Genomic DNA, 57671 nt, shown 5'->3' on the forward strand with positions numbered 1-57671 from the left:
GTCATGCGCGCACCATCCCCAGCACCCGGTCCCTGAGCTGTTCCATCCGCGCCCGGTCGGGCGCCTCGACGTTGAGCCGCAGCAGCGGCTCGGTGTTGCTGGCCCGCAGGTTGAACCACGAGCCGTCGGGCAGGTCGACGGTCAGCCCGTCGAGCTCGTCGACCGTCGCGCCGTCGGCCTCGAACGCCTCCCGGACCACCTTCGTCCGCTCCGCGGCGTCCGCCACGGTGGAGTTGATCTCGCCGGAGGCGGCGTAGCGGCTGTAGGCGGCGGTCAGCTCCGACAGCGGCCGGCTCTGCTCGCCGAGCGCGGCCAGCACGTGCATCGCCGCGAGCATCCCGGTGTCGGCGCGCCAGAAGTCGCGGAAGTAGTAGTGCGCGGAGTGCTCGCCGCCGAAGACGGCGTCGGTGCGGGCCATCTCGGCCTTGACGAACGAGTGCCCCACCCGCGTGCGCACCGGGGTACCACCGTGCTCGCGGACGATCTCGGGCACCGCCCGCGACGTGATCAGGTTGTGGATGACCGTCGTCCCCCGGCCCTTGGCCAGCTCCCGGACGGCGACCAGCGCGGTGATCGCCGAGGGGCTCACCGGCTCGCCGCGCTCGTCGACGACGAACACCCGGTCGGCGTCGCCGTCGAAGGCCAGGCCGACGTCGGCGCCCTCGCGGCGGACCGCCTCCTGCAGGTCGACCAGGTTGGCCGGCTCCAGCGGGTTGGCCTCGTGGTTCGGGAAGGTGCCGTCGAGCTCGAAGTACAGCGGGACGACGTCGAGCGGCAGGCTGGCCAGCACGACGGGGACGGTGTGCCCGCCCATGCCGTTGCCGGCGTCGACGACCACCTTCAGCGGGCGGCTCCCCGACAGGTCGACCAGTCCGCGCAGGTGGGCGGCGTAGTCGGGCAGCAGGTCCCGACGCCCCACCTCGGCGACGCGGTCGGGCACGCGGTCGTAGGAGTCGCGCTCGGCCCACTCGCGGATCGTGGCCAGCCCGGACCCCTGCCCCACCGGCGCGGCCCCGGCGCGGCAGAGCTTGATGCCGTTGTACTGCGCCGGGTTGTGGCTGGCGGTGAACATCGCGCCGGGCACGTCCAGCGAGCCGGCGGCGAAGTAGAGCAGGTCGGTGGAGCCCAGGCCCGCCTCGAGGACGTCGACGCCGCGGGAGAGGACGCCCTCGGCGAAGGCCCGGGACAGCGGCACCGAGGACGGGCGCATGTCGTGGGCGGTGACGACGGCGGTGGCGCCGCTCTCGGTGGTGACGAACTCCGCGAAGGCAGCGCCGATGCGCCGCGCGACGTCCTCGTCCCACTGGTCGGGGACCACGCCCCGGACGTCGTAGGCCTTGATGATCGCCGACAGGTCCGTCACTGCCCACCCTCGCCTGGACTGGCCGGGCGTGTCCCCCGGTCCGGCCGACCCTATCGGCGGGCGCGGGGACCGGCCGCCGGAGGGCGGCGGTTCAGTCGAGGTCGGGGAGGACGCGCAGGTGGCCGCGACGGGTGCCGCGGCCGTCGTCGGCCGGGGCGCGCGGCGGCTCGGGGCGGGCCGCCTCGCGGACGGCGTCGGCCAGGGCGAGCAGGTCGTCCCCGGTCGGGCCGGAGTCCTCGACGTCGATCTCGTGCCGGACGACCTCCCAGCCGCGCGGCACGGTCAGCCGCTCGGCGTGGAACTCGCAGAGGTCGTAGCTGTGCGGCTCGGAGAACGTGGCCAACGGACCGACGACAGCGGTCGACTCGGCGTAGACGTAGGTCAGTGTCGCCGCCGCCGGTTGCGCGCAGCCGCTGCGACTGCAGCGACGTGACTGCCTCACCACCGGTTCCTCACGCTGGGCACAGTAGCCGCGTACCCGCGGAGTCGGCGACAGGCACACCGGACCGGCGCCCCTCCGTTCCCATCCAACCCGACGTCCCCGCGCGCCCCGTCACCGGGGGCCACGGCGGCGTCCCGCTGCCCCGGTCCCGCGATGCGCCGTACGCTCGCCCCGCCATGAGCCGACCCGTCCGTCCCGACCGCTCCCGGCCCGCCCGGTCCCGCCGCGACCGGCACGGCCGGGGCCTGCGGGGCCGCCTCGTCCCCGACGAGGTCCCCCTCGCCCGCAGCCGCGCCGAGCAGTTCGACGACCTGGTGCTCGACGCGGTCGAGGACCTCGAGCGCCGCTGGGAGCGGGAGCTGGCCGGCGTGGAGTTCGCCGTCGAGGACGTGCCCTGGGTCGACCACACCAGCCCCGACGAGGTGGTGCTCGACCCCGACGTCCTCGACGACGGCACGGTGCCGCTCGCCCGGGTGCTGCCGGCGCACCGCGAGGACGGGCGCGAGGTGCCGGCGCGGATCGTCGTCTACCGGCGGCCGCTGGAGATCCGCGCGCACGACCACGACGACCTCGCCGACCTCGTGCGCGACGTCGTCGTCGACCAGGTGGCGGTGCTGCTCGGCCGCGACCCGGAGGAGATCGACCCCACCGGCTGAGAGGAGGACCCCCTCGCCCCCCACGGCTCGCAGGCTCGCCGCGGGCTCCTGCGAGCGGGCCGTTCCCTCACGTCGCCACCGGGCTGCCCAGCTCGGCGGCCATCGCACGGGCCTCGTCGAGGCGGGCGCGGGCGAAGGCGACGTCCAGGCCGTCGCCCCGGTCGGCGCGGGTCAGCCGCGCCACCAGCTGCTCGAGGGCGACGGCGTGCCACAGCAGGCCGACGTCGGGCTCCTCCCAGCCGGCGGTCCGGGAGAGCACCACCTCCCCGACCTGCGCGCGGTCCTGCGCGTCGGGCGTGGTGGCCCACAGCGTCAGCAGGTCGCGGTGGCGGGCCGCGGGCCGGACGCCGGACCACTCGAGGACCACCAGCCGTCCGTCCTCGTCGGGACCGCCGGAGTCGACGACGACGTTGGCGGCACGCAGGTCGCCGTGCGCGACCTCGGACAGCGGCAGCTGCGCGGCGGCCGCGCGCACCGCCCGCAGCTCGCCCAGCCGCACGCCGCCGCGCACCAGCCGGGACGCGTCCTCGACCGTGGCCCGGGCGCGGCGCAGCGACCGGCCGGCCGGCGGCTCCCACGGCTGCCCGGCCGGCGCCGGCAGCGGCGCGATCCGCACCGCCGCCTCGACCGCGGCGGCGGTCCAGCGCGGCCCACCGGAGGGGCCGGGGTGGACGCGGCGGGACAGCAGCCACCGGCCGTCGTCGGCGGCGGCGACCACCTCGGGGACCCCGACCTGACGCTCCTCGGCCCACCGCCGACCGCGCAGCTCGGCCTGCAGCCGGCCCCGGCCGCTCTCCGTGACGGCGAGGTCGAGCACCCGGTCGGCGAGCACGCCCTGCACGACGCCGACCCGCGCGGACAGGTCGGTGACACCGAGGACCGGGTCGGACACCCCCAGCTCGGCGAGCAGCGAGACCACCCGGTCGCGGGCTCCCGACGCCGTCCCCGACGACGTCACTCCCGGGTTCTCGGCCACGCCGGGATCGTGTCAGGCACTCCGGCGTGCCGCACGGGATCGACCGGGGCGGGCCCCTGGGATGCTCGGGGGGATGGACCCCGCCGCGCCGCTCGCCTCGTGGGTGGTGCTCGGCGTGGCCCTGGTGGCCCTGGCGGCGGTCGTCACGGGGCTGGCGCTGAGCAGGCGGGGGGCGCCGGCCCCGCCGCGGCGGGAGGAGGAGCCCCCGCCCCCGGAGCGGCCGCCCGGCCCGCACTGGGCCGTCGACGACCTGCCAGGGTTCCTCGAGGCGCCGCCGGGCACCCCGGTCCCGGAGACCCGGCCGGCCGAGGCCCCTGCGCCCGCGGTGCCGCAGGGACCCGACCCGTCCGCCCGCACGGTGGCCGCGCTGGCCGCCGCGGGCCTGGCGCTGGTCGTCGTCCTCGCGGGCGTCGCGCTCGGCAGCTCCCCCGGCGCGCCGGTGACCGGCGGCGCACCGCCGGCGGCCACCCCCGGGCCGTCCACGCCGCCCGCCTCCCCCACGACGGCGCGGCCCGAGCTGCCGCCCGTCCCCGCCGACCCGCTGCCCGGCGAGCGCGGGGCGGGGCTGCTCGCCGCGCGGTCGGTGCCCCTCGGCGGCGACGGCGTCGCCGCCCGGCTGGCGCTGGGCGGGCTGGTGCTCGAGCGGCGTGCGGTCGGCGTCACCGTGGGTTACCCGTCGGTGAGCGTGAGCGTCGGGAGCGACGGGACGGCGCTGGCGCACGTGCTGCTGCCCACCTGGAACTGCCTGGGCACCACCGCACCCGGGGACCCGGAGGCGGCCGGGTGCACGCCGGTCCTCACCGAGTACGCCGACCTGCCCACCCCGGCGCTGACCGTCACCCGCGACGGCGACGCGCTGCGGTTCGCCGGCCGCTTCCCCACCTACACCCGGCCGACCGCGACGCCGCCGGCCTACACCGGCCGGGTCTACGACCTGAGCGTCACCGTGGCCCCGGCCGGCGGGCTCGACGGCGGCGAGGCCCCGGCGGACGGGACGCTGTTCCTCGGCACCGAGCGGGCCGAGGCGCTGGCCGACCCGGCGCTCAGCCGGATCCGCGTCGCCGGCTGACCGGCAGCGCCGGGACCAGCCGGGCCACCCGGTCCAGGACCGGCCGCAGCACCCGGCCGCGGCCGGCCACCGTGACGCCGACCAGCGGCGCGCCCCGCACGGCACCCAGCCCGCCGATCTCGGAGCGGCCCCACCACGGCAGCCGGTCCGCGCCGTCGACCAGCGTGAGCAGCCCCGCGCGCAGCCGCCCACCGTCGACGACCGTGGCGACCTCGACCCGGCCGAGGGCGGCGTGCAGCCGGGCGGCCGCGCGGACGAGGTCGCGGGCCCGCGCGTCGGGCGCGGCGGCGAGCAGGTCCGGCAGCGCGCGGTCGACGTCGCGCGCCTCGCGGCTGCGCACGACCCGGCCCGGCGCGACGTCGTCCAGCCCGTCGACGAGCAGCGTGCTGCGGGAGGTCGCGACCCGGGCGTCGGGGCGCAGCCGGGCCAGCGCCCGGACGGTCGGGTCGCCCAGCGGCAGCCCGGCCAGCCGCAGCCGCCAGGGGCGGCGCAGCCCGGTGAGCAGGCCCAGCACGCCCGCGGCCAGGCGCCCGGCCGCGTCGTCGTCGCGGGCCAGCAGCCGCGCGGGCGGGCGGCCGCCGGGCACCGGGAGGCCGTCGCCGAGCAGCGTCGCGGTGACCACCGGGCCGGCGGTGGCCAGGGCGAGCAGGGCCAGCGCGTCGGGCCGGCCCGACCAGCGCGGCTCGACGACGACCGCGGCGGGCAGCAGCCGCGGCCGCGGGTGCGCCGACTGCACCGACAGCACGGTCGTCAGCCAGGGCGCTGCGGCGGTGACCGGTGCGGCGAGGTCGCGGGCGAGGGGGACGGCGGCGCGGACCTCGCGCACCACGCGGGCCCGGCCCAGCGCCGTCCGGGTGTCCCTGTCCGCGCCTCGCACCGGGCCATCCGACCACACCGCCGTCCGGGGCCCCGGGACGCAACCGGGACGCAGCAGCCCCCGGCGGCGGCTGCCGTCGGGGGCTGGTGAGCGACTGCGGCCCCGTCCCGGGGCCCGCCGCGAGCGGAGCGAGTGGTGGGGAGGACGGGGTCCTTCGTCAGATGGCGCGGCGGCGCAGGCGGCGGCGCTCCCGCTCGGAGAGCCCGCCCCAGATGCCGAACCGCTCGTCGTTGGCGAGCGCGTACTCCAGGCACTCGGCCTTGACCTCGCAGCCGGTGCAGATCTTCTTCGCCTCGCGAGTGGAACCGCCCTTCTCGGGGAAGAACGCCTCCGGGTCGGTCTCGGCGCACAGCGCGCGCTCCTGCCAGGACTGGACGTCGTCGGACAGGCCCATGCCGAGCAGCCCCATCAGGCCCTGGTCGGCAGGCCCGCTGCTGCGGGAGCCCCGCTCCGACCCGCCGATGTAGTCACTCAGCCACGAGACCTCTGCCATGACGATGCGTCCCCTCTCGCTCTCGTCCCGGACGCGGTTGCTCCGCGCCGCACACCGCGGGAATTACACGCGTGTCGTTGCCCGAGCGTCAACTTCGCCCGGTGTAAGCGGTTGACCACACGGGCCACACGCGTCACACGCCGTTCGTCACTTCTCGTCCACGTTCCCGACACGCCCGTCGAACAGTGGACAACTGCCCATGGGGCACGATGACTTTCGTGGAGATCGTCGTGCTCGCCGGAGGCGTCGGCGGGGCCCGGTTCCTGACCGGACTGCGGGAGGTGGCACCGCCCTCGTCGATCACCGCGGTGGTCAACACCGGCGACGACGTGACGATGCACGGGCTGCGGATCTGCCCCGACCTCGACACCGTCGTCTACACCCTCGGCGGCGGCATCGACCCCGAGCGCGGCTGGGGCCGGGCCGGCGAGTCCTGGACGGTCAAGGAGGAGCTGGCCGCCTACGGTGCCGAGCCCACCTGGTTCGGCCTCGGCGACCGCGACCTGGCCACCCACCTCGTCCGCACCCGGATGCTCGACGCCGGCTACCCGCTCTCGGACGTCACCGCCGCGCTCGCCGACCGGTGGGAGCCCGGGGTCACCGTGCTGCCGATGAGCGACCAGCGGGTCGAGACGCACGTCGTCGTCGACGACCCCACCAGCGGGCGGCGCAGCGCGATCCACTTCCAGGAGTGGTGGGTGCGCCACCGCGCCGGGCTCGAGCCGCACGCCTTCGTCCAGGTCGGGGCGGAGCAGGCCCGGCCGGCGCCGGGCGTCGTCGAGGCGCTGGCCCGCGCCGACGCCGTGGTGCTGGCACCGTCGAACCCGGTGGTGTCGATCGGCACGATCCTCGGCGTGCCCGGCCTGCGCGACGCGCTGCGCGCCACCCCGGGCCGGGTCGTCGGGGTCTCCCCCGTCGTCGGCGGCGACGTGGTGCGCGGCATGGCCGACCGCTGTCTGCCGGTGCTCGGCGTGGAGGTCAGCGCCGAGGGCGTCGGGCGGCACTACGGCGCGCGGTCCGACGGCGGCCTGCTCGACGCCTGGCTGGTGCACACCGGGGACCGCGCCGAGGTGCCCGGCGTCGACGTGCGCGCGGTGCCGCTGCTCATGAGCTCGCCCGAGGCCACGGCCGCGATGGCCCGGGCCGCGCTGGACGCCGCGGGTGTCTGAGGAAGGACCCTCACGCCCCCCGCCGCTCGCGAGCTCGCGTCGGGCCCCTGCAGGCGGCCCGATCCCCGGCGCTCTCTCGGTGCTGCCCGTCCGGGGGCTGCCGGAGTTCACCGCCGGCGACGACCTGGCGGGGGCGGTCGCCGGCGCCGCGCCGTGGCTGGCCGACGGCGACGTCGTCGTCGTGACCTCCAAGGTGGTGTCCAAGGTGGAGGGCCGGGTGGTGCCGGTGCCGCCGGGCGCCGACCGGGAGGCGGTCCGGCAGCGGGCGATCGACGAGGAGACCGTCCGCGTCGTCGCCCGGCGCGGGCCGCTGAAGATCGTCGAGACCCGGCACGGCTGGGTGGTCGCCGCCGCCGGGGTCGACGCCTCGAACGTGCCCGGCGACTCACTCGTGCTGCTGCCCGCCGACGCCGACGCCTCCGCCCGCGGGCTGCGCGTCCGGCTGCGCGACCTGCTCGGCGTCGAGGTGGCCGTGGTCGTCAGCGACACCTTCGGCCGGACCTGGCGCGAGGGGCTGACCGACGTCGCCGTCGGCTCGGCGGGCATCGCGGCGCTCACCGACCACCGCGGCGCGGTCGACGCGCACGGCAACCGGCTGGAGACCACCCAGACGGCCGTCGTCGACGAGGTCGCCTCGGCCGCGGACCTGGTCAAGGGCAAGCTCGAGGGTGTGCCGGTCGCCGTCGTCCGGGGGCTCCGGTTCGCGGTGCCGGCCGAGGACGCCGGCACCCGGCCGCTGGTGCGGCTGGGTCCCGGCGACCTGTTCCCCTACGGCAGCCGCGACCTGGTCGCCAGCCGCCTCCCGGCCCCCGAGCTCGTGCCCCGCGACGGCGACCGCGAGGCGGTGGCCGAGGCGTTCCGGGTGGCCAGCGCCGCGCTGCCGGAGTTCCCGGTGGTGCTGCGGCACGGCGGCGAGGGCGACGGCGTGGTCGACGTCCACCTGCCCGAGCGCGCCACGGTCACCGCCGCGCTCAACCTGGGCGCGCTGATCGGGGCCGTGCTCGTCCAGCTGCACGCCGAGGGCTGGGCGACCCGGTGGGAGCCGGTCGGGACGCCGGGTGGGTCGTCACTCGTCGGGAGGTTGTGGCTGGGCTCCCCCCGGGCCTGACCGCGGGGCAGTCGATAGCGTCGCCGGTCATGCGGGGGATCATCCTGGCCGGAGGCACGGGGAGCCGCCTGTTCCCCATCACCCAGGCGGTGAGCAAGCAGCTCATGCCGGTCTACGACAAGCCGATGGTGTACTACCCGCTCTCGACGCTGATGATGGCCGGCGTCCGCGAGGTGCTGGTGATCACCACCCCGGGGGACCAGGCCGCGTTCCGGGCGCTGCTCGGCGACGGCAGCCGGCTCGGGATGCGGATCGAGTACGCCGTGCAGGAGAAGCCGGAGGGTCTGGCGCAGGCCTTCCTCATCGGCGCCGGTTTCGTCGGTGACGAGGCCGTGGCGCTGGTCCTGGGCGACAACATCTTCTACGGCGCGGGCCTCGGGACGGCGCTGGGACGGCTGCCCGCGCCCGACGGCGGGCACGTGTTCGCCTACCACGTGGCCAACCCGCAGGACTACGGCGTCGTCGAGTTCGACGGCCGCGGCACGGTGCTCTCCATCGAGGAGAAGCCGGTGAAGCCGAAGAGCTCCTACGCCGTGCCGGGGCTGTACTTCTACGAGTCGTCGGTGGTCGAGGTGGCGCGCGGCATCCGGCCCAGCGCCCGCGGCGAGCTCGAGATCACCGCGGTCAACGAGCACTACCTGCGGCAGGGCCGGCTGACGGTCACCGTGCTCGACCGGGGCACCGCCTGGCTGGACACCGGGACCTTCGCCTCGTTGCGCCAGGCGACGGAGTTCGTCTCGGTGGTCGAGGAGCGGCAGGGCCTCAAGATCGGCTGCATCGAGGAGGTCGCCTGGCGGCAGGGCTGGCTCGACGACGACGGCCTGCGCCGCGCCGCCGAGCCCCTGGGCAGGAGCGGCTACGGCGACTACCTGCTGCGCCTCCTGGACGACCCGCGCCCCTGAGGGCCGACTCGGCCTCGGCGGGGCCGGCCGCCGTCAGAACCGGCGGTAGTTGGTGGGTGCCATCCGCGGGCCGCGGCGGGGCGGCATGCTCCCGCCGACGTGCAGCAGCCGCACCACCCGCTGCCGGTGCCCGCGCCAGGGCTCGAGCAGTTCCATCATCCCGTCGTCGTCGGTCTTGCGGCCGGCCAGCGACCAGCCGACCAGGTTCTTCAGGTGGTAGTCGCCGTAGCTGACGGTGTCGGGGCAGCCGTGCGTGCGCTGGACGACCTCGGCCGCCGTCCACACGCCGATGCCCGGCACCGTGCGCAGCCTGCGCTGCAGGGTCGGCGAGTCGCAGTCGTCGTCCGGCTCGAGGGCGTGGGCGACGGACGCCACGTGCAGCAGCGCCCGCCGGCGGGCGCCGTCGAGGCCGCAGCGGTGCCACTCCCAGTCGGTGACCTCCCGGAGCCGCCGCGGCGAGGGCAGCACCCGCATGCCCTCGGGGGCGGGACCGGGTGCGGGGTCGCCGGCCAGCCGCAGCAGCGCCCGCCACACCCGGTGCGCCTCGACGACGGTGACCTTCTGCTCCAGCACCGCCGGGACCAGCGCGTCCCACGTCCGGCCGGTGCGGCCCAGCCGCAGGTCGGGCGTGCGCCGCGCGATCTCGCGGACCAGCGGGTGGCAGTCCGGGTCGAAGTCCGCGCAGTCGTCGAACGCGCCGAGCCAGCCGGGCACCGCCGTGCCGGCCCACTCCGCGCCCGGGCCCCAGGCCTGCACCCGCACCTCGCCGCCGCGGTGCGTGATCCGCACCGTGGCCGGCCCGCACGGGGTGGTCGTCGTCCGCCAGACGGCGTCCCCGTCCCACTGCATCGCGGGGTCCCCGGCGCTGCGCTGGTGCGGGCGCAGCACCGCCACCAGGTCGAAGCGCCAGTCCGGCCGCCAGCAGTCGGTGAAGTCGGCGCCGGCGAGGACGGCCGGGGGTGCGGGTGCCGGCGGGGTCGGGGCCGGCAGGGCGGTGGTCACGCGGGTCTCCGGGGGATCAGCGGGGGGCCATGCGCAGGGCGCCGTCCATCCGGATGACCTCGCCGTTGAGGTAGCCGTGCTCGACGATGGCGAGCGCGAGCTGGGCGAAGTCGTCCGGGCGGCCGAGCCGCTTGGGGAACGGGATGCCGTTGGCCAGCGCGGTGCGGGCCTCCTCGGGGAGGCCGCCGAGCAGCGGGGTGTCGACCAGGCCGGGGGCGATGGTGCACACCCGCACGCCGACGCTGGACAGGTCGCGCGCGGCCGGCAGCGTCATGCCGACGATGCCGCCCTTGGAGGCGCTGTAGGCGACCTGGCCGATCTGGCCGTCGTAGGCCGCGATCGAGGCGGTGTTGACGACGACGCCGCGCTCGCCGTCCTCGTCCGGCTCGGTGGCGGCCATGGCGGCGGCGGCGAGCCGGAGCACGTTGAACGTGCCGACCAGGTTGACCATCACGGTGCGCAGGAACGGGTCGAGGTCGTGCGGGGTGTTGCCCTTGCCGACCGTGCGCTGCGCCCAGCCGATGCCCGCGCAGTTGACCGCGATCCGCAGCGGCCGGTCCTTGCCGGTGGCGTCCTCGATGGCCGCGGCCACCTGGGCCTCGTCGGTGACGTCGGTGCGGACGAAGGTCGTGTGCCCGCCGAGCTCGTCGGCCAGCGTCTTCCCGCGCTCCTCGTTGAGGTCGAGGATCGTCACCGCGGCACCGCGCGCGGCGAGTACGCGGGAGGTGGCCTCCCCGAGGCCGGAAGCCCCACCGGACACGACAGCTGCGACGTCGAGGTTCTTCATGACCGGCATCACACCACGCCCGGGGCCGGGCCCGACCAGGGGCTAGCTGAAGCGCCGGCCATGCCGGTCCTCCACGGCGGACAGCAGCTGCTTGACCCGCTCGGCGTCGGACACCGGGCAGACCATCGTGACGTCGGCGGTGGCCACGACGACGCTGTCGCGGACCCCGACCAGCGCCACGAGGTGCTCCGGGTCGTCGCTGAACACGATGTTGCCCGCGCTGTCGAGGGTCACCGCGAGCCCGCCCACGGCGTTGCCGTCGACGGTGGCCAGCGTCTGCGCCAGCGCCGGCCACGAGCCGACGTCGAGCCACTCGACGTCGAGGTCGGCGACCAGCACCCGGCCGGGCTCGGTGACCGCGGGCTCGAGGACGGCGTAGTCGACGCTGGTCCTCGGCAGCGTCGGGAACACCTCGGCGAGGACGGCGTCGCGCCCGGGTCCGGCCGGCGCGGCCACGATGCGCGCCAGCCCCTCCGCCGACGCCGGCAGGTGGTCGGCCAGCGCGTCGAGCACGGTGCGGGCCCGCCAGACGAACATGCCGGAGTTCCACAGGTACTCCCCCGAGGCCAGGTAGGCCTCGGCGGTGTGGCGGTCGGGCTTCTCCTTGAACGCGGCGGCCTCGGCCACGCCGGGCACCTCGGTGGCCGCGCCGCGGCGGACGTAGCCGAAGCCGGTGGCCGGGGCGGTCGGCCGGATGCCGAGGGTGACCAGCGCCCGGGGCCGCGCGGCCAGGGCGTCGAAGGCGGTGGTGAGCGCGGCGGCGAACCGCTCGACCGGGCGGATCACGTGGTCGGCGCTGACGACGGCGAGCTCGGCGTCGGGGTCGGCCTCCGCGACCAGGGCGGCGGCCAGCCCGACGGCGTTGGCGGTGTCACGGGCGACGGGTTCGAGCACCAGCCGGTCCGGCCGCAGCCGCGGCAGGGCCGCCCGCACCCCGTCGCCGTAGCGGGCCGCGGTGCACACCCAGATCCGCTCGGCCGGCAGCACCGTCTCCAGCCGGGCGAAGGCCTCGGCCAGCAGGCTGTGCGCGCCGCCGTCCCCGTCCCGGAGGACGTCGAGCAGCTGCTTGGGCCGGGCGGCGCGCGACAGCGGCCACAGCCGCGTGCCCGACCCGCCGGCCATGACCACCGCGTGCCTCAAGCCGCGCCTCCCCGGCGGCCCCGGCCGACGTCGTCGGCGCGGCGCTGGAAGCGGGCCCCGGCGGCCACCCGGCCGCTGACGTAGGACACGAGCAGCCGGCCACCGAGGCCGACCCGGAGCGCGGCCCGCAGCGGGGCGTGGCGCGGGCCGGGGTACTGGCCGGACAGGTAGCGCAGCGCGCTGGTGTGGTGCACCCGCTGCATGCGGTGCGGCTCGCGGCGGGTGGCGTGCCCGCCCTCGTGGACGACGACGGCGCTCGGCGCGTAGACGTGCAGCCAGCCCGCGCGCCCGAGCCGCTCGCCGAGGTCGACGTCCTCGAAGTACATGAAGTAGCCGGGGTCGAAGCCGCCCACGGCCCGGAAGGCCTCGAGGTCGACGAGGAAGCAGGAGCCCGACAGCCACCCGGCGGTGCGCTCGCGCGGCGCCTCGCGCTCGCGGCGGTAGCGCGCGGTCCACGGGTTGCCCGGCCACGCCCAGCCCAGCAGCGCGTGCCCGGCGCCGGTGGACAGCCGCGGCAGCTCGCGCGCCGACGGGTAGAGCTCGCCCTCGGGGGTGCGGATCGCCGGGCCGACGGTGGCCGCGCGCGGCCAGCGGGCGGCGACGGCGAGCAGCTCGTCGACCGACCCCGGCTCGAAGCGGACGTCGGGGTTGGCCACCAGGGCGTACCGGCCGGGGGCCCCGGCCAGGCCGGCGTTGACCGCCGCGCCGTAGCCGACGTTGCCCCCGGTGTGCAGCAGCCGGACGCAGGGGTGCTCGGCGGCCACCCGCTCCGGGACGCCGTCGGTGGACCCGTTGTCGGCGAGCACCACCTCGACCGGACGGTCCGTCGCCTCCGCCAGGGAGGTGACGAAGCCCTCGAGGGCCTCACCGGGCGAGTAGGTGACGGCCACCACGCGCAGCGGGAGGACGTCGGGGGAGCCGGGCACGGACCGACTGTAGGAGGCGGGTCCCGGGCCGACGCGGGGCGCCGCGGGGCGCGACGGCCGCGTGTGACCGGTGGGACGAGGGGGACGGGCCCGTCACGAAAAGCCGTGCCGGACCCCGTCGACGGCCTGAGCCGCCGGGCCCCCGCCGGTACAGTCGCCAGGCGTGACCTCAGCGAGACCTGACCTCGTCGTCGTCGGCTCCGGCTTCTTCGGTCTGACCGTCGCCGAGCGGGTGGCCAGCCAGTTGGACAAGCGCGTGCTCGTCCTCGACCGCCGCGACCACATCGGGGGCAACGCCTACTCCGAACCCGAGCCCGAGACCGGAATCGAGATCCACCGGTACGGCGCGCACCTGTTCCACACGTCCAACGAGCGGGTCTGGCAATACGTCAACCAGTTCACCGAGTTCACCGGTTACCAGCACAAGGTCTACTCGATCTACCAGGGGCAGACCTACTCGCTGCCGATGAACCTGGCCACGATCTGCCAGTACTTCGGCAAGAGCTTCTCCCCCGCCGAGGCGCGCGCCCTCGTCGCCGAGCAGGCCGGGGAGATCGACACCGCCGACGCGCAGAACCTCGAGGAGAAGGCGGTCTCGCTGATCGGCCGCCCCCTGTACGAGGCGTTCATCCGCGGCTACACCAAGAAGCAGTGGCAGACCGACCCCACCGAGCTGCCCGCCGCGGTCATCGCCCGCCTGCCGGTCCGCTACACCTTCGACAACCGGTACTTCAACGACACGTACGAGGGCCTGCCCAAGGACGGCTACACCGCCTGGCTGCAGAGGATGGCCGACCACCCGAACATCGAGGTGCGCCTCTCGACGGACTACTTCGACGTCCGGGACGAGCTGCCCGCCGACGTGCCGACGGTCTTCACCGGCCCGATCGACAAGTACTTCGACTACGAGGCCGGCGAGCTCGGCTGGCGCACGCTGGACTTCGAGACCGAGGTCCTGCCGATCGGCGACTTCCAGGGCACCTCGGTCATGAACTACGCCGACGAGGACGTGCCGTTCACCCGGATCCACGAGTTCCGGCACTTCCACCCCGAGCGGGACTACCCGGCCGACAAGACGGTCGTCGTCCGCGAGTACTCGCGCTTCGCGCAGACCGGCGACGAGCCGTACTACCCGATCAACACGCCCGAGGACCGCGCCAAGCTGGAGCGCTACCGCGAGCTGGCCAAGAAGGAGGCGGCGGAGAAGCGGGTGCTGTTCGGCGGCCGCCTGGGCACCTACAAGTACCTGGACATGCACATGGCGATCGGCTCGGCCCTGAGCATGTTCGACAACCGCATCCGCCCCTTCTTCGACGAGGGCGGCTCGCTCGACGGCCGCCTCGACGACTGACCGCGGCCCCGACACTGAGGACTCCCCGGTGACCACCACCCCGATCGAGAACAGCCCGAGCTCCCCGGAGCGGGTCAGCGAGCCCGTCACCAGCGAGCTGGCCGCCGGCCGGGCGACGACGCTGCTGCAGCGCTGCCTCATGCCGCGCCAGGGTGACCCGCTCAAGGTGCGCAGCCTCTACCTGGACGAGACGTCGGGCCGCGCGAAGTGCCCCGACCGCAGCACGGCCACCGTGCAGGCCGGCCGCGAGCTGTCGTTCGCGACCTACTTCAACGCCTTCCCGGCCAGCTACTGGCGGCGCTGGACGTCGCTGGAGCACGTGGTCCTGCGCATCGAGGTCGACGCCCGCTGCCGCATCGACGTCTACCGGTCGAAGGCCAACGGCGACGTCATGCACGTCACCGGCGCGGCCACCGACGGCACCACCGGCCCGCTGGAGTTCGAGCTGGAGCTGGCCCCGTTCAGCGACGGCGGCTGGTACTGGTTCGACGTCACCGCCGACGACGACGTCTCGGTGAGCAACGCCGGCTGGTACGCCGCGACCCCGCCGCTGCGCGAGGCCCGCCTGTCGGTCGGCATCTGCACGTTCAACCGCCCGGTCGACTGCGTCGCCGCGCTGGAGGCGCTGTCGGCCGACCCCGTCGTCATGGAGAAGGTCAGCCACGTCATCGTGGCCGACCAGGGCAACAAGAAGGTCGCCGACGCCCCGCGCTTCCCGGGCGTGGCCGAGGCCCTCGGCGAGCGGCTGCGGATCCTCGAGCAGGGCAACCTCGGCGGCAGCGGCGGCTTCGCCCGCACGATGCACGAGATGCTGACGGCGACCGACGCCACCCACCACGTCTTCCTCGACGACGACATCCTCATCGAGCCCGACAGCGTGGCGCGGGCGGTCACCTTCGCCCAGTACACGACGCACCCGACCCTGGTCGGCGGGCAGATGCTGGCCCTGCAGGACCGGTCGGTGCTGCACAGCATGGGCGAGGTCGTCGAGCGCGAGAAGTTCTTCTGGCGCAACGCCCCGAACACCTACTACGGGCACGACTTCAGCAAGAAGAACCTGCGCGAGTCGACGTCGCTGCACCGGCGGATCGACGTCGACTACAACGGCTGGTGGATGTGCCTGATCCCCCGGCACGTGGTCGAGGAGATCGGCCTGCCGCTGCCGGTGTTCATCAAGTGGGACGACGCCGAGTACGGCCTGCGCGCCGCCCAGGCCGGCTACCCGACGGTGACGCTGCCCGGCGTGGCGATCTGGCACCTGTCCTGGAGCGACAAGGACGACACCGCCGACTGGCAGGCCTACTTCCACTGGCGCAACCGGCTGATCGTGGCCGCGCTGCAGAGCCCCTACCGGCACGGCGGCTCGCTGCTGCGTGACCTGTTCAAGTGGGACCTGAAGTACCTGATCATGCTGCAGTACTCGGCCACGGCGCTGCACCAGCGGGCCTACGAGGACTTCCTCGCCGGCCCGGACCGGCTCTACGACCTGCTGCCGACGGCGCTGCCGGAGGTGCGCGAGCAGCAGAGCGGCTTCGACGACGGCCGGGTGCTCAAGAGCACCAGCGACCTGCCGCTGGCCACGATGAGCCCGGTGAAGGCCGAGCGGATGCTCAAGCCGCCGACCAACCCGCTGACCATCAGCCGCACCCTGGCCGGTGCCCTGGCGCACAACCTGCTGCCGGTCAAGGGCGACAAGGAGAAGCCGCAGCTCAACGTGGCCGCGCAGGACGCCCGCTGGTTCCTGCTGGCGCGGCTGGACTCGGCGACGGTCGGCACCGCCGACGGCCGTGGCGTCACCTACCGCCGCCGCGACCCGCGGCAGTTCTGGCGCCTGCTCAAGCGCTCGGTCGCCCTGGAGTGGCAGATCTACCGCCGCTTCCCGGCCCTGCGGAAGGCCTACCGCCAGGCGCTGCCGGAGCTGACCAGCCCCCAGGCCTGGGAGAAGGTCTTCCACGCCTGAGCCCCGCCCGGCACCCGAACGGCCCGCCGTCCCCGAGGAGGGGCGGCGGGCCGTTCGGCGTCCGGGGGCCGGGAGGTCCGTCAGCGGGGCCGGGTGAGCCGCTCCTGCCGGCCGGCGCGGGTCAGCGTCCGCCACTCGCGCCAGCCGGCGCGGTCGCGGCGGGAGACCAGGAAGAACCAGCCGAAGCGGACCGTCTCCAGCGGCCGCAGCCAGCGCATGCCGGGCTGGGCCATGAGGTAGCCGCGGTTGCGGTAGGTGAAGTACCGCTTGACGTCGTTCGCCGGGTACTGCGCCGACAGCCGCCCGCCGAGGATGGGAGCGAACTCCGTCGTCCCCTCGGGGTGCAGGTAGGCCGCCTGCGGGCAGGTGCCGAAGGGCAGGCCCGCGCGCAGCAGCCGGCGGTGGATCTCGGTCTCGTCACCGCGGAAGAACAGCCGGTAGTCCGGGACGCCGACGACGTCGAGCGCCTCGGCGCGGAACAGCGCCCCGTTGAACAGGGAGGCGTAGCCCGGCAGCAGGTCCAGGCCCGCGAAGTCGCTGCGGTGCCGCCGCCAGCGCAGGCCCCGGCGCAGCGGGAAGGCCAGGCGGTCGGGGTCGGCCAGGTCGGTGACCAGGGGGCTGACCTCGGCGAGGCCGTGCCGCTCCGCGGCCGCCAGGAGCGTGGCGAGCACCGTCCCGTCGGCGGGCCGGCCGTCGTCGTCGGCGCACCAGACCCAGTCCGCGCCCGTCGCGAGGGCGTGCAGCATGCCGTAGGCGAAGCCGCCGGCGCCGCCGAGGTTGCGCCGGCTGGGCAGGTGGGTGGCCGGCAGGCCGCTGGCCGCGACGACCTCGGCCGCCGACTCGTCCGGCCCGTTGTCCACGACGACGACGTGGTCGACGCGGCGGGTCTGCGCCGCGATCGCGGCCAGGCTCTCGGCGAGCAGCTCGCGCCGGTGCCGGGTCACCACCACGGCGACGACGCACTCCCCCGGCGCCGGGACGGGAGCGGTCACGCGGGCAGGCCCTTGTAGGCGCGCAGCACCTCGTTGAGCTCGCCCTGCTGACGGATCTGCCCGTGCTCCATCCAGATCGCGGTGTCGCACAGCTCGCGGAGGAACTCGTCGGAGTGCGAGGCGAACACGAGCAGCCCCGAGCGCTCGACCAGCGACACCAGCCGCTGCTTGGACTTCTCGAGGAAGGCGGCGTCGACCGCGCCGATGCCCTCGTCGAGCAGCAGGATCTCGGGGTCGATGCTGGTGACCACACCGAGGGCCAGCCGCACCCGCATGCCCGTCGAGTAGGTGCGCAGCGGCATGTGCAGGAAGTCGCCGAGCTCGGTGAAGTCGGCGATGTCGTCGACGCGGTCCTGCATCTGCTTGCGGGACATCCCGAGGAACAGGCCGCGGATCATGATGTTCTCGAGACCCGAGATCTCCGGGTCCATGCCGACCCCGAGGTCGAACACCGGCGCGACCCGGCCGCGGACCTCGGCGATGCCGCGGGTCGGCTCGTAGATGCCCGACAGCAGCCGCAGGAGCGTGGACTTCCCGGCCCCGTTGTGGCCGACGAGACCCACGCGGGCGCCGTGCTCGAGGGTCACGGTGATGTCCCGCAGCGCCTCGATGACCGGCACCTTGGCGCCGCTGTCGATGTTGCCGCCGACCAGGCCCATGACGGTCTTCTTCAGGGAGCGGCTCTTGGCGTCGAAGATCGGGAAGTCGACGCAGGCGTCCTTGGTCACGATGCCGATCTGACCGTCGATGCTGTGGGACACGTTCACACCCAGTAGGAGACGCGGGACCGGTAGCGGCGCAGCACGACCATCGTGAGCACCCACCCGACCACCGTGATGGCGAGGACGACCACCCAGTACCGCAGCAGCTGGTCCTGACCCAGCAGCGGACGGCGGATGATCTCCACGAAGTGCAGGAAGGGGTTGAACTCGGCCAGCCGGGCCCGCTCGGCGATCGCGGGGTTCGGGCTGTTGACCAGCTCGTCGTAGATCCACACGATCGGGGTCAGGAAGAACGCCAGCTGCACGACGCTCTGCGTGATCGGCAGGATGTCGCGGAACCGTGCGGTGATGACGCCGGCGGCGAGGGCGACCCAGGCGCCGTTGACGGCCAGCAGCAGGAAGGCCGGGATCGCGTAGACCACCGTCCACTTCAGCGGCTGCGGGTACACCAGCAGCATGACCAGGTAGACGATCATGTTGTGCGCGAAGAACAGCGTCTGCCGCCACACCAGGCGGTAGACGTGCACCGACAGCGGCGCCGGCAGGTGCTTGATCAGCCCCTCGTTGGCGATGAAGACCTCGGAGCCCTCGGTGATGCAGCCGCTGATGAAGTTCCAGACGATGAACCCGACGAGGACGTGCGGCAGGAAGCGCGCCAGCTCGATGTCGAACAGCCCGGAGTAGAGGATGCCCAGCGCGACGGCCGTGACCGCCATGCTGATGGTGATCCAGATCGGGCCGAGGACCGAGCGCCGGTAGCGCTGGCGGATGTCCTGCCAGCCCAGGTGCCCCCACAGCGTCCGCTGCTCCCAGCCGCGCCGGAGGTCCGCGACGGCCGCGGACCAGGTCCGGCCGGCCGGTTGTGCGATTGCCACGTCGATCCACGCTACCTTCGTGCGGAGCCCCGCCTGGGGCTCGCGATACCACCCGGCCGAGGAGCTCGGCAGGTGGAGGTCGGGGGGACTGCCCTCAGAGAGCGTGCCGCGTGAGGGCGCGCACGGCCTCCCGGTCCTGCTTCTTCACCGCCAGCGGCAGGTAGGTGGCCGCGTGCAGCCGGGAGAGCAGGTGCAGCCGGGCGGCGCGGGCGGCGCGCTTCCAGCCCAGCTCGTCCATCTCGCGGGCCATGCCCTGGAAGTAGTCGCGCTCCTCGTCGAAGCGCGGGCCGCGCATGGCCTTGACCGAGCTGTCCGAGGCCGAGTGCCGGCGGTACCGGAAGCACACCTCGTCGGTGACCACCATGGTGCCGCCGTCCTTGACGATGTCGAGGATCAGCGCGAGGTCCTGGACCACGTGCAGGTTCGGCCGGAAGCCGTGCCGGCGGACCGCCTCGGTGCGCCAGCACAGCGACGGGAACAGGGTCCAGTTGCCGGTCAGCAGGCTGCGGGCCAGCTGCTCGCCGCCGTAGACCCGCCGGCCGGAGCCGTCGAGCTTGATGAGCTTCTTCACGCGGTCGACCAGCGGCAGGTAGACCTGGCCGTTCTCGTCGATGACCTCGACGCCGGGCTGCACGATCGCGGCCTCGGGGAACTCGGTCATCGCGCGGGTGACGACCTCGAGGTAGTTCGGCAGCATGACGTCGTCGGCGCCCATGACCACGACCAGGTCGGCCGTCGCCAGCCCCAGCGCCTTCTGGTAGTTGAGGTTGGCGCCGAGGTTCTGCTGGTTGCGCTCGTAGGTGATGCGGTCGTCCTGCAGCGACTCGAACCACTCGGCGATGCCCTCGACCGGGGTGCCGTCGTCGACGACGAGCAGCCGCCAGTCGGGAACGGTCTGGGCGCGCACGCTCTCGACGGCCTCCTGCATGAGGGCCACGTCGCCGTAGTAGGGCAGCAGGATGTCCACACTCACGCGTACGAGGCTATCCGCCGCCGTGACGGCGCCCGGGCGACCCGCGGGGGTCGTGTGGCGGACTGGTCACACCCGGCTCGCCCGTCACGGGCGCTCCCTGCGGCTCACCGGCGGGTGACGGTGACCCGCCCGGTGGCGGCCTCCCACGTGATCGAGCCGCGCTCGAAGGTGCTGCGCCAGCCGGCGGTGACCGCGGTCTCCCCCGACGTCGGCAGGCCGAGCGGCGAGGTCTCCGCGCCCATCTGCCGGTAGGTGGCCCAGATGCCGCCGAGGACCTCGTGCGTGCCCGTCGCCCGCGACCAGAAGACCGCGCCGCGCTGGAACAGCTGGTAGCGCCCGGCGCCGTCGGCGGTCGGCAGCTCCCCCGTCACCGGGTAGCCCAGGACGCCGGCCTCGGCGCCGAGCGCCGCCCAGCGGGCGCGGATGCCGTTGCGCACCTCGAACGCCCCGGTCGCCGGGGACCACAGCACCGACCCGGTCTGGAAGTGCTGCACCCGGCCCACCCCGTCGGCGGTGGGCACCTCGTCCGAGGTCGGGTACCCGAGTCCGGCCAGCGCGCCGAGGCCCTGGTGCACGCCCAGCACCGCGTTCACGACCTCGTGCACGCCGGTGGCGGCCGACCAGTACACCCGCCCGCCCTGGAAGACCTGGTACCGGCCGGCGCCGTCGGCGGTGGGGAGCTCACCCGACGTCGGGTAGCCGAGGACACCGGCCTCGGCACCGAGCGCGGTCCACCGGGCGCGGATCCCGTTGCGGACCTCGAAGGCGCCCGTCGGGGGCGACCAGACCACGGAGCCGGTCTGGAAGTGCTGCACCCGGCCCACTCCGTCGGCGGTGGGCACCTCGTCCGAGGTCGGGTACCCCAGCCCCGTCAGCGCCCCGAGCCGCTGGTGCACGCCCAGCACCGCGTTGACCACATCGTGCACGCCCGTGGCGGCCGACCAGTACACCCGCCCGCGCTGGAACAGCTGGTAGCGGCCGGCGCCGTCGGCGGTGGGGAGCTCACCCGAGACCGGGTAGCCGAGCACGCCGGTCTCCGCGCCGAGCGCCGCCCAGCGGGTGCGGATGCCGTTGCGCACCTCGAACGCCCCGGTCGCCGGGGACCACAGCACCGACCCCGTCTGGAAGTGTTGCACCCGGCCCACGCCCCCGGCCGTCGGCAGCTCGTCCGACGTCGGGTACCCCAGCCCCGAGATGCCGCCGAGCCGCTGGTGGACCCCCAGCACCGCGTTGACCACCTCGTGCACGCCCGTGGCGGCCGACCAGTACACCCGCCCGCCCTGGAACAGCTGGTAGCGGCCGGAGCCGTCGGCGGTCGGCAGCTCCGTCGACGTCGGGTACCCCAGCGCGCCGCGCTCCCAGCCGAGGGCGGCCCAGCGGTCCCGGATCGCGTTGCGGACGTCCTGCGCGCCGGTGGACGGCGACCAGAAGACCGACCCGCGGGCGAAGTGCGTGTAGGCGCCGCGCCCGTCCGCGGTGGGCATCTCGTCGGTGGTCGGCGCACCGAGGGCCGCCGGCCCGCCGGCCGCCAGGTAGCGGTCGAGGATGGCGTTGCGCACGGCGTGCACCCCGGTGGAGGGCGAGCTGTACATGCGGCCGTTCTGGAACACCTGCCAGGTCACGTCGCCGGAGGTCTGCTGGGCGCCGACGCGCGCGCCGAGCCAGGCGACCGACGGGTCCGACGCGTAGCGGCCCTCGATGGTCGGGGCGCCGTTCATGCGTGCGGCCACCGCGTCGCGGATCTCCGGCAACCGGGCGTAGCCGTAGCGGCCGGGGCAGGCGGTGCTGCCGACGTCGCGGTGCCCGAACAGGGTGGGCAGCGTCACCGAGGTGCCGCGGGCGTAGCGCGAGGTCCCCCCGCCCTCGGAGGTGAGCGTGGTGCGACCGCGCGGGTCGATGCCGTAGAGGGAGAACTTCCACGCCACGACGGCGGCCACCGCGTCGACCGTGGCCTGCGGCACCGGGACCGTGTCGTGGTTGCCGAGCATCGAGACGCCGAAGGTGCCGGTGTTGAAGCCGCCCGCGTGCGCGGCGACGACGGCGCTGGCCAGCCCGCCGTACCGGCCCTCCCACAGCCGGCCGAACTTGTCCACGACGACGTGGTAGCCGATGTCGCCCCAGCCGAGGCTGACCGTGTGGTAGCGGTAGATCGACCGCATGATCGCCGGCACGTCGTCGGCGGTGTAGTCGTTGGAGTCCGCGGTGTGGTGCAGCGTCGCGGCATTCACCGTGGCGGCGTAGCGCGGGGCCCAGGTGCGGATGCGCTCGTCGGCCCCCCACTGCGCCCGCGAGTACACCGGCGGCATCGCCAGGGCGGCCTGGGCGGTGTCCTGGATGGCGGGCGTGGTCAGCGCGGTGTCGGCCTCGGACTCCCCCGGGTCGACCAGGTCCAGCTGCACGTCGGTGGGCGCGGCGCCCGCGCGGGTCACCAGCTCCACCTCGACGCCGGTGCTCGGGCCGGTCCACAGCGGGCTGGTCCCGCCGCGCAGCCCGGCCCCGGAGCGCGCGCCGGCGTCGGCGTCGGCGGTCTCGGCGGTGACCTCGGTCCACGCCCCCCAGTCCCCGTCGGCGTCCTGGACGCGGACCTGCACCAGCGTGTCGGTCACCGCCGGGTCGAGGGCCCACGTGACGCCGACCAGGGCGAACTCGTCCACGCCGGTGCGGCGCACGGTCAGCGTCGGCGTGTCCTCGGCCACCCCGGCGACGGGTTCGGTCGTGCCCTCCTGCACCTCCGTGCGCGGGGCCGGGTCCTCCACCGACCCCATCGGCACCTCGTCGACCGACGTGGTGACCGGTTCCGCCTCCGGGGTGGGGGCCGCGTACACCGGCAGCACGAGGACGGTGCCGGTCATGGCGACGGTCAGCAGCGAGCAGGCCACGAAGCGACGCACGGGGACGGCCTCCCGGGAGGTGGTGGACACCGGACGGGGGCCGCACGACGAAGGCACCCCCTCCCTCCATCGGCAGGAGGGAGAGGGTGCCTTGAGTCGAAGTGGCGAGGCCGTGGCCCCGGGGGCCTCAGGCCATCTCGGTCACCCGCGGCCGGTTGCTCCGGCGCAGGCCCAGGATGGAGACGAACAGGCTGTTGAGGACGACCTGGGCGCCGAGGATGAAGCCGACCATCGCCAGGACCACCGTGCGCACCTGCTGGCCGTAGTCGAGCGCACCGAGGTCGGCCTGGCCCCACCGGACGATCGACACGACCGCGGCCACCAGCCCGACGAGGAACAGCAGGCCGCCGACGACCAGGCCGACCTCCAGGGTGAAGCGCTGCAGCACCCGGGTGAGCCGCGGGTCGGGCGGCAGGAAGCCCTCCTCGATGGCGTAGACCTTGGTCAGCAGCCAGAAGGCGATGGCCTGGCTGCCGATGAGCAGCGCCGCCGCCGCGTAGCCGAGCGTGCCGACGTCGAAGGTCGCCGAGCCGATCGTCACCGGGGTGACCAGCAGCACCAGCGTCGCGAGGGCGCCGAGGCCGGCGAGCACGAAGCCGGGGAAGAGGAACAGCCACCGGGGCGCGAACAGCAGCAGGAAGCGCAGGTGCCGCCACCCGTCGCGGAAGCTGCGCAGGTGCGGGGGCCGGCTGCGCCCGTCCTTGCTCAGCGTGGTCGGGACCTCGGTGACGCGGTGCCCGGCGAGGACCGAGCGGACGACGACCTCGCTGGCGAACTCCATGCCGGTCGTGTGCAGGTCCAGGTCGAGCAGCCGCTGCCGGTTGAACCCGCGCAGGCCGCAGTGGAAGTCGCCCACGCGGGCCTTGAAGAACAGGCGGCCGATGAACGACAGGACCGGGTTGCCGACGTAGCGGTGCAGCGGCGGCATGGCGCCGTCCTCGATGCCGCCCTGGAAGCGGTTGCCCATGACGAGGTCCGCGCCGCCGCGCAGTTCCTCGAGGAAGGCGCCGAGGTCGGAGAAGTCGTAGCTGTCGTCGGCGTCGCCCATGACCACGTAGCGGCCGCGGGCGGCGCGGATGCCGCCCATGAGGGCGTTGCCGTACCCCTTCTCCGAGACCGGGACGACCCGGGCGCCCTCGGCCTCGGCGATGGCCTGCGAGCCGTCGGTGCTGCCGTTGTCGGCGATGACGACCTCACCCCGGACGCCGCTGCGCTCCAGGTAGCCGCGGGCCTTGCGGACGCAGGTGGCGAGCGTCTCCGCCTCGTTGAGGCAGGGCATGACGATCGACAGCTCGACGTCCTCGTGCGCGGCCGTCGGGGCCGGGTCGCCGTGGGTCGCGGCCGCGGTGTGCGGCGTCCCGGCGATCGGGGCTGCCACGGTGTGGGCTGCCGACGCGGCGGCCCCGGGCTCGGCGGTCCGGAGGGTCTCGTGGGCACGCACCGGTGGACTCCTGTCTTCGTGCGGCGGTTTCCGGGGGACAAAGGTAGGCGCACCGGAGAACCGACACGGGGACGTCCGGCGCGTTCCCGCCCCCTCCGGCGCAGCAACCACACGCGCGCCTCGCGCCACGGCGGGCAGGGACCGGGGACCCCAGCATCCCAGACGGCGGCCGCCCACGCTCCGGCGCGTGCGGGACCCGCCGCCCGTGACGGCTGGTGCGGGTGGGGTGGTGCGCGACCAGACGGGCGGCAGGTGCGCGACGGGCAGCCGCGACCCGGGACGGAGCGTTCCCCCGTGTCGCACGGCCACCGGGCACTCCACCCGCACCTAACCTCGGTCGTGTGACCCGAGACCGCAACGAGCAGGGTGGAGCCCCGGGACGCCCGATCCCGGCGCGGCTCGACCCGCGCGCCGGCCGTCCCTCGCGCCCCCGCGGGCGGGGTGCCGACGAGACCGCGGGACGCCGTGCCGACCGCGGGACCGGCGCGTCGCACCGCCGCCGGGGGGCCCGGGCCGCCCGCGGCGTGGCCGCCGTCCTGTCGGTGGTCCTGCTCGGTGCGAGCGGCTGGGGCTGGTACCTGGGCCGGGTCGCCGAGGCGACGGTCAACCGCACCGACGCCATCCCGGACGACGGCAACTCCGGCACCGGGGACGCCCCCGAGGCGATGAACCTGCTGCTGGTCGGCAACGACAGCCGCGCCGCCCTCACCCCCGAGCAGCTCGCCGAGCTCACCGCCGGCGAGGACTCCGGGATCAACACCGACACGATGATCCTGGTGCACGTCCCGGCCGACGGGTCGCACGCGTCGTTCGTCTCGTTCCCGCGCGACTCCTACGTCGAGATCCCCGGCTACGGGACGGACAAGCTCAACGCCGCCTACGCCTACGGGTACGGCGAGGTCGACGACGCCGCGCCCGAGGCCGAGCGGCAGGCCGGCGGCGCGCAGCTGCTGGTGCAGACCATCAGCCAGCTCACCGGCCTGCAGATCGACCACTACGCCGAGGTCGACCTGCTCGGCTTCTTCAACCTCACCAGCGTGGTCGGCGGCGTGGAGGTCAACCTCTGCGAGGCCGTGGACGACTCCGCCTTCTCCGGCGCGGTCTTCCCCGCCGGGAAGCAGACCATCGCCGGCGCGGACGCGCTGGAGTTCGTCCGTCAGCGGCACGGGCTCCCCCGCGGCGACCTGGACCGGATCGTCCGCCAGCAGGTGTTCATCGGCGGCGTGCTCCGCAAGATGCTGTCCGAGGACGTGCTGCTGGACCTGGGCAAGCAGCGCGAGCTGATCCAGGCGGCGTCGGAGTCGCTGACCATCGACGAGGACCTCGACCTGCTCGACCTCGCCCAGCAGATGCAGTCGGTGACCGCCGGCAACATCGAGTTCCAGACGATCCCGATCGTCGGCGACGACCGCGACGAGGAGGGCCGCTCGATCCTGCGGCTGGCCGACGAGGACGAGCTGCACGACTTCTTCGCCGAGCTGTCCGCCGAGCCCGAGACCGCCGCCCCGGCGGCCCCGGCGGCGCCTGCCACCGTGGCGCCCGCCGAGGTGTCGGTCGCGGTCTACAACGGCTCGGGCACCCCGGGCCTGGCCGCCGACGCCGCGTCCTCGCTCGAGACGGCCGGCTTCACGGTCACCAGCACCGGCAACGCCGACAGCAGCGACTACGCGACGACGACGATCCGGCACGCCGCCGGCGACGAGGCGCTGGCCGCCACGCTCGCCGCGCAGGTCCCCGGCGCCGTCACCGAGGTCGCCGACGACGCCACCTCGGGCACCGTCCAGCTGGTCCTGGGCAGCGACTTCAACGGCGTCGGCCGGCCGACCACCCCCGCCGCGCCGTCGTCGCCGGGGACCGCGGAGCCGCCCCGCACGGCGGCCGACACCTCCTGTATCAACTGACCGTGGTCCCGCAGCCCGCCACGCCCGGCGACCTGCTCGCGGCGGCACTCCGCCGCGACGCCGCCGCCCCCCTCGTCACGGCGTACGACGACGCCACCGGCGAGCGGGTGGAGCTGTCGGCGGCCACCCTGGCCAACTGGGTGGCGAAGACGGCCAACCTGCTGCAGGACGAGTTCGACGTCGGGCCGGGCAGCACCGTCGCGGTCGCCCTGCCCGTGCACTGGCAGACCGCCGCCGTGCTGCTGGCCGTGTGGAGCTGCGGCGCCGCGGTGCTCGACACCGCCGTCGAGGACGACGGCGCCCTGGACGCCGCCGACGTCGTCCTCGCCGCCCAGGACCGGCTGGCCCCGCTCGAGGAGCAGGACCTGCCCGACCTGCTGGGCCTGTCGCTGCACCCACTGGGCCTGGGCATGGCCGGCTACGCGGGGCCGGCGCGCGACTTCGCCCTCGAGGTGCGCGCGCACGGCGACGTCTTCGCCCCGTACACGCCGCCGGAGCCGTCCGGTCCCGGGCTCCTGGCCGGCGGCCTGACACTGACCCTCGGGGACCTCGTCGGCACCGCCCGGGGACTCGCCGAGCGGCTCGGCCTGGTCGCCGGCGACCGGGTCCTCGTCGACGACGCGACCGCGGCGGAGGCCGGCCCGGTGGCCTGGCTGCTCGCGCCGCTGGCCGCGGGCGCCTCCCTGGTGCTCGTCCGCCACCCCGACGAGGGCACCCTCCCCCGGCGCGCCGCCGAGGAGCGGGTGACGGCGAGCCTCGGCCGCCGGGTCGACGGGGTCCGGCTGCTCGGCACCGGGGCGTGAGCGTGCCGCACTCCCCCGCACCGCTCGCCCACCCGTTCCCCCCGCCACCCTGGAGTACGACGTGAGTGACCGTGCGGTCCTGGCGGTCGGCCTGCTGCTGCTCTACCTGCCCGGCGCGCTGCTGTTCGTGGTGTGCCGGGTCCGGTCGCTGAAGGTGTGGCTCGGGGCCGCTCCCGCCGCGACCCTCGGCGTGTACCAGCTCGCCGCCCTGGCCGGCCCCGTCGTCGGCGTCCGGCTGTGGTCCGCGGCCACGGCGGTGGTGGCCGCGCTCGCCGTGGCCGCGGTCGTGCTCGAGGTCCGGGCCCGCCGCTCCGGCGTCGTCCCGGACGTCGTGCGGTCGGCCCTCGGCACGGTCACCTCCCGGCCGCTGACGGTCCTCGCCGGCGTCCTCGGCGTCGCCACCGCGTGCTGGCTGGCGACCACCAGCTGGCTGCGCGGGCTGGCGGGGCTGGCCACGCCCCTGCAGGAGCACGACCCCGTCCAGCACCTGCTGCTGACCGCCTTCGTCGCGCGGACCGGGGACGCCTCGCCCTTCGACGTCATGCCCCTGGACCTCGCCACGGGCGGCAACGTGCGCTTCTACCCGGCCGGTCTGCACACGTTCGCCGGGCTGCTGGCCGGCCCGGCGCCCGACCCGGTCGTCGCGTTCAACGCCGCGGTGGTGCTGCTGCTCGGCGTCGCCGCGCCGCTGACCCTCGCCGCGGCCGTCGCCGCCGTCGCCGGCCGGCGGTACGGGGTGCCCGCGGGGGCGCTGGCCGCGCTGACCAGTTCGGTCCTCTACCGGCCGCAGTTCCAGCTCGCCCACGACGCGGGGATCTTCGCGTTCGGCGTGGGCCTGGCCCTCGCGCCGGCCGCGGTCGTCTGCCTGCTCGGGCTGCGCAGCGGGGGCCGCGGCCTGCCGGTCGTCACCGCGGTGGTGGCCCTCGGGCTCTACGCGATCCACCCCTCGATCGCCGTCATCGTCGTCATCGCCCTGGTGGCCGGCGGTGTCGCCGCCCTGACCGACGCCCGCGTGCGCCGCTGGATCGGCGACACCCGGTGGGCCCTGCTGGCGACCGCCGTCCTCAGCGCCGTGCTCGTCACCCCGTGGCTCCTGGCCAGCCTGCGCGTCGGCGGCCAGGTCACCGACTACCCCGAGGTGCCGCCGCTCGAGCGCTTCCCGGACGCGGTCGAGCGGGTCGTCGGGGCGCGCTACGGCGGCTTCCTCGACCCCACGCAGACCCACCACCAGACCGCCTTCGCCGTCCTCGCGCTGATCGGCCTGCTCGGCTGCCTGACGCAGCGCCGGCTGCTGCCGCTGGCCGCGGCCTGGCTCGCCTGGCTGGCCATCGCGATCGGCTTCACCACCGGGCTCGACGACGCCCCCGTCCTCGAGCAGATCGGCGGGCTGTTCTACAACAGCACCGCGCGGCTGACGAACACGACCTACGTCCTGGCGGCCGCCGTCGCGGGGGCGGGGATCGCGGGGCTCGCCGCACGCCTCGCCGACCTCGCCGGGTGGCGCCCCCGGCGCCAGGCCACCCCCGAGGCCACCGCCGACACCACCGCCGGGGCCACCGGCGGTGGCGCGACGGCGTCCGGCCGGCGGCTGCCCGAGGTCCTCGTGCCCCTCGTCGCGATCGCCGTCGGGGTGACCTTCGTGCTCGTCTCGGCCCTCGACTACCGGGTGGTGAACACCCAGTCGGTGGCGGGCCGCGCGTCGACGCCGGACTTCGTCCGGGTCAGCGCCGAGGACCGCGAGGCCTTCGCCTGGCTGGCCCGGCAGGACGGGGTCGGTACCGTCATGAACAACGGGAACGACGGTTCCACCTATCTCTACGTCTACGAGGGCATCCCCGTGGTCAACGTCTACCCGGTGGGTGTCGCCGAGGCGCGCTACGGCATCTACCTGATGGAGCACTTCGACCGGATCGACACCGACCCCAAGGTCCGGTGCCTGGTGCAGCGGTACGGCATCACCCACGTGTTCGTGTCGCTGACCTCGCCCCGGATCGGTGCGGCCGCCGCACCCTTCGGCTGGGTGGACGGGCCGACCTTCGACTTCGCCCCCGGCCTCGACGGCCTCGACCAGGCGGACGACGTCCGCCTCGTGCACCGCAACGCGGACGCCAGCGTGTACGCCGTCGACCGGGCCGTCCTCGAGGGCGACGACCAGCGGGCCTGCTCCGCCGACCCCGCCGCCCCGTGAGCCCCCGTCCCGTCCCCCACGCCCGGGCCGTCCGGTGAGCGACACCGGGGTCCTCCTCGCGGGCCTGGCGCTGCTGTACCTGCCGGGGCTGCTGTTCCTGGCCGTCTGCCGGGTGCGCTCCCTGGTGCTGTGGGTGGGAGCGGCGCCGGCGGTCACGCTCGGCCTGCTGCAGGTGGCCGCCCTCCTCGGCGCACCGGTCGGGGCACCGGTCTGGACGGCAGGTGCGGCGCTCCTGGCCGTCCTGGCCGTGGCCGGGGTGGTCCTCGAGGTGCGCGCCGGTGCGGACGGGGTCGTCCGGGGGGTCCTGGGGTCGGCCGTGGACCGGGTCCGCACCCGGCCGTGGGCGGCCGGACTCGCCGTCGCCGCCGTCGGGACCGGCTGCTGGCTGGCCTCGACGACGTGGCTGCGCGGTTTCCACGGGCTGTCCACGCCGTCGCAGGAGCACGACATGGTGCAGCACCTGCTGATGGCGGCCTACGTCGCCCGCACCGGGGAGGCCTCCCCCTTCGAGCTCATGCCGCTGGACCTCGCCACCGGGGAGAACGCCCGCTTCTACCCCGGCGGCCTGCACACGTTCGCCGGGCTGGTGAGCGACGTCGCGCCCGACCCGGTGGTGGGCTTCAACGCCGCGACGGTGCTCGTCCTCGGCGTCGCCGCGCCGGTGACCCTGTTCGCCGCCGTCGTCGCGGTGGCCGGCCGGCGCGACGGCCTCGTGGCCGGGGCGCTGGCCGCGCTGTTCGCCTCGGTGCTGTACCGGCCCTCGTTCCAGCTCGCCCTCGACGGCGGCATCCTGGGCTACGCCGCGGGCCTGGCGCTGGCGCCGGTGGTGGCCTGCTGCCTGCTCCGGCTGCCCCGCCGGCTCGGCGCCGACGTGCTGGTGACGCCGGTCGTCGTGCTGGCCGTCTTCGCCGTGCACCCGTCGATGGCCGTGTTCGTCGCGGGGACGACGGCCGTGGCCGGCGCCGTGGCGCTTCCCCGCTCGCCGGTCCGGCGGTGGGTCGCCGAGCGGTGGCGGGTCCTGCTCGCCACGGGCGGGGCGACGGTGGTCCTGCTCGTCCCGTGGCTGCTGGCCAGCTCCCGGGTCGGCGACCAGGTGAGCAGCTACCCGGAGCGGCCGGCCACCGAGCCGTTCCTCGACGTCGCCCTCCGCCTGCTGCGGTTCACCTACTCCGGCTTCTTCGACCCCGGCCAGACGCTGTACCACGCGGCCTTCGCGGTGCTGTTCGCCGTCGGGGCGCTCGGCTGCCTGACGCGCCTGCGGCTGCTGCCGCTGCTCGCCGCGTGGGCGGCCTGGGCGCTGCTGGCGATCGCGTTCAACGCCGGGCTCTCCGGGGCGCCGGTCGTCGCGCAGGTCGCCGGCTTCTTCTACAACAGCCTGACCCGCCTGGTGGACCTGAGCTGGGTCCTCGCACCGGCCGTGGCCGGCGCCGGCCTCGCCGCTCTCCTCGGTGGCGCCGCGGAGCTCGCCGCCCGCCCGGGGCGCGGGGACGCCGGGTCCCGGCGCGCGCGGGTGCTGCAGGCGGCCGGGCCCGTCGTGGCCGCGGCGCTCGCCCTGGTGTTCCTGCTGACCGCGGGCCTGTCCTACCGGGACCGCAACACCGAGGCGGTCGCCGCCCGGTACGGCGAGCCCGGCTTCGTCCGCGTCAGCGCCGACGACCGGGCCGCCTTCGACTGGCTGGGCGACCAGGACGACGTCGGCCGGGTGCTCAACAACGGCAACGACGGGAGCACCTACCTCTACGTCTACGAGGGCATCCCGGTGGTGAACGTGTTCCCCCTCGGGGTGGCCGAGTCCCGCTACGGCATCTACCTGATGGAGCACTTCGACCGGATCGCCACCGACCCGAAGGTGCGCTGCCTGGTGCAGCGGTACGACATCACCCACCTCCTCGTCTCGCGGACCTCCCCGCCGGTGTGGGCGGCGGCCGCGCCGTTCGGCTGGGTCGACACGCCGCTCTTCGACGCCGCACCGGGCTTCGCCGGGCTCGACGACGTGGACGAGGTCGACCTCGTCTTCCGCAACGGGGACGCGAGCGTCTACGCCGTCGACGAGTCGGTCCTGGACGGCGACGACGAGGCCGCCTGCACGGCGGACCCCGCCGCCCCCTGACGGGGATCCCGCCCGCGCGGGTACCGGTCCCGGACCGGACGGACCGCCGGGCGGGGCGCGCTATAGGTTCGGACCGGGCCCCGGGTGGCCGCCACAGCACCGGACGAGAGGGAGTGCCCCGCATGGACAAGGTCGTGGCCAGCGCCGGGGAGGCGGTGTCCGACGTCGGTGACGGTGCGACGCTCGCCGTCGGCGGGTTCGGGCTCTGCGGGGTGCCGGTCGCGCTGATCGACGCGCTGCTCGAGCGGGGCACGAGGGACCTGACGACGATCTCCAACAACTGCGGCGTCGACGACCAGGCCCTGGGCGTGCTGCTCTACGCCGGCCGGATCCGCCGCACGATCAGCTCGTTCGTCGGCGGCAACAAGGAGCTCGCCCGGCTGTACCTGTCCGGTGAGCTGGAGGTCGAGCTCACCCCGCAGGGCACGCTGGCCGAGCGGCTGCGCGCCGGCGGCGCCGGCATCCCCGCCTTCTACACCCCCACCGGCGTGGGCACGATGGTCGCCGACGGCGGCATCCCGGTGCGCTACGACGCCGACGGGAACGTCGTCGAGACCAGCGCGCCGAAGGAGACCCGGGTCTTCGACGGCGTCGAGTACGTGCTGGAGACCGCCCTGACCGCCGACTACGCCCTCGTCCGGGCCGCGGTCGGCGACCGGCACGGCAACCTCGTCTTCCACGAGTCGGCGATGAACTTCAACCCGCTGGCCGGCATGGCCGGGCGGGTCACGATCGCCGAGGTCGAGGAGCTCGTCGAGCCCGGCGAGATCCGCCCGGAGCACGTGCACCTGCCCGGGGTCTTCGTCGACCGGGTGGTCGTCGTCGGGCCCGAGGGCAAGAAGATCGAGAAGCGCACCACCCGCCCCCGCCCGTCGGCCGCCCCGCTGGCCGCTGCCGGTGAGGAAGCCACGGAGGAGGCCCAGTGACCCTGACCCGCGACCAGCTCGCCGCCCGGGTGGCGCTCGAGCTCGAGGACGGCGCCTACGTCAACCTGGGCATCGGCATGCCCACCCTGGTGCCCAACTTCGTCCCCGACGGCGTGCACGTGGTGCTGCACTCGGAGAACGGCATCCTCGGCGTCGGCCCGTACCCGTTCGACGGCGACGAGGACCCCGACCTGATCAACGCCGGCAAGGAGACCGTCACGATCCTGCCGGGCGCGAGCTTCTTCGACTCCGCGACCAGCTTCGCGATGATCCGCGGCAAGCACCTCGACCTGGCCATCCTCGGCGCCATGCAGGTCAACCCCCGCGGCGACCTCGCCAACTGGCTGATCCCCGGGAAGATGGTCAACGGCATGGGCGGCGCGATGGACCTGGTCCACGGCGCCAAGCGCGTGGTGATCATGATGGAGCACGTGGCCCGCGACGGGTCCCCGAAGCTGGTCGAGGAGTGCTCGCTGCCCCTCACCGGCAAGGCCTGCGTCGACCGGGTGGTCACCGACCTCGCCGTCGTCGACGTCACGGCGGAGGGCTTCGTGCTGCGCGAGGTCGCGGCCGGTGTGTCGGTCGACGAGGTGGTCGAGCGGACCGGCGCCCCGCTGACCGTGCCGGGCGACGTCCCCACCATGGCGCTGCCGGCCACGGTCTGACCGCGGCACCGCTCCCCGGTGACGTTCTCGGTCGTCGCCCACGACCCGGTCACCGGGGAGATGGGCATCGCGGTCTCCTCCTGCATCCTCGCCGTCGGCCGGGCGGTGCCCAGCGCCCGGCCCGGCGTGGGCGTCGTCGCGGTGCAGGCGCGCAGCCCCCGCGGGACCGGGCACGTGTTGCTGTCCGGGCTCGCCGAGGGGACGGCGCCGTCGGTGCTGGTGGGCGGGGCGGCGCCCGCCCCCCCCCCCCACCACCCCCACCCCCCCCCCCCCCCCCCCCCCCCCCCCCCCGCCCCCCCCCCCCCCCCCCCCCCCCCCCCCCCCCCCCCCCGCCGCCGAGGACCAGGACCGGCAGCTCGCCGTGCTCGCCCCCTCCGGCGCGGTCGCCGCCGACACCGGCCCGGGCTCCTTCCCGGTCAGCGGCCACCTGCTCGGCGGGGGCTGGAGCGTGCAGGGCAACATGCTCACCTCGCCGGAGGTGCTGCCGGCGATGGCGCAGGCCTACGAGGCCGCCCGCGGCGACCTCGCCGACCGGCTGCTCGCGGCCCTGACCGCGGGCCAGGACGCGGGCGGGGACCTGCGCGGCCGGCAGTCCGCGGCGCTGCTCGTGGTCAGCGGGGAGCCGGCCACCGAGGAGGACGACGGCGTGCGGATGGACCTGCGCGTCGACGACTCCGGCGACCCGGTCGCGCAGCTGCGGATGCTGCGCAACCTGCAGCGCGCCTACGACGAGCGCGACTACGAGACCCTCGCCCTGTTCGCCCCCGAGGGCGCCCGCGACCTCTACGCGGCGCTGGCCGCCTCCCGGCGGGGCGACCGCGCGGCGGCGCGGGCCGCGCTGGAGGCCGTGCGCGCCCGTCCCGGCTGGTCGGCGTGGCTGGCCTCGATGGCCGGCGACTCGCGGCTGGCCGCGGTCTCCCGCCTGCTCGGCTGAGCGCGGGTCAGAGCCCTGCGGCGCGCAGGGCCTCGGCCAGCCGGGTGGCCATCTGGGCGTAGCCCGCGTCGTTGGGGTGCAGCCCGTCGGCGAACAGTCCGTCGGAGGGCACCAGCCAGCCGCCCGCGACCGGGTCGACGAAGGGCAGCCCCGCGTCCGCGGCCGCCTCGGCCAGGACGTCCCGGAGGTGGGCCACGGCGTCGGCGGACAGCTCCGGAGGGGACAGCGGTCCGAGGACGACGACGCGCGCCCCGGGCACCGTGCGCGCCAGGTCGACGTAGAGGGCCCGCGCCGCCTCGCCGACGGCGGCGAGCGACTCGTCGGCGTCGTTGGTGCTGCCCTGGACCACGACGACGTCCGGCGACGCGGCGGCGACGGCGGGGACCCGCCGGCCGAACGGCGCCTGCCCCGGCCGGGTCGAGGCGTCCACGTACCCGGTCCCGGACTCGCCGAGGGGGACGGCGGTCCAGCCCAGCAGCGCGGCGGTCTCCTCGACGTAGCCCTGCCCGCCCTCACCCACCGTGTAGGAGTCACCGAGGAACACCGTCACCGGGGACGACGGCGTGGACGACGGCGTGGGCGACGGCGTGGGCGACGGCGCCGGCGTGGGGCCGGCGCCCTGCTCGGCGGTCCCCGGCAGGACGGTGGCCCGTGGCGCGGACCCGCCGTCCGGGGAGCCGCACGCCGGGACGGTGGCGGCGAGCAGCAGCGCCAGGGCCAGGCTGGTCCTCCTCGGCACGGGGCCGAGTATGCGGGGGCGAGCTGTGTGCCCGGCCGCGACATGCCTCCGGGCGGGGGTCAGCCGGTCAGGACGCCGAGTCCGACGGTGACCGCCCAGACCAGCCCCAGCAGCAGCAGTCCCCGGTCGCGCAGCACGACCTCCTCGGGGGCGCCGGTGCTGCCGCGGTCGACGTCCACGGCGTAGCGCAGCAGGGCCAGCACGAACGGCGCCACGGAGACGGTCGTCCAGGGCACGCCGTCGCCGGCGCGCATCTCGAAGGCCCACAGGCCGTAGGTCGTGCAGGCGACCCCCGCGGACAGGCTCCACACGAAGCGCAGGTAGCTCGGCGAGTAGGACCGCAGGGTCCGGCGTGTCTCCGCCTGCTCCCCCAGCGCGACCAGCTCGGCGTAGCGCTTGCCCGCCACCATGAACAGGGCGCCGAACGCCGCGACGAGGATGAACCACTGCGACAGCGCGATCCCGGCCGCCGCGCCGCCGGCCACGCCGCGCAGCACGAACCCCGAGGCGACGGCGGCGAGGTCGATGACCGGCTGGTCCTTGAGGCCCCAGCTGTAGGCCGTGGAGATCGCGACGTAGCAGGCGAGCACCGCGGTGAGCGCGGGACGGGCGAGGAACGCCGCGGTCACCAGCGACGCCGCGACCAGCACGCACCCGGCGACGGCCGCGACCGGCACCGGGACGACGCCGGCCGCCACCGGCCGCGCCCGCTTGTGCGGGTGGCGGCGGTCCTGCTCCACGTCGCGGACGTCGTTGAGCAGGTAGAGGCCGCTCGCGGCGCCGCAGAACAGCACGAACGCCAGGAGCGTCGGCCCCAGGACCTCCGGCTCGAGCACGGTGCCCGCGGCCAGCGGCGCGGCCAGCACGAGCAGGTTCTTCGTCCACTGCCGCGGGCGCATGGTGCGCAGCACGCCCGCCGCGACCCTCCCCGCGCCGCCGCGCCAGGTGGCGGGGGCGCCGGCCGCGGGAGGGTCCGCGGCGGCGTTGCCGACGAACAGCACCCGGCCCGTGCCGGGCCGGCGGCCCTCCTCGACGCTCATCGGCGCCCTCCTCCCACGCAACAGGACGGCCGGTCGCGGGTCCGACCGGTCGTCCTCCCCGGAGTGTGCCCGCGGTCACGTCCTGTGAGCGGCGCTCGGGGTGGGCCCGGGCCCCGAACGCGCACGTCCCCCGGCGTGGCGTCACTCGGGGGGCGCGGCCCATCCCGCTCGGACGATCCGCGAGCGGGTCAGGTCGTAGGCGTCGACGGGGTGGGGCACGTCGAGGAGCAGGACCTGGACGGCGTCGACCTCCGGCGTGCCGGGCAGGACGGCGTCGAGGTCGGTGATCCCGGAGGTCCGCCCCGCGGGACCGAACAGGCTGCCGCGCGAGGTCTGCCAGGCGGCGTCCCCGAGCCCGTCGACCCCGGGGCCGTCGCGCCAGAGCACGGCGTACTCCACCGGCTCGGTGATCCCGGAGCTGACGACCGGCTGGCGCTGGCAGGGGAAGCGGAAGGCGAACTGCCACCCCAGGGCGACCGGCGCGCCGTCGGGGACCAGGTCGGTCAGCGGCACCCGGGGCAGCACCGACGGGCCGGAGAACGCCAGCCAGCCGCCCGGGCCGCCGCTGCGGTCGCGGCCCACCAGCCGCACCAGCAGCTCGCCGCCGTCGCGGACGTCCGGCGGATCGAGGACGAACGTCCGCCACCGGGCGGAGTCCAGGGGGTCGGAGAGGACCGCGCCGTCGACCACCTCGAGGGGCCCGCCGCCGGCCCGGGCGTACTCGACGCGCAGCTCGTTGCCACCGGTCAGCCGGCCGGCCGCGAGCACCGCGACCTCCTCGCCGTCCGCGGTCGCCGGCAAGCGGTACCAGGGGGTGACCTGCTCGCCGACGGTGTACTCGCCGGCCGGCCCGGTCGTGGTCAGGCTCCCCCACACCCGGCCGGCGGCCGCCGGCGGCGGATCGGGCGGGAACCAGCCGCCGTCGACGGTGAGGTCGGCGGGTCCCTCCGGCGGCGGGGCGTCGGGGTCCGGGGCCAGCGGCCGGGCGGCGGTGACGTCGAGGACCTCGACCGCCTGCGCGGCGCTGCAGCGGGTCGCGAGCGGGTCGGTGAGCGCGTCGGACTGGGGGGACCAGGTGTCCGCCGCGGCGGCGACCGCCGAGGTGGTGACGAGGTAGGCGACCGAGGTGCCCAGCGCCAGCCCCGCCAGCACCGGCGGCGTGCCGGCCCACCACGGTCCCGGGAGCCCGGTGCCCCGCCGGCGGCGCAGGGCGGCGGCGCCCAGCACGGCGGCGGCGACGACCGACCAGGTCAGCAGGCTGCCGAGCGCGACCGGCCCCACGGACGGCGCCTCGTTGGCCTGCGGCATCCCGGGCAGCCAGGTGTAGGGCCAGCTGTTGGGGCCGTGCAGGGCCAGCGCGGCGGCCACGACGACCGTGCCGAGCCCCGCGAGCAGCACCCCGGCGCGGGGCGCGCGGTGCCGGGCCAGCGAGCGCACCAGCCAGGGCAGGCTGCCGAGGAAGAGCGCGAGCCAGGCGGGACCGAGCCCCGACAGGGCGCCGAAGTGGTGGGTCCACTTGCTCGGCGTGAGCCACAGGAGCAGGAGGGCGGCGCCGAACGTGGCGGTCGACAGGCCCAGCGCCAGGGGGACCCGCACGTCCCGGCTGCGCGCGGCGACCAGGACGACCAGCGCCCACGGCAGCGCGGCGAGCGCGAGGACGACCGCACCGCGCCGCGCGTAGGCGCCCATCGGGATGTCGGAGAACAGGAAGGCGTAGCGCTGCCACTCGTCGTACCAGGACGACTGGTCCTGCGCGGCGAGGAAGATCTCCTGGCCGCGCACGAAGTCGCGCAGCGTGCCGTCGGCGAAGGCGGCGACCGCGGCGAACGCGCCGGGTGCCAGGAGCTGGGCGGTCCGGGTGACCACCTCGGCGCGGGTCCGGCCCTCGGCCACCAGCGCCGCCAGCCGCGGGAGGGCGGCCACCAGGGGGGCGAGCGCGACGAAGCCGGTGGGGTGGCAGGCGACGCCGAGGCCGGCGGTGCCCACGGCGAGCGCGACCGGCAGGAGCCTGCGGCGGCGCAGTCCGGACAGGACGCCGGTCAGGGTGGCCAGGGCCAGGACGCCCACCACCGCCTCGGGCCGCACGCCGACCCCGTAGGGCAGCCACCACGCCAGGAAGGCCGCGGCCAGCAGAACCTGCACGCCGGCCGGTCCCCACGCGGAGGCGGCGACCGGTCCCGGGAGCGCGCCGGGGCGGGTGGTCAGCCGGCGCAGCAGGAACCAGGTGACCAGCCCGGCGACGAGCGAGGGCACCCGCAGCACGACCGGCGCGTCGCCCAGGTGCTGCCACCACCCCAGCAGCCGGTAGGACCAGGTGAACGGCGTGAACGACTGGTTGTTGAGCTGGTAGTAGTTGCCGACGTAGCCCTCGTCGTCGGCGTTGCGGGCCATCGCCGAGTAGTAGCCGTCGTCGTCGGAGTCCGGGGCCAGGAACAGCCAGAGCAGGGCGGTGGTCACGACGGCGGCGTCCACGGCGACGCGCACGGCCCGCGGCCGCCACCCGGGCCGGCCCGGCGTGCGCAGCGCCGGCGGGCCGGGTCCCCGCCGCCGGTCGGCCCGGGCCAGCGCCAGCAGGGAGCCGGCGGCGGCGAGGACGACGGCGGCGACCAGCGCCCCCTTGAGCGGCGTCGGCGTGGTGTCGAACTGGTCGTCGACGGTCAGCGTCACGTGCAGGTCGTCGTCCGTGGGCAGCCGGGTCAGGCCGGTGTCGAGGACGTCGACGTCCGGCAGCACGGTCGCGTCGCCGGCGGCCCGCACGGTGGCCAGCTCCGCGCCGTCCCGGGTGAGCCGGAGGCCACCGGCGTCGCCGGTCAGCCGGTGGGTGCAGTCCCCGGACGGGACCGGGACGTCGAGCAGCTCGCTCCCGCGGACGAGGACGCGCAACCGGTCGTCGGAGGCCGTCACCAGCAGGCCCTCGGTGCCCGCCGCCGGCTGCGCCGGGACGATCGTGGAGAGGACCAGGCCGTCGCCGGCGGCCGCGGCGGTCACGGCCGCGCAGGAGAACCGCACGTCGAGGGCGAGGGGACGCTGGCCGGTCAGCTGCAGCATCGTCGACTGCGGGCGCGCGGGGTCCTGGGGCCAGGTGACGGTGGGCACGCTCATCTGCACCGGCGCGAGCGGGAGCAGCAGCGCCCCCAGGACCGCGACCAGCGCGAGGGCGAGCAGCCAGGGCAGCGGCCAGCGAGGTGGGCGGGCCGGGACGTCGGCCGGCACGGACCCGACCGGGGACCGTTCGACGACGCCCACGCACCCCTCCCCGCCGGTCCTCCGCAGGCGGCCAGTCAACACCGGCGGGCAAGGGGCTGCGCGTCCCGGGAGCGTGCCGGGCCCCCGCGACCGCCGCTACGGTCGGGTCGTGCCTGCCGCACGCCTGCCCGGGACCGGACGCTGAGCGCCCGACGTCGGGCGGCACGGGCGCCGTCGCTGACCTGGGTCGCCGCGAGCGTGCTGCTGTCCGGGGTGCTGACCTACGCCTACCTGGCGCTGGTGGCGCGCGCCGTCCCGGCCGGCGACTACGCGTCCTTCGGCGCCTACTGGTCCCTGGCGCTGCTGATCGGTTCCGGCCTGTCCCTCCCCCTCGAGCTCGAGGTCGCCCGGCTGGCGCACCTGCGCGGGGGCGGCCTGCCCCCCGGCGCCGGGCGCGCGTGCGCCCTCCTCACCGTCGCAGCGGTCGCCGCGGTGGCCGTGGCGGCGCCGCTGCTGCTGCCGGTGCTCGGCGGGTCGCCCGGACTGGTCGCCGCCCTGGCCCTGGTCGCCCTGCTCTCCCCGGCGCAGTTCCTGCTGCGCGGGCTGCTGCTCGGGCGCGGGCGCTACGGCACGTACGGCACGGTCCTGCTGGCCGACACCGCGCTGCGGGTGGCCGGCGCGCTCGCCGTGGGCGCGCTCGTGGTGCCGGCGGACGCCGCCGACCTGGGCTGGACGCTGCCGGTAGCGATCGGGCTGGCGCACCTGCCGGTGCTCGTCACGGTCCTGCGCCGACGCGGCTCCCCCGCCCCGTCCGCGGACGGCGCCGGTCCCCGGATGGTGCTGCCCGCGGTGGGCCACCTCCTGGTGGGCACCCTGTGCGCGCAGGCGCTCCTGAACGCCGCGCCGGTCCTCGTCACGGCGCTGGCGGGCACCGGCGGGCGGGAGGCCGCCGCGGCGTTCGTCGCCGCCTTCACCCTCGTGCGGTTGCCGCTGTTCGTCGCCGTGCCGCTGCAGAGCGCTCTCGTGCCGACGCTCGTGGACGCCGGCGCGCACCACCGGTCCGCCCGGAGGGCGCGCCTGCTGCGCCGGCTGCCGGCCGCGGTGGCCGCGCTCGCCGCCGGCGCCGCCGTCCTCGGCTGGCTGGCCGGGCCGCGGCTGGTCGCGCTCGTGTTCGGGGACCGGTACACGCCCGTGGCCGCGGACGTCGCGGTGCTCGCCGCCGGCAGCGTCGTCCACCTCGCCCTGCTCGTCGCCGCCCCCGCCGTGGTGGCCGCCGGCCGGCACCGGGACAGCGCCCGGGCCTGGGCCGCCGGACTGGCCGTGGCAGGGGGGACGGCGGCCGCCGTCGCCGCCGTGGACGTCACGGCCGCGGCTGCCTGGGCGTTCGCCGCGGGCTCGGCGGCCGCGCTGACCTGGTGCACCGTCGTGCTGCTCCGGACCGGGCCGACCACACCGGCGGACGCCGACGTGCCGACCCCCGCGGGAGGAGCCCGGTGACCCGGCGACTGGACGTGGTGATGGCGCTGGACTACTACACGCCCTACGTCAGCGGCCTCACCAACGTGGCCCGCGACGTCGCCGAGGGGCTCGCCGCGCGCGGCCACCGCGTCCGGGTGCTCACCAGCCGGCACGACCGGGCCCTGCCGGAGCGGGAGGTGCTGCGCGGGGTCGAGGTGGAGCGGGCGCCGGTCGTGGCCCGGCTCGGCAAGGGGGTGGTGAGCCCGGCGCTGGTCCGGCGGGTGCGCGCGGCCGGCCGGAGCGCCGACGTCGTGGACCTGCACCTGCCCATGCCCGAGGCCGGCCTGCTCGCGCTCGGTGCGCGGACGCCGCTGGTCAGCACCTACCACTGCGACGTCAGCCTTCCGCCGGGGCCGGTCAACCGGGCGCAGACGCTCGGCGTGGACCTCGCGAGCCGGGCCACCCTGCGGCGCAGCGCCCGCGTCGTGGTGTCCAGCGAGGACTACGCGCGCTCGAGCCGGCTGTGGCCGGCGATGGCCGGCCGCACCACCGCGATCCCGCCGCCGTGCCGGGAGCGGCCGGGCGGGCAACCACGGTTCCGCGACGGCGGCGGGCTGCACGTGGGGTTCCTCGGCCGGATCGTCGAGGAGAAGGGGCTGCAGTACCTGGTGCGCGCCTTCCTCGCCCTCGGGGACCCGGACGCGCGCCTGCTCATCGGCGGCGACTTCGCCGACGTCGTCGGCGGGTCGGTCGTCGAGGAGGTGCGGCGCGCGGCCGACGGCGACCCGCGGGTGCGGCTGCTCGGCTTCCTGCCCGAGGAGCAGATCGCCGACCTCTACGCGTCGATCGACGTGTTCGCCCTGCCGTCGGTGAACGCCTTCGAGGCGTTCGGCATCGTGCAGGTGGAGGCCATGATGGCCGGCGTCCCGGTGCTGGCCAGCGGCCTGCCCGGCGTCCGGACGCCGGTGCAGGAGACCGGGTTCGGCGTCGTGGCGCCGCCCCGTGACGTGCCCGCGCTCACCGAGGGACTCCGCCGGCTCGCGGCGGCGCCGCCGGACCGCGACCGGGGCCGGGCCCGGGCGCGGGAGCGCTACGCCCTGGGCACCGTCCTCGACGCCTACGAGGAGCTGTTCACCGAGGTCCGTGCAGGGGTGGGACCTCGCGCCAGAAGGCGTCGAGCCGCCGGTTGAACTCCTCGGGCACCTCCTCGAACGGCGCGTGCGCCTGGTCCTCGATCAGCTCGAAGCGCGCCCCCGGGATGGCCCCGGCCACCGCCCGGCCGTAGGCCGGTGGGGCGATGGGGTCCGCGCTGCCGGTGAGGACCAGCGCCGGGACGGCGATCCGCGGCAGCCGGTCGAGGGTCGCGTGGTCCCAGAAGGCGTCGGCGAAGCGCTGGAAGGACTCCGCGGACTGCGGGTACGGGAAGGCGAGCGCGGCCTCGATCGCCCGGTCGACCCGCCCGTCCTCGTGGGCGCGGTGGGTGTAGGCCCAGGCGAAGAAGGCCTCGAGGAAGGCGCGCTCGCTCGGCGCCCGCTCGGCCATCCAGAGCCAGGAGCCGACCACGTGGTGCCAGCGGACGTCGGGGCGACCCCAGGTGCCGACCAGCACGAGGCTGCGGACGGCGTCCGGGTGCCGCAGGGCGAGCTCCTGCGCGATCACCCCGCCCCCGGAGTAGCCGACGACGTGGGCGGGGCCGGCGCCGCACTCCAGCAGCACGCCGGCCGCGTCGTCGGCCAGGTCGCCCACCGTGTAGGCGAGGTCCGGGCGGGTGGAGCGGCCGACGTCGCGGTTGTCGAAGGCGATCAGCCGGTAGCGGTCGGACAGCCCGTCGAGCTGGGCCTGCCAGGCCTCCAGCGGGTCACCACCGCCGTTGACGAGCAGGACGTCGGGTCCGCTCCCCCGCTGCTCGACCCACAGCCTGACGTCGCCCGCTCGCACCGCTGCGCCCATCGGTCCGGCCCTCCGCTGCTGGGGCCGGACGGCGCCCGGCCCGCGCTGGGAGCTGCCATCGTCCCGCGCGGCGGGGGCCTGTGGTCGCCTCCCGCGCCCTGCGGCGGCGCGCCGTCACGGGGCGGGGGGAGTCCTACCGGAGCAGGCTGCGGGCGATGACCATCCGCTGGATCTGGTTGGTGCCCTCGTAGATCTGGGTGATCTTGGCGTCGCGCATCATGCGCTCGACCGGGAAGTCCTGCGTGTAGCCCGCGCCGCCGAACAACTGGACGGCGTCGGTGGTGACCTTCATGGCGACGTCGGAGGCGAACGCCTTGGCCGCCGCGCACAGCCGGCCGAGGTCGGGGTCCACCTTGCCGCCGGAGTGGCCCGCCTCGCCGCGGGCGGCGGCGACGTAGACCAGGTGCCGGGCGGCCTCGATCTGCATGGCCATGTCGGCGAGCATGAACTGCACGCCCTGGAAGTCGCTGACCGCCTTGCCGAACTGCTTCCGGTCGCGGGTGCACTCGACGGCGGCGTCGAGCGCGCCCTGGGCGACGCCCACGGCCTGCGCGCCGATGGTCGGGCGGGTGAAGTCCAGCGTCCGCAGCGCGGTCTTGAAGCCGGTGCCGGGCTCGCCGATGATCCGGTCGGCCGGGATGGCGCAGTCGGTGAAGTAGAGCTCGCAGGTGGGCGAGCCCTTGATGCCCATCTTCCGCTCCTTGGGGCCCACGGCGAAGCCCGGGTCGTCGCGGTGCACGACGAAGGCGGAGATGCCGTTGGCCCGCTTCTCCGGGTCGGTGACGGCCATGACCGTGTACCACTCGGAGACGCCGGCGTTGGTGATCCAGGCCTTGGTGCCGTTGAGCACCCAGGTGTCGCCCTCGAACCGGGCGCGGGTCCTCATCGAGGCGGCGTCGGAGCCGGCCTCCCGCTCGGACAGGCCGTAGCTGATCATCGCCCGGCCCTCGGCGATCGACGGGAGCACCCTCTGCTTCAGGTCCTCCGACGCCGACAGGATGACCGGCATCGACCCGAGCTTGTTGACCGCCGGGATGAGCGACGCCGAGACGTCGACCCGGGCGACCTCCTCGATGACGATGCAGGTGGCGATCGCGTCCGCGCCCTCGCCGCCGTACTGCTCCGGGATGTGCGTGGCGTGGAAGCCGGCCGCCGTCAGCGCCTTCTGCGCCTCGATCGGGAAGCGGGAGTTCGCGTCGACGTCCGCGGCGTGCGGGGCGATCTCACGTTCGGCGAGGTCGCGGACCGCGGCCCGGATCGCGTCGTGCTCCTCGGTCAGCTGGTACAGCCCGCTCGTACTCACGGGTAGATGCTAGGACGTCCCAGCAGATCCGCCGTCGCCGGTCAGCCGGGCGCGCAGGGCCGCGTCCCGGGCGACGACGGAGTCGGCCAGGTCGGCCTGGAACCGCTCGACGGCGGCCCGCAGCACCGGGTCGCCCGCGGCCAGGACGCGCACCGCGAGGAGCCCGGCGTTGCGGCCGCCGCCGATCGACACCGTCGCGACCGGGACGCCCGCGGGCATCTGCACGATCGACAGCAGGCTGTCCAGGCCGTCGAGCCGGTCCAGCGGCCGCGGCACGCCGATCACCGGCAGCGGGGTGGCGGCGGCGAGCATGCCCGGCAGGTGCGCCGCTCCCCCGGCGCCGGCGACGAGCACCCGCAGCCCGCGCCCGGCCGCCGAGGCGGCGTAGTCGAGCATCCGCTGCGGCGTGCGGTGCGCGGACAGGACGTGCACCTCGTACGGGACGCCGAACTCCGCGAGCGCCGTCGCGGCCGGCTCCATCGTGGGCCAGTCCGAGTCGCTGCCCATCACGATCCCGACCAGCGGCCCGGTCATCTCAGTGCTCCTCGGGGAAGGCGAACGCGGGGTCGACCACGCCGTCGGCGAGGTAGCGGGCCGCGGCGACGGCGCGGGCGCGCACCTGCGCGAGGTCCTCCCCCAGCGCCGTCACGTGGCCGAGCTTGCGGCCGGGGCGCTGGCCCTTGCCGTACCAGTGCAGCTTGACGTCGGGCCAGTGCGCCATCAGGTGGTGGACCCGCTCGTCGAGGCCCGGCCCGTCCCAGCCCGGCTCCGCGGTCCGGCCGCCGAGCACGTTCGCCATGACCACGGCGGGCGCGGTCATCGCCGTCGACCCGAGCGGGTAGTCGAGGACGGCGCGCAGGTGCTGCTCGAACTGGCTCGTGCGGGCACCCTCGATCGTCCAGTGCCCGGAGTTGTGGGGGCGCATGGCCAGCTCGTTGACCAGCACGCCCGCGGGGGTCTGGAACAGCTCGACGGCCATGACGCCGACGACGCCGACCCGGTCGGCGACCCGCACCGCGAGCTCCTGCGCGGCCAGCGCCGTGTCCTCGTCGAGGCCCGGCGCGGGGGCGAGCACCTCGGTGTTGATGCCGTCGCGCTGCACGGTCTCCACGACCGGCCAGACGGCGACCTGGCCGAACGGCGAGCGGGCCACCAGCACCGCGAGCTCGCGGACCAGCGGGACCCGCTCCTCGACCAGCAGGGTCCCGTGCCGCTCGAGCAGGTCGGCCACCTCGTCCGGCCCGTGGACGACGAAGACGCCCCTGCCGTCGTAGCCGCCGCGCGGGGCCTTCACCACGACCGGCCAGCCGACCTCCTCGGCGAACGCGGTCACCTCGTGCACCGTGTGCGCGTCCGTCCACGACGGCTGGGGCTCCGCGGCGGCGGCCAGCGCGCGGCGCAGGACGAGCTTGTCCTGGGCGTGCACCAGGGCGTCGGGGCCGGGGGCGAGGCGGACGCCCTCGGCGGCCAGCGTCCGCAGGTGCTCGGTGGGCACGTGCTCGTGGTCGAACGTGAGCACGGTGGCGCCCTCGGCCACGGCGCGCAGCGCGTCCAGGTCGCGGTGGTCGCCGATCCGGACGTCGGCGGCGACCAGCGCCGCGGACTCGCCGGGACCGGTGGACAGCACGCGCAGCGACTGGCCGAGCGCGATCGCGGCCTGGTGGGTCATCCGGGCCAGCTGGCCCCCGCCGACCATGGCGACGACCGGGAGCTGGTCCGGACCCGACGACGAGACACCCACGGTTCCAGCAGCGTAGTGAGCGGCGGTCCGGCGGGCGGTGGCGACTCCTCCGTCACAACCGCCCCATCGCCCTCCGGCGGCGCGTCGACCCACCGTGACCACCTGGTGACCGTGCGACATTGACCGTCGGCCGCTGGTGCGGCTCCCCGGCCGGCGCGTGGCGCGGACCCCCGGCCGGGACGGACGACCGGGGAGCAGGCATGGGTGCGAGACGAGGGGCCGTCGGCGGCCTGGCGATCACGGCGGTGACCGCGCTGGCGCTGGCGGCGTGCAGCAGCGGTGCCGCGGAGGACACGGCGTCGGCGACGGGGGACGCCTCCGCCACCTCGTCCGCGGCCGGCGGGGACGGCGCCACCGGCGGCAGCGCCCCGGCGACGAGCGCGGAACCGACCGACGTCGCCACCGACCCGCCCCTCGAGGCACCGGAGGGCGGCGACGTCACCGTCGTGCTGACCTACGCCGACTGGGACCAGGGCGTCCCCGGCGTCACCGTCGGCGCGTACGTCGAGGCCGTGGCCGAGAGCGGCGGCACCTGCACGCTCACCCTCGAGGGCCAGGGACGCACCGCCTCGGCGACGGTGCCCGGCGAGCGCGAGCCCGGGTCGACCTCCTGCCCCGGGCTCACGGTGCCCGGTGAGGAGCTCGCGTCGGGCACTTGGACGGCGACGGTGACCTACGAGTCCGACGAGTACTCGGGCACGTCGGAACCGCTGGACGTGGTGGTCCCGTGACCGGGCTGCTCCCCCGGGTGGCCCGGCGGCTGCCCCTCGTGACCCTGGTGCTGGCGCTCGTCGCGACGGTGCTGCTGGTGCCGACGTCCGCGCCGGCGCCGACGTCGGGGCCCGCACAGCCGGCCCTCGACCTCGCGGCCGACACCCGCCTGTTCGACCCGGGCAACATCATCAGCGACGAGGTCTTCTTCGACTGGGGCGCGATGGACGCGGGCGCCATCCAGGCGTTCCTCGACGCCAAGGGCGCCAGGTGCGTCGCCGGCGCCATGCCCTGCCTCAAGGACTACCGGCAGGACACCGTGGACCAGCCCGGTGACGCCTACTGCTCGACCTACCGCGGCGCCCGCGGGGAGACCGCGGCCACGCTGATCGCCAAGGTCGCGGCCGCCTGCCGGATCAACCCCCGGGTGCTCCTGGTCCTGCTGCAGAAGGAGCAGGGGCTGGTGACCCGCAGCCAGCCGGGCACCTCGCACTACACGAAGGCCACCGGCTTCGGCTGCCCGGACACCGCCGCGTGCGACCCCGCCTTCTCCGGCCTGGTCAGCCAGATCTACTTCGCCTCCCGGCAGTTCCAGCGGTACGCCGCCAACGTCGCGGGCAGCTACCGCGCCGGCCGCTACAACACCATCAAGTGGAACGTGCCCGACAGCTGCGGCACCTCGCAGGTCTACATCCTCAACAAGGCGACCGCGGGCCTGTACAGCTACACCCCGTACCGCCCGAACCAGGCGGCGCTCGACGCCGGCTACGGCGAGGGCGACGCCTGCTCGGCCTACGGCAACCGCAACTTCTGGCTGTACTTCACCGACTGGTTCGGCTCCACCGGCATCCGCACCAGCGGGGCGATCGGCTGGGCCTACCAGCAGCAGGGCGGCGGCACCGGGCCGCTGGGCTCCCCGGTCAACGAGATGTACTGCGGTCTCGCCGAGGGCGGCTGCGGCCAGGACTTCCGGGGCGGCTCGATCTTCTGGCACCCCTCGCTCGGCGCGTACGTGGTCAACGGCGCGATCCACGGCGTCTGGAACGGCAGCGGCCGGGAGACCGGCGTGCTCGGCTACCCGACGTCGGGGATGGCCTGCGGCCTGACCGGCGGCGGGTGCAGCCAGCAGTTCCAGCGCGGCCAGGTCTTCTGGTCGCCGGCCACCGGCGCGCACCTGCTCAACGGTGCGATCAGCGACCACTACACCGCCGCCGGCCGCGAGCGTGGCACGCTCGGCTACCCCACCACCGGCATCACCTGCGGCCTCGCCGACGGCGGGTGCGCCCAGGCGTTCCAGGGCGGCTGGGTGTACTGGGCGCCGTCGACGTGGACGCACGCCGTGAGCGGCGCGATCGCCGCGGCGTGGATGCGCTCCGGGGCCGAGACCGGCCCGCTCGGCTACCCGTCCACGGAGATGGCCTGCGACGGCACGGGGTGCACCCAGGCCTTCCAGCGCGGCGACGTCGTGTGGACGGCGGGCACGAACGCCACCCGCACGGTGTCCGGCGCCATCGGGGAGGCCTGGCGCGCCGCGGACGGCGCCGCGGGTCCCCTCGGTCTCCCGACCGGCGACATGGCGTGCGGCCTGGCCGGCGACGGCTGCCGGCAGGCGTTCCGCGGCGGCTGGATCACCTGGGCGCCGGGGGCCGGCGTGCACGCGGTGTCCGGCGGGATCGGCGCCACCTGGGACCGGTCCGGCGGCGAGTCGGGCACGCTCGGCTACCCGACCGGCGACATGACGTGCACCAGCGCCGGCTGCGACCAGGCGTTCCAGCGCGGCGACCTGGTGTGGACGGCGAGCACGAACACCGTCCGCCCGGTCGAGGGCGCCATCGCCCAGACCTGGCGCGCCGCCGGGCGCAGCACCGGGGACCTCGGCCTGCCCACCGGCGCCATGGACTGCACCCTGCCCGGCGGCGGGTGCGCCCAGACGTTCCAGGGCGGCACCGTCGTCTGGTCGTCGGCCACCGGCTCGCGGACCGTGTCCGGTGCGATCGGCTGGACCTGGTCCCAGCAGGGCGGCGCCGCGGGCGCGCTGGGCTACCCGTCCGGCGACATGGTGTGCCTGTCGACCGGCTGCGACCAGGCCTTCCAGAAGGGCGACCTGGCGTGGACCCCGGCGGGCGGCACCCGCGCGGTGTCGGGCGCGATCGGCTGGCTGTGGAACCGCGACGGCCGCGGTGCCGGCAGCCTCGGCCACCCGACGGCGGACATGGTGTGCGGCCTGACCGGCGGCGGCTGCCGGCAGACGTTCGCCGGCGGGCTGGTCGCCTGGTCCCCCGCCGGCGGCGTGCACGCGACCTCCGGGGCCATCCAGGCCCAGTGGCTGGGCAGCGGCGGCGAGAGCGGCGCGCTCGGGTGGCCGGTCGCGGACATGGAGTGCCAGCTCGAGGGCGGCGGCTGCCGGCAGTCCTTCGCCGGCGGTCAGGTGCTCTGGTCCCCGGCCACCGGCACCGCCGCGGTGCTCGGCCCGATCGACGCCGGCTACGGCGCCAACGGGCGGCAGGGCGGGGTGCTGGGCTACCCGGTCGCGGCGCAGGTCTGCGCCGACGGCGGCTGCCGGCAGGACTTCCAGGGCGGCGTCATCGGCTCGACGACGTCCGGCGGCGCGCACGCCGTCACCGGCGGCATCCGGGCGCTGTGGGCGGCCCTCGGGGCGCAGACCGGCACGCTGGGCTGGCCGACGGCCGACATGGCCTGCAGCGCCGGCTCGTGCGGGCAGCGCTTCGCCCGGGGGGAGGCCTGGTGGTCGCCGGCCACCGGCACCCACGCCGTCACCGGGGCGATCCTCGACGCCTGGCGGGCCGCCGGCGGGGCCACGGGGTCCCTCGGGCTGCCCACCGGCGACGCGCGCACCTCGGGGTCGGTGACGACCCAGACCTTCCAGGGCGGGACGCTCCGCCACGACAGCACCACGGGACAGGTGACCCGGTCATGAACAGCAGCTCCTCCCCGGTCCGCGTCGAACGGACCCCTGCGGTCTCGGCACCTACACTCGGCCGGGTGGGCATCGTCAGCGACCTCCGCGGCCGACTGGAGGGCACCTGGCGGATGCTCCTCAAGGAGATCTCGGCGTTCGGCGTCGTCGGCGCCGCGACCATGGCGCTCGACCTCGGGCTGTTCCAGGTCCTCTACGCCCACGTCGGCATCGGGGCCGTGACCGCGAAGTTCCTGTCGACGGTCGTCTCGATGACCGCCGCCTACTTCGCGCACCGGCACTGGTCCTTCTCGCACCGGGCGCGGACCGGGCTGCGGCGCGAGTACACGCTGTTCATCGTGGTCAACACGGTGACCCTGCTGCTGGGGCTGGCCCTCGTCGCCCTGGTCCGCTACCCGCTGGGCCAGGAGAGCTCGCTGGTCCTGCAGGTCACCAACATCGTCTCGACCGTGCTGGGGACGCTCATCCGCTACTTCGCCTACCGCAGGTGGGTGTTCGTGGCCCCGGACCACCCGGCGGCGGTGCCTCCGGAGGGCAGCGCCACCGTCACCCGCTGACGGACCCACGAGCTCCCCGACCGCACCCGGTCTCCCGCCTCGGGAGGCCGGGTGCGGTGCTGTGCGGGCCGGTCCCCGGGCGCCGTGGGACGCCCGGCGGGGGTCAGCCGGCCAGCCGCGAGCCCGACCGCCCCGCGACGACCTCGAGCCGGGTGGGGATGCGGGTGCGCAGCTCCTCCAGGTGGCTGATGACGCCGACGGTCCGCCCGCCGCGCCGCAGCTCGTCGAGCACGCCCATGACCGCGTCCAGCGCCTGCGCGTCGAGGGTGCCGAAGCCCTCGTCGACGAACAGGGTGTCCATCTGGACCCCGCCCGCCTCGGCGGTGACGACGTCGGCGAGGCCCAGGGCGAGGGCGAGGGAGGCCATGAAGCTCTCCCCGCCGGAGAGGGTCTTCGTCGGCCGGCGGACGCCGGTGTACTCGTCCAGGACGTCGAGGCCCAGGCCGCCGCGGGCGCCGTGGCGGCCCAGCGCGTCGCTGTGCAGGAAGGTGTAGCGGCCGCGGGACATCTCCTGCAGCCGCCGGCTGGCCACCTCGGCGACCTGCTCGAGCCGCGCGGCGAGCACGAAGGACTGCAGCCGCATCCGCAGCGTGTTCGCGCCGCGCCCGCCGACGAGGTCGGCCAGGCCCGAGACCTGCTCGGCGCGGGCCCGGCGCTCGGCCAGCTCGACCTCGGCGGAGACCACGTCGCCGGCGAGCGCGTCGAGGGCGTCCGCGCAGCGGCGGGCCTGGTCGAGCGCGGTGACGGCCTCCTCGCGGCGGGCGGTGAGCCCGGCGCAGCGCTGCTGCCCGGCCGCGACGTCGGGGCGTTCGCCGAGGTCGGCGAGCTCGGGGTCGGCGAGGGTGGCGACCACGACCGCGTGCGCCTCGTCGTGCTCGCGCAGCCGCCGGTCGAGCTCGGTCAGCCGGCCGTGCTCCAGCAGGGCGACCGACGCCTCCGCCGTCCCGGGAAAGCCGGCTGCGGCGGCGCGCTGCTCGGCGGCGGCCCGGGCCTCCTCGGCGGCGGTGCGGGCGCGGCGCTCCTCCTCGGCGGCGGCGACGGCGGCCTCGCAGCGGGCGGCCTCGGCGGTGAGCCGCGCGACGCGGGCAGGCAGGTCGCGGTCCTCCCCGCGGGCGGCGTCCAGGCGGGCGGCCAGCTCGGCGTGCGCCTGCGCGCGGGCGTCGTGCTCGGCGGTGACCCGCTGCAGCGTCTCGCGGTCGGCGGCCAGCGCCGTGGCGGCGGCGTCGCGCCGCTGCTCGGCCGCCGCCAGCTCGCGGCGGGCGGGCTCCACCCCGCGGGCCAGCGCGGCCACCTCGGCGCGCTCGGCCGCCGCGGCGGCCGCCCGCCCGGCCAGCTCGGCGGCCGGCAGCTCCCCGGCCTGCGCGCGCAGCACGGCGAGCTGCCGCTCCAGCTCCTCGGCCGCCCGGCCGGCGGCGGTGCGCCGCTCGTCGGCGGCGTCGACGGCCGCGCGGGCGTGCTCCTCGTCGTCGGCGGTGACCGCCGGGCCGGCCGGCACCGCGGGGCGCGGGTGCGCGGTCGAGCCGCAGACGGGGCAGTCGGCGCCCTCGGTCAGCCCGGCGGCGAGCTCGGCGGCCATGCCCTCGAGCCGGGCGGTGCGCACCTCGACCAGCCGCTCGCGCGCCTCCAGCCAGTCCAGCCGGGCGGCGTCGGCGGCCTTGGCGGCGCGGTCGAGCCGGCCGGTGACCTCCGCGGCGCGGGTGGCCGCCTCCAGCGCGGCGCGGGCGGCCTCGTCGGCGGCGGTGACGCCGGGCAGGCGGGCGGCGGCGGCCTGCGCGGCGTCGAGCCGGGCCTGCGCCGCGGCCACGCGGGCGGGCTCCTCCTCGACCGCCCGGGCGCCGGCGGCGACCCGGTCGCCGAGCCGTCCGGCCTCGCGGGCCAGGCGCGCGACCTCGGCGGCCAGCTCCGCGGCGCGGTCGGCCTCGGGCAGCAGCGTCCGCACCGCGGCGGCGGCGTCGCGCAGCTCCCGCGCCGGCTCCGGGCCGGCCGGGCGCCCCCCGGAGACCGCGGCCCAGGCGGCGTCGGCGGCCTCCCGGCCGGCGGCGGCGCGCTCGGCGGCGCGGGCGGCGCGCCCGGCGGCGTCCAGCACGTCGCGCAGCACCTCGGCGCGGCGGCCGGCGTCGGCCCGGTCCCGCAGCGGCGCCAGCTCCGGCTCGCGGGCGGTGAGCCGCTCCAGCTCGGCGCGGGCCCGGTCGCGGCGGGCGTGCCGGTCGGCCAGCGCCCGGGCGGCGGCGAGCTCCGCCTCGGCCCGGGCGCTCGCGGCGGCGGCGTCCTCGGCCTCGGCGGTCGCGCGGACCAGCCGCTCGGCCGCCCGGCCCCGCACCCCGGTCACCCAGGCGCCGACCGAGGCCCCGGGACGGGCGCCGACCAGCTCGGGGGCGAGCTCCTCGGGCACCTCGACGTCGGCGATCTGGGCGACGCGGTGCAGCAGCGTGCTCACCCGGTGCCGGTCGGCGCGCAGCTCCTCCTCGGCGGCCCGCCGCTCCCCGGCCAGCCAGTCCTCGGCGCGGGCGAACCGGTCGACGTCGAACAGCGTGCGCAGCAGCCGGCCGCGGTCCTCGGGCTCGGCGCGCAGGAACCGGGCGAAGTCGCCCTGGGGCAGCAGCACCACCTGGCAGAACTGCTCCGCCGACAGGCCCAGTCGCACCCGCAGGTACTCCGAGCCCTCGTCGATGCGGGTGCTCACCGGCTGCCAGCCGTCGGCCGCCCGGCGCTGCACGGTGAGCTTCGCCTGCTCGGTGGTCTCGCCGGTGCCGCGCTTCTTCGGCCGGGTCTGCTCCGGGCGGCGGATCACCAGCAGCCGCTCGCCGGCGAGGGTCAGCTCGCAGGAGACCTCGGTGCGGGTGGCCGCGTCGGCGTGGTCGCTGCGCAGCCGGCGGGCCTCGCCGCGGGCGCCCGGGACGGTGCCGTAGAGCGCGAAGACCACGGCGTCGAGCAGCGTGGTCTTGCCGGCGCCGGTGGGGCCCCAGAGCAGGAACAGCCCGTCGCGGGCCACCTCGTCGACCCGGACGGTCTCGGTGCCGGCGAAGGGGCCGAAGGCGGTGAGGGTGAGGGTGTGCAGCCTCACCGGGCGAGCTCCTCGCGGCCCGCGGCGCCCAGCGCCCGGGCCAGCAGGTCGCGCTCGGCGGCCGTGACGCCCACCCCGCCGCGGACGTGCGCGACGAACTCCCCCGCGACGTCCAGGTCGTCCCGGCCGCGCAGCCGCTCCTGGTAGCTGCGGCCGTCGCCGCCGCCGGTGCCGCCGATCCACTCCAGGTGCACGCAGTGCGCGAACCGGGTGCGCAGCGCGCGCATCGGGTCGGCCGGGCGGACGGGGTCGGTGAGCCGGGCGGACACCCAGGCCTCCTCGGCGGCGGTGTGGGCGGGGTCGGCGAGCAGGTCGTCGAGGGTGCCGGTGAGCACCGTCAGCGGCCGGGGCGCCGGCAGCGGCACGGACCGGACGCCGGCCAGCCCGCCGGCGTCGAGGTCGACCAGCCACACCTGCTTGTCCTGCCCGGCCTCGCCGAAGGAGTACCCCAGCGGGGAGCCGCTGTAGCGCATCCGGTCGCTCAGCGTCTGCGGGCGGTGCAGGTGCCCCAGCGCCACGTAGTCGACGCCGTCGAACACCGGCGCCGGCACCACGTCCACCCCGCCGACGCAGATGTCGCGCTCGCTGTCGCTGGCCACCCCGCCGCCGACGAAGGCGTGCGCGAGCACCACCGAGCGGGCGCCGGGGCGGAGGAACAGGTCGGCGCGCACCCGGTCCATCGCCGCCCGCAGGACGCCCTCGTGGCTGCGCGCGTCCGGCACGCCGAGCTCGTGCCGGGCGATCTCCGGCTCGAGGTAGGGCAGCCCGTAGACGGCGACCTCGCCGTGCCGGTCGGCCAGCAGCACCGGCTCGTCCAGCCGCCCGGTCTCGGCGCGGACGTGCAGCCCGGCCTTGGTCAGCAGCGAGGAGAAGGTGCCCAGCCGCCGCGCCGAGTCGTGGTTGCCGGGGGTGAGGACCACCGTGGCGCCGGCGCCGACCAGGCGGCCGACCACCCGGTCGAGGACCGCCTGCCCGTCGGCCGAGGGCACCGCCCGGTCGTAGACGTCACCGGCCACGACGACGGCGTCGACGCCCTCCTCGGCCACGACCCGGGCGAGCCCGGACAGCACCGCCTCCTGCTCGGCGAGCAGGTCCGCCCCGTGCAGCGACCGCCCGATGTGCCAGTCCGAGGTGTGCAGCAGTCGCATGGGCGCGCAGGGTAGGTCGGGGGTACGACAGGAACGGGACGGTCTGCTCAGGCGCCGACGCGCTGCGACGGGAGCGGGGCGTCCGCGGACCCGGCGGCCGCCTCGGCGTCGCCGTCCGCAGGCCCCTGCTGGGGCGACGCCTCGGGCGTCGCGGGCAGGTCGGTCCCGGCCGCCGCCGACGCCGGCTCCCGGCGGAGGCGGGTCCAGCGCCCGGGGCCGCGGTGGCGCAGCCACAGCCGGCTCGGCTCCTCGACGTACCGGTAGACCAGGTGCGCCACGACGAGGGCGGCCAGCAGCAGGTGCGGGACGAGCAGGGTGCCCAGGCCGCTGCCCGGGCCGATCGCCGGGTACCAGCCCATGTGCGTCCAGGCGATCTCGAACAGCGGCACGTGGACCAGGTAGAGGCTGTAGGAGATCCGCCCCCCGTGCACGAGCGGCTGCCACGACAGCGCCCGGCTCAGCCCGCGGCGGGACAGCGCCAGCGAGGCGACGAGGACCGGGAAGAACACCACGACGACGCCGCCGAACTCACCGGCGCCCTGGCCGCGCCACCAGCCCCACCAGAGCCCGACGAGGACCTCCACGACGACCAGCACGGCGACCACGGCCGCGATCCGCTCGACGCGCGGGGTGACCCGGATCCGCCGGACGGCGAGGCAGGTGAACGCACCGGCCAGGAAGCCCGCGCCGATGCGCAGCAGCCAGCTCCACGGGAAGTAGGCCTCGCCGGTGGCGTAGCAGTGCAGGGCGAACGGCAGCATGCAGGCGACGGCGAGCAGGCCGGTGACGACCGGGGGCAGCCGGCGCAGGCGCCACAGCACCAGCACGGTGAGCGGGAACAGCGTGTAGGCCAGCCACTCGGCGCTGATCGACCAGGCCGCGCCCACCCAGGACGAGCCGTCGAAGTAGGGCTGGTGCCACAGCTGCACCATGGCCAGCTGCTCCAGCCACGAGGAGACGGTGACGTCGGGCTGCACCGTCTGCCAGACGAGGAAGGGGTCGTCGGTGCGGCTGGCCTTGTAGAGGATCCAGCCGCCGAACACCGTGGTGACCAGCGCGTACACGGGCCAGACGCGGCAGAAGCGCGCCCACCAGAAGGCCACCGTGCGCCGGGTGGAGGGCCGCGGGCCGAGCTTGTCGAGGTAGGTCAGCGTGACGACGAAGCCACTGAGCACGTAGAAGAGGTCCACGCCCAGTGCCCCGGTGTGGACCAGGGGCTGCAGCGGCTCCCACACCGCGCGGTAGGCGTCGCCCGGCGTGAACCAGAAGTGGAAGACGACCACCCACAGCGCCGCGACGATGCGCAGCCCGGTCAGCGAGCGGATCTCACCACCACCGCCGACCACGGGCGCTGCGGCAGCCGACGGTCCGAGGGCAGGCGGGACCGACTCGGATCGACGTGACACGGAACCACCAAACCGTCGGAGGGTGCTGTCCAGCGCTTGCACAGGCCACGGTACGGCCGGTCTCCGCAACGCCCTCGAGCCGAAAAGCGACGAAGCTCCCGAGATCAGGTTGGCAGGGGCCGCCAGTCGTGCCCGGGCACGGTCACCACGTGTCCCACCCGGGGCCGTCGTCCGCCCCGTCCTCCCACGCGCGCGGGGCCGTCGTCACGGCGGCGCGGTCGTCCTCGTCGACCAGGGTGGCGAGCAGCCGCTGCACCTCGTCGATGGCGGGGACCCGCTCGAGCACCACCGGGCCGCCCTCCCCGGCGGTCTCGACGGTCAGCGTCCCGGACCGCACGACCCGCTGCCGCAGCGTCTGCCGGGACGTGACGTCGGTGACGCGCGACAGCGGCACGTCCCGACCGCGGCGGGACAGGACGCCCGAGCGGACCAGCAGCCGGTGCGTGGTGACGACCAGGTGGGTGGTGCGCCAGCGGAGCACCGGCCGCAGCACGAGGGCCGCCAGGGCGACGAGGACGGCGCCCAGCAGGACCATCCGCAGCACGCCCTGCTGGCGGCCGGCGGGGACGAGGGCCGCCAGGTAGGAGCCGGCGCCCACGACGGCGAGGAGCGCGACCACGGGCCAGAACAGCGTCGTCCAGTGCGGGTGCAGGTGGACGACGACCTCCTCGTCGTCGGCCAGCAGCTTGTCGGGGTAGGGCACCCGGCCAGGATGACCGAGCGCGGAGCGCGCGTCAGGCTCCGGCGGGGCGTGTCCGGACGTGCTGCACGTCTCCGCTGGCCAGCTCCACCGTGCCGTCGTCGGTGCGGACCACCAGGCGGCCGTCCCAGTCGACGGCGGTCGCGGTGCCGGCCAGCGTCGAGCCGTCGGGCAGCGTGACGGCGACCTCGGCGCCGACCGTCGAGCACCGGGCGAGGTAGTCCGCGGCCAGGCCGGTGGCGACCGGGTCGCCGAGTGCCGCCGTCCAGGCGGTGTAGCGCCGCTCGAGCGCCCGGAGGTAGGCCAGCAGGACCGGCCCGCGGTCCACCGGGGCGCCGGTGACCAGCGTCAGTGACGACCCGGTGGGCGGCAGCTCCTCCCGGCGGGTGCCGACGTTGAGACCGGTGCCGACGACGACCGCGGTCCCCACCCCCTCGGCCAGGATCCCGGCGAGCTTGGCGCCGTCGGCGGCGAGCAGGTCGTTGGGCCACTTGAGCGAGGTCCGCACGCCGGTGACCTCGCCGACGGCCTCGGCCAGCGCCACACCGGTGAGCAGCGGCAGCCAGCCGCGGCGGGCGGCCGGGACGTCGGGCCGCAGGAGCACCGAGACGGTCAGCCCGGCCCGCGGCGGGGAGGTCCAGGTCCGGTCGAGCCGGCCCCGCCCGGCGGCCTGGTGCTCGGCGACGAGGACGGCGCCCTCGGGCACGTCGTCGTCGGCAGCCCGCTCGGCGAGGACCGCGTTGGTGGAACCCACCTCCTCGACCACCTCCAGCGAACGCCACAGCCGGCTGTCCCTGGTGAGGGCGGCCTGCAGCGCCGCGGCGTCGAGCGGGGGGCGGTCGAGCTCCGACCAGCGGGCGGAGGGCGCGTCGGGCACTCCCCTACGCTACGGGCCGTGAGTGCGGCTGAACTGGAGAGCGCCGGCGACCACGTCCCCGGCGACGTCGACATCCACACGACCGCCGGCAAGCTGGCGGACTTCGAGCGCCGCGTCCAGGAGGCCACGCACGCCGGCTCCGAGCGGGCGGTCGAGAAGCAGCACGCGGCGGGCAAGATGACCGCCCGCGAGCGGATCGAGGCGCTGCTGGACCCGGGCTCGTTCACCGAGCTCGACGAGTTCGCCCGCCACCGCTCCACCAACTTCGGCATGGACGCCCGGCGCCCCTTCGGCGACGGCGTCGTCACCGGCTACGGGACGGTCGACGGCCGCCCGGTGTGCGTGTTCTCCCAGGACGTGACCGTCTTCGGCGGCAGCCTCGGCGAGGTCTACGGCGAGAAGATCGTCAAGGTCCTCGACCTGGCCGTCCGCAACGGCTGCCCGGTGATCGGGATCAACGAGGGCGGCGGCGCGCGCATCCAGGAGGGCGTGGTCTCCCTCGGCCTCTACGGCGAGATCTTCCGGCGCAACGTGCACGCCTCCGGCGTCATCCCGCAGATCTCGCTGGTCATGGGCGCCGCGGCCGGCGGGCACGTCTACTCCCCCGCGCTCACCGACTTCGTCGTGATGGTCGACCAGACCAGCCAGATGTTCATCACCGGGCCCGACGTCGTGAAGACCGTGACCGGCGAGGACGTCACGCTCGAGGAGCTCGGCGGCGCCCGCACGCACAACACCAAGTCGGGCGTCGCGCACTACCTGGCCGAGGACGAGGCCGACGCGCTCGACTACGTCAAGGCGCTGCTGTCCTACCTGCCGAGCAACAACCTCGACCCGCTGCCGGCCGTCGAGGTGGCCCCGGCCGACACGACGCCGGACGGCGTCTCCGAGGAGGACCACGAGCTCGACACGGTCGTCCCCGACTCGCCGAACACCCCCTACGACATGCACACCGTCATCGAGCACGTGCTCGACGACGGTGAGTTCCTCGAGGTGCAGGCGCTGTTCGCGCCGAACATCGTGGTCGGGTTCGGCCGGGTCGAGGGCCGGCCGGTCGGCGTCGTGGCCAACCAGCCCACCCAGTTCGCCGGCACGCTGGACATCGACGCCAGTGAGAAGGCGGCCCGCTTCGTGCGCACCTGCGACGCCTTCAACGTCCCGGTGCTCACCTTCGTCGACGTCCCGGGCTTCCTCCCCGGGACGTCGCAGGA

General features: G+C 75.9%; 48 protein-coding genes and 1 pseudogene (2 of these 49 cut by a window edge). 21 read left to right on the forward strand and 28 right to left on the reverse strand.

Annotated features, from left to right (window positions below):
• The 3 genes from ACI798_RS10045 to ACI798_RS10055 form a co-directional block, all read right to left on the reverse strand.
• Window positions 1-5: the 5' portion of a Trm112 family protein gene (locus ACI798_RS10045; RefSeq protein WP_456940942.1), read on the reverse strand. The gene continues 214 nt to the left of window position 1, outside the view; only the first 5 of its 219 coding nucleotides appear in the window; its start codon is at window positions 3-5; its stop codon lies off the left edge, out of view.
• Complete coding sequence (locus ACI798_RS10050; RefSeq protein ID WP_457047843.1) at window positions 2-1363, reverse strand: phosphomannomutase/phosphoglucomutase; 1362 nt, start codon at window positions 1361-1363, stop codon at window positions 2-4. The genes ACI798_RS10045 and ACI798_RS10050 overlap by 4 nt, the downstream gene beginning before the upstream one ends.
• A gap of 91 nt (window positions 1364-1454) precedes the next feature.
• A complete protein-coding gene (locus ACI798_RS10055) occupies window positions 1455-1865 on the reverse strand; it encodes a DUF3499 domain-containing protein (protein ID WP_456903293.1) in 411 nt (136 codons plus the stop codon).
• Window positions 1866-1981: 116 nt separating this feature from the next.
• On the opposite strand from ACI798_RS10055, the gene ACI798_RS10060 reads away from it, so the two are divergent.
• Complete coding sequence (locus ACI798_RS10060; RefSeq protein WP_456940940.1) at window positions 1982-2461, forward strand: metallopeptidase family protein; 480 nt, start codon at window positions 1982-1984, stop codon at window positions 2459-2461.
• Between the two features lie 67 nt (window positions 2462-2528).
• Here the strand turns inward: ACI798_RS10060 and ACI798_RS10065 are convergent, their stop codons facing one another.
• Window positions 2529-3437, reverse strand: coding sequence for a hypothetical protein (locus ACI798_RS10065; protein ID WP_456940939.1), 909 nt, complete (start codon window positions 3435-3437; stop codon window positions 2529-2531).
• A 73-nt stretch (window positions 3438-3510) separates the two neighbouring features.
• Here ACI798_RS10065 and ACI798_RS10070 point away from each other — a divergent pair, with 73 nt between their 5' ends.
• On the forward strand, window positions 3511-4506 hold the full coding sequence (locus tag ACI798_RS10070; RefSeq protein WP_457047844.1) for a hypothetical protein: 996 nt from the start codon (window positions 3511-3513) through the stop codon (window positions 4504-4506).
• Here the strand turns inward: ACI798_RS10070 and ACI798_RS10075 are convergent.
• Window positions 4481-5383 carry a hypothetical protein gene (locus ACI798_RS10075; protein ID WP_456940937.1) on the reverse strand — a complete coding sequence of 301 codons (903 nt, stop codon included), beginning with the start codon at window positions 5381-5383 and terminating at the stop codon, window positions 4481-4483. The two genes, ACI798_RS10070 and ACI798_RS10075, sit on opposite strands and share 26 nt — an antisense overlap.
• A 157-nt stretch (window positions 5384-5540) precedes the next feature.
• Window positions 5541-5792 (reverse strand): WhiB family transcriptional regulator, encoded by a 252-nt coding sequence (locus ACI798_RS10080; protein WP_456929453.1) that lies wholly within the window; start codon window positions 5790-5792, stop codon window positions 5541-5543.
• Window positions 5793-6085: 293 nt separating this feature from the next.
• On the opposite strand from ACI798_RS10080, the gene cofD reads away from it, so the two are divergent.
• The 3 genes from cofD (at window position 6086) to rfbA (ending at window position 9055) form a co-directional block, all read left to right on the forward strand.
• A complete protein-coding gene (gene cofD, locus ACI798_RS10085; protein ID WP_457047845.1) occupies window positions 6086-7045 on the forward strand; it encodes a 2-phospho-L-lactate transferase in 960 nt (319 codons plus the stop codon).
• Between the two features lie 79 nt (window positions 7046-7124).
• On the forward strand, window positions 7125-8153 hold the full coding sequence (locus tag ACI798_RS10090; protein ID WP_456940935.1) for a coenzyme F420-0:L-glutamate ligase: 1029 nt from the start codon (window positions 7125-7127) through the stop codon (window positions 8151-8153).
• A gap of 29 nt (window positions 8154-8182) precedes the next feature.
• Window positions 8183-9055 carry a glucose-1-phosphate thymidylyltransferase RfbA gene (gene rfbA / locus ACI798_RS10095; protein WP_457047846.1) on the forward strand — a complete coding sequence of 291 codons (873 nt, stop codon included), beginning with the start codon at window positions 8183-8185 and terminating at the stop codon, window positions 9053-9055.
• 33 nt (window positions 9056-9088) lie between these two features.
• Here the strand turns inward: rfbA and ACI798_RS10100 are convergent, their stop codons facing one another.
• Genes ACI798_RS10100 through ACI798_RS10115 form a run of 4 tightly spaced genes read right to left on the reverse strand, consistent with a single transcriptional unit; the run spans window position 9089 to window position 12910 of the window.
• On the reverse strand, window positions 9089-10057 hold the full coding sequence (locus tag ACI798_RS10100) for a DNA-3-methyladenine glycosylase family protein (protein ID WP_456940933.1): 969 nt from the start codon (window positions 10055-10057) through the stop codon (window positions 9089-9091).
• A gap of 16 nt (window positions 10058-10073) precedes the next feature.
• Window positions 10074-10844 (reverse strand): SDR family NAD(P)-dependent oxidoreductase, encoded by a 771-nt coding sequence (locus ACI798_RS10105; RefSeq protein WP_457047847.1) that lies wholly within the window; start codon window positions 10842-10844, stop codon window positions 10074-10076.
• 42 nt (window positions 10845-10886) lie between these two features.
• Window positions 10887-11984 carry a mannose-1-phosphate guanylyltransferase gene (locus ACI798_RS10110; RefSeq protein WP_457047848.1) on the reverse strand — a complete coding sequence of 366 codons (1098 nt, stop codon included), beginning with the start codon at window positions 11982-11984 and terminating at the stop codon, window positions 10887-10889.
• The gene (locus ACI798_RS10115) at window positions 11981-12910 is read right to left on the reverse strand and encodes a glycosyltransferase family 2 protein (RefSeq protein ID WP_457047849.1); all 930 of its coding nucleotides are present in this window, start codon (window positions 12908-12910) and stop codon (window positions 11981-11983) included. The genes ACI798_RS10110 and ACI798_RS10115 overlap by 4 nt, the downstream gene beginning before the upstream one ends.
• 163 nt (window positions 12911-13073) lie before the next feature.
• Here ACI798_RS10115 and glf point away from each other — a divergent pair, with 163 nt between their 5' ends.
• Both glf and ACI798_RS10125 read left to right on the forward strand, forming a co-directional pair.
• Entirely contained in the window at window positions 13074-14261 is a 1188-nt protein-coding gene (gene glf, locus ACI798_RS10120) for a UDP-galactopyranose mutase (protein WP_457047850.1), read from the forward strand.
• Between the two features lie 28 nt (window positions 14262-14289).
• Window positions 14290-16221, forward strand: coding sequence for a glycosyltransferase (locus ACI798_RS10125; protein WP_457047851.1), 1932 nt, complete (start codon window positions 14290-14292; stop codon window positions 16219-16221).
• 80 nt (window positions 16222-16301) lie between these two features.
• Here ACI798_RS10125 and glfT1 read toward each other — a convergent pair whose 3' ends face one another.
• From glfT1 to ACI798_RS10155, 6 genes are all read right to left on the reverse strand, one after another.
• Window positions 16302-17213, reverse strand: coding sequence for a galactofuranosyltransferase GlfT1 (gene glfT1 / locus ACI798_RS10130; RefSeq protein WP_457047852.1), 912 nt, complete (start codon window positions 17211-17213; stop codon window positions 16302-16304).
• Window positions 17210-17974 (reverse strand): galactan export ABC transporter ATP-binding subunit Wzt/RfbE, encoded by a 765-nt coding sequence (gene wzt, locus ACI798_RS10135; protein ID WP_456940926.1) that lies wholly within the window; start codon window positions 17972-17974, stop codon window positions 17210-17212. Before wzt ends, glfT1 begins: the two co-directional genes overlap by 4 nt.
• Window positions 17975-17976: 2 nt before the next feature.
• Complete coding sequence (gene wzm / locus ACI798_RS10140) at window positions 17977-18810, reverse strand: galactan export ABC transporter permease subunit Wzm/RfbD (protein ID WP_456940925.1); 834 nt, start codon at window positions 18808-18810, stop codon at window positions 17977-17979.
• A 94-nt stretch (window positions 18811-18904) separates the two neighbouring features.
• The gene (locus ACI798_RS10145) at window positions 18905-19783 is read right to left on the reverse strand and encodes a glycosyltransferase family 2 protein (RefSeq protein ID WP_456940924.1); all 879 of its coding nucleotides are present in this window, start codon (window positions 19781-19783) and stop codon (window positions 18905-18907) included.
• Between the two features lie 104 nt (window positions 19784-19887).
• Entirely contained in the window at window positions 19888-22674 is a 2787-nt protein-coding gene (locus ACI798_RS10150; RefSeq protein WP_457047853.1) for an N-acetylmuramoyl-L-alanine amidase, read from the reverse strand.
• 127 nt (window positions 22675-22801) lie between these two features.
• Complete coding sequence (locus ACI798_RS10155; RefSeq protein WP_457047854.1) at window positions 22802-24052, reverse strand: glycosyltransferase family 2 protein; 1251 nt, start codon at window positions 24050-24052, stop codon at window positions 22802-22804.
• 587 nt (window positions 24053-24639) lie between these two features.
• Between ACI798_RS10155 and ACI798_RS10160 the strand changes: the two genes are divergently transcribed.
• From ACI798_RS10160 to ACI798_RS10195, 8 genes and pseudogenes are all read left to right on the forward strand, one after another.
• The gene (locus ACI798_RS10160; protein WP_457047855.1) at window positions 24640-26016 is read left to right on the forward strand and encodes an LCP family protein; all 1377 of its coding nucleotides are present in this window, start codon (window positions 24640-24642) and stop codon (window positions 26014-26016) included.
• A 2-nt stretch (window positions 26017-26018) separates the two neighbouring features.
• Window positions 26019-26819, forward strand: a complete 801-nt coding sequence (locus ACI798_RS10165; RefSeq protein ID WP_457047856.1) for a TIGR03089 family protein — start codon at window positions 26019-26021, stop codon at window positions 26817-26819.
• Window positions 26820-26880: 61 nt separating this feature from the next.
• A complete protein-coding gene (locus ACI798_RS10170; RefSeq protein ID WP_457047857.1) occupies window positions 26881-29007 on the forward strand; it encodes a DUF6541 family protein in 2127 nt (708 codons plus the stop codon).
• A 34-nt stretch (window positions 29008-29041) separates the two neighbouring features.
• Entirely contained in the window at window positions 29042-31117 is a 2076-nt protein-coding gene (locus ACI798_RS10175) for a DUF6541 family protein (RefSeq protein ID WP_457047858.1), read from the forward strand.
• A gap of 122 nt (window positions 31118-31239) precedes the next feature.
• Window positions 31240-32043, forward strand: coding sequence for a CoA transferase subunit A (locus ACI798_RS10180; RefSeq protein WP_456940917.1), 804 nt, complete (start codon window positions 31240-31242; stop codon window positions 32041-32043).
• Window positions 32040-32708, forward strand: coding sequence for a CoA transferase subunit B (locus ACI798_RS10185; protein ID WP_457047859.1), 669 nt, complete (start codon window positions 32040-32042; stop codon window positions 32706-32708). The genes ACI798_RS10180 and ACI798_RS10185 overlap by 4 nt, the downstream gene beginning before the upstream one ends.
• Window positions 32709-32768: 60 nt before the next feature.
• Window positions 32769-32864: pseudogene (locus ACI798_RS10190) on the forward strand (DUF1028 domain-containing protein); the annotation flags it as partial.
• Between the two features lie 205 nt (window positions 32865-33069).
• A complete protein-coding gene (locus ACI798_RS10195) occupies window positions 33070-33642 on the forward strand; it encodes a DUF1028 domain-containing protein (RefSeq protein ID WP_457047860.1) in 573 nt (190 codons plus the stop codon).
• A 7-nt stretch (window positions 33643-33649) separates the two neighbouring features.
• Here the strand turns inward: ACI798_RS10195 and ACI798_RS10200 are convergent, their stop codons facing one another.
• From ACI798_RS10200 to ACI798_RS10210, 3 genes are all read right to left on the reverse strand, one after another.
• Complete coding sequence (locus tag ACI798_RS10200; protein ID WP_457047861.1) at window positions 33650-34381, reverse strand: SGNH/GDSL hydrolase family protein; 732 nt, start codon at window positions 34379-34381, stop codon at window positions 33650-33652.
• A 59-nt stretch (window positions 34382-34440) separates the two neighbouring features.
• Entirely contained in the window at window positions 34441-35421 is a 981-nt protein-coding gene (locus tag ACI798_RS10205; RefSeq protein WP_456940913.1) for a decaprenyl-phosphate phosphoribosyltransferase, read from the reverse strand.
• 141 nt (window positions 35422-35562) lie between these two features.
• A complete protein-coding gene (locus ACI798_RS10210; RefSeq protein WP_457047862.1) occupies window positions 35563-38667 on the reverse strand; it encodes an arabinosyltransferase domain-containing protein in 3105 nt (1034 codons plus the stop codon).
• A gap of 198 nt (window positions 38668-38865) precedes the next feature.
• Between ACI798_RS10210 and ACI798_RS10215 the strand changes: the two genes are divergently transcribed.
• Both ACI798_RS10215 and ACI798_RS10220 read left to right on the forward strand, forming a co-directional pair.
• A complete protein-coding gene (locus tag ACI798_RS10215; protein WP_457047863.1) occupies window positions 38866-40104 on the forward strand; it encodes a hypothetical protein in 1239 nt (412 codons plus the stop codon).
• Window positions 40101-41255 (forward strand): glycosyltransferase family 4 protein, encoded by a 1155-nt coding sequence (locus ACI798_RS10220; RefSeq protein ID WP_457047864.1) that lies wholly within the window; start codon window positions 40101-40103, stop codon window positions 41253-41255. The genes ACI798_RS10215 and ACI798_RS10220 overlap by 4 nt, the downstream gene beginning before the upstream one ends.
• Here the strand turns inward: ACI798_RS10220 and ACI798_RS10225 are convergent.
• The 4 genes from ACI798_RS10225 to ACI798_RS10240 form a co-directional block, all read right to left on the reverse strand.
• Entirely contained in the window at window positions 41197-42015 is an 819-nt protein-coding gene (locus ACI798_RS10225; protein ID WP_456940909.1) for an alpha/beta fold hydrolase, read from the reverse strand. The genes ACI798_RS10220 and ACI798_RS10225 overlap by 59 nt on opposite strands.
• 133 nt (window positions 42016-42148) lie before the next feature.
• Complete coding sequence (locus tag ACI798_RS10230) at window positions 42149-43318, reverse strand: acyl-CoA dehydrogenase family protein (RefSeq protein WP_457047865.1); 1170 nt, start codon at window positions 43316-43318, stop codon at window positions 42149-42151.
• Window positions 43319-43327: 9 nt separating this feature from the next.
• Window positions 43328-43852 carry a 5-(carboxyamino)imidazole ribonucleotide mutase gene (gene purE, locus ACI798_RS10235; RefSeq protein ID WP_456940907.1) on the reverse strand — a complete coding sequence of 175 codons (525 nt, stop codon included), beginning with the start codon at window positions 43850-43852 and terminating at the stop codon, window positions 43328-43330.
• Between the two features lies 1 nt (window position 43853).
• Entirely contained in the window at window positions 43854-45059 is a 1206-nt protein-coding gene (locus ACI798_RS10240) for a 5-(carboxyamino)imidazole ribonucleotide synthase (RefSeq protein WP_457047866.1), read from the reverse strand.
• 200 nt (window positions 45060-45259) lie between these two features.
• Between ACI798_RS10240 and ACI798_RS10245 the strand changes: the two genes are divergently transcribed.
• The 3 genes from ACI798_RS10245 (at window position 45260) to ACI798_RS10255 (ending at window position 49265) form a co-directional block, all read left to right on the forward strand.
• Window positions 45260-45790, forward strand: a complete 531-nt coding sequence (locus ACI798_RS10245) for a hypothetical protein (protein WP_457047867.1) — start codon at window positions 45260-45262, stop codon at window positions 45788-45790.
• Entirely contained in the window at window positions 45787-48708 is a 2922-nt protein-coding gene (locus ACI798_RS10250) for a hypothetical protein (protein ID WP_456940904.1), read from the forward strand. The genes ACI798_RS10245 and ACI798_RS10250 overlap by 4 nt, the downstream gene beginning before the upstream one ends.
• A gap of 65 nt (window positions 48709-48773) precedes the next feature.
• Window positions 48774-49265: a GtrA family protein gene (locus ACI798_RS10255; RefSeq protein ID WP_456929441.1), complete on the forward strand. Its 492-nt coding sequence runs from the start codon at window positions 48774-48776 to the stop codon at window positions 49263-49265.
• A gap of 103 nt (window positions 49266-49368) precedes the next feature.
• On the opposite strand, the gene ACI798_RS10260 is transcribed toward ACI798_RS10255, so the two are convergent.
• From ACI798_RS10260 to ACI798_RS10280, 5 genes are all read right to left on the reverse strand, one after another.
• Entirely contained in the window at window positions 49369-52329 is a 2961-nt protein-coding gene (locus tag ACI798_RS10260; RefSeq protein ID WP_457047868.1) for an AAA family ATPase, read from the reverse strand.
• Entirely contained in the window at window positions 52326-53477 is a 1152-nt protein-coding gene (locus ACI798_RS10265; RefSeq protein ID WP_457047869.1) for an exonuclease SbcCD subunit D, read from the reverse strand. Before ACI798_RS10265 ends, ACI798_RS10260 begins: the two co-directional genes overlap by 4 nt.
• A gap of 47 nt (window positions 53478-53524) precedes the next feature.
• Window positions 53525-54823: an acyltransferase family protein gene (locus ACI798_RS10270; protein WP_456940901.1), complete on the reverse strand. Its 1299-nt coding sequence runs from the start codon at window positions 54821-54823 to the stop codon at window positions 53525-53527.
• Between the two features lie 202 nt (window positions 54824-55025).
• Window positions 55026-55586, reverse strand: a complete 561-nt coding sequence (locus ACI798_RS10275; RefSeq protein ID WP_457047870.1) for a PH domain-containing protein — start codon at window positions 55584-55586, stop codon at window positions 55026-55028.
• Window positions 55587-55617: 31 nt separating this feature from the next.
• Window positions 55618-56460: a biotin--[acetyl-CoA-carboxylase] ligase gene (locus ACI798_RS10280; protein WP_457047871.1), complete on the reverse strand. Its 843-nt coding sequence runs from the start codon at window positions 56458-56460 to the stop codon at window positions 55618-55620.
• 18 nt (window positions 56461-56478) lie between these two features.
• On the opposite strand from ACI798_RS10280, the gene ACI798_RS10285 reads away from it, so the two are divergent.
• Window positions 56479-57671 carry the 5' portion of an acyl-CoA carboxylase subunit beta gene (locus ACI798_RS10285; protein WP_456940898.1) on the forward strand. It continues 433 nt past the right edge of the window, so the window shows 1193 of its 1626 coding nt (coding positions 1-1193); it begins with the start codon at window positions 56479-56481; its stop codon lies off the right edge, out of view.

The sequence above is a fragment of the Geodermatophilus sp. SYSU D01045 genome, assembly GCF_054050295.1.

Excerpts from the sequence above, each read along its gene's own strand:
- ACI798_RS10060 (WP_456940940.1), top strand. The coding sequence starts at position 1,982 with ATGAGCCGACCCGTCCGTCCCGACCGCTCCCGGCCCGCCCGGTCCCGC.
- ACI798_RS10070 (WP_457047844.1), top strand. The coding sequence starts at position 3,511 with ATGGACCCCGCCGCGCCGCTCGCCTCGTGGGTGGTGCTCGGCGTGGCC.
- ACI798_RS10080 (WP_456929453.1), bottom strand. The coding sequence starts at position 5,792 with ATGGGGCTGCTCGGCATGGGCCTGTCCGACGACGTCCAGTCCTGGCAG.
- cofD (WP_457047845.1), top strand. The coding sequence starts at position 6,086 with ATGACTTTCGTGGAGATCGTCGTGCTCGCCGGAGGCGTCGGCGGGGCC.
- rfbA (WP_457047846.1), top strand. The coding sequence starts at position 8,183 with ATGCGGGGGATCATCCTGGCCGGAGGCACGGGGAGCCGCCTGTTCCCC.
- ACI798_RS10105 (WP_457047847.1), bottom strand. The coding sequence starts at position 10,844 with ATGAAGAACCTCGACGTCGCAGCTGTCGTGTCCGGTGGGGCTTCCGGC.
- ACI798_RS10180 (WP_456940917.1), top strand. The coding sequence starts at position 31,240 with ATGGACAAGGTCGTGGCCAGCGCCGGGGAGGCGGTGTCCGACGTCGGT.
- ACI798_RS10205 (WP_456940913.1), bottom strand. The coding sequence starts at position 35,421 with ATGAGCGTCGAGGAGGGCCGCCGGCCCGGCACGGGCCGGGTGCTGTTC.
- ACI798_RS10225 (WP_456940909.1), bottom strand. The coding sequence starts at position 42,015 with ATGGGCGCAGCGGTGCGAGCGGGCGACGTCAGGCTGTGGGTCGAGCAG.
- purE (WP_456940907.1), bottom strand. The coding sequence starts at position 43,852 with ATGACCGGGCCGCTGGTCGGGATCGTGATGGGCAGCGACTCGGACTGG.
- ACI798_RS10245 (WP_457047867.1), top strand. The coding sequence starts at position 45,260 with ATGGGTGCGAGACGAGGGGCCGTCGGCGGCCTGGCGATCACGGCGGTG.
- ACI798_RS10265 (WP_457047869.1), bottom strand. The coding sequence starts at position 53,477 with ATGCGACTGCTGCACACCTCGGACTGGCACATCGGGCGGTCGCTGCAC.